Source organism: Pseudomonas sp. MPB26 (assembly GCF_046605355.1).
Classification (GTDB): Bacteria; Pseudomonadota; Gammaproteobacteria; order Pseudomonadales; family Pseudomonadaceae; genus Aquipseudomonas; species Aquipseudomonas cedrina.
Genome location: NZ_CP176793.1, coordinates 4,955,043 through 5,012,713, shown reverse-complemented (window position 1 = coordinate 5,012,713; position 57,671 = coordinate 4,955,043). Strand labels below are relative to the sequence as shown.

Below are 57,671 nucleotides of genomic sequence, written 5' to 3'. Positions count from 1 at the left end.
GATGATGCCCGCAATCGAAAGCATGGTGACATGACGCGGCTTGAAACCTTGCGCCAACTGGCCGTTTGAATCGTTGGAAGGGAGGCTATTCATTGTTTTTTTGTTCTCGGTGATCGACGTCAAGGCGTACTGACTGAAGCGTCAGGCGATCATCATTTTTTAATGATGGGTCACCTTACGCGGCCTGACTTCAGCAAAAACAGCCTGGAAGCGTCACAGATTGGCCTGATATCGACATTCGGCCTGGCTGACATCGGAAGAACTCGCAGGTGCAACCCAACTCCACCTGACACAGCTCCTGTGGGAGCTCTCGAGCCCCAGCGAGGCTGCGATAGCGGTGTGTCAGGCGAAGTAAATGCCAGCCATGCCGCCGCCTTCGCAGCCTAGCCGGGGCTCGACAATTCCCACATTTGATCTGTGTAATCGCCGAATGGCCTTTATGTGCGAAATACAAACGTCAGCTGAATGCTCCACGGGTCTTGAATTGCTCGGTTGCTTCAATCAAAGCGCTGATGATCCCGGTTTCCGATGGCGAATGCCCAGCATCATTGACGATTGTCAGCACCGAGCCAGGCCAGGCTTTGTGCAGGCGAAAGGCCGAATTGGGCGTGGCGATCATGTCATGACCGCCCTGGATGATTCTGCACGGCAGATGGGCGATTGCCGCTATGTCACGAATCAGTTGATCCTCTTCCAGGAACAGCTTGTTCTTGAAGTACCACGCATCCAGGCAAGCCATGCCGATGCTGGTCTGGTCATCCGAAGCTTGTTCTTCCACGCCGTCAGGGTCGTGTCGCAATAAGGAACAACTTGCCGAATAACGCACCCAGCAACGGATAGCGTCCATGCGCAGTTGCTCGTCATCGTCCTTCATGCGATCGAGGTAGGCCTTCAACAAATCGTGGCGTTCGGCTTCGGGTATGAAGTTGATGAAATCTTCATGGGCGCGGGGAAAGAAGCGCCGCATGCCGTAGATAAACCAGTCGATCTCGTCGGCCGTGCCCAGGAACACCCCGCGCAGGATGAAGCCCAGGCAGCGCCGCGGATGCGCCTCGCCATAGGCCAGCGCCAAGGTGGTCCCCCATGAGCCAGCGGTGATCAGCCAACGATCAATGCCCAGATGCTCCCTCAGCGCTTCGAGGTCACTGACAAGTGCCTGGGTGGTGTTGTTGCGCAGCTCCGCCAAGGGCGTCGAGCGCAGTGCGCCGCGCTGGTCGAATAGCACGATACGGTAATGGTCCGGGTCCCAGAATTGTCGCTTGGTCGGCGGGGCGCCTTCACCGGGACCGCCGTGGACGTAAACAACCGGCACACCGTCGGGGTTGCCGCTTTCTTCCCAGTACAGCATGTGCAGATCGTCGACTGCCAACATGCCGCTGCGCCGAGGACGCTCGATAGGCGGGAATTGTTCATAGGTGATTTGGCGTGGGGCGTCCATTGAACTGCTCCTGGGGGATGTCGTTAAAAAGAGGGGTCTGTCTGCGTTTCGAAAATAGCGGCGCGGCGCAAGTTCAGCTGTGCGGACAGCGCCAGGGACAAACGGGCAAGTCGTTGATAACGCGCCATAAACAAAGGCCATTTGTCGGCTGGAGCAATCTTTGTCGATCCTTTCGAGTCAGTGCTAATGACACCGTACTCACGAGAAACAGGCGATGCCCTTGGACCCGGATGAATACAACGAGCTGTTCGCGCGACCAGAATCTGCTTCTGCCGAGGCGGGGCACGTCGATTTTGACTGCCTGATCATCGGCGCCGGCCCCGCCGGGTTGACCACGGGTGTTTACCTGAGTCGGTTCCACCGCAAGGTCCTGATCGCCGACGGCGGGCCCAGTCGTGCGAGCCTCATTCCACTGACCCATAACTACCCCGGTTTTCCACCGGGCATATCCGGCAGCGATCTGCTCGACCGGCTGCGAGAGCAGGCCTTGCGCTACGGCGCGGTCATCGAGTCAGCAAGGATAGAGTGCTTGCTCAAGCACCCCGCTGGCTTCGTCGCCCAGCTCAACGGCCGCCGGTTGACTGCGCGTCGAGTGGTACTGGCGACCGGCATCGTCGACACCCTGCCGCACATGGAGGGCGCCTATGATGCCGTCGCGCAGTCTGTGATCCGACTCTGCGCGATCTGTGATGGCTACGAAGTTAACGGCGATAACGTGGCGGTGTATGGCGAAGCGCACTGTGCGATCAATCATGGGCTCTTCCTGCGCAATTTCACCGACCGGGTGACGGTGCTGGTCCATGGCGAGAACAAGGCCTGCGAAGCGGCCGTGGCGGCAGCCAGGCATGCCGGGATTCACCTCGTCGGAGATTGTGTCGAGCACATCGAGATCCGCGACGGAAAAGTCCAAGTGACGACTTGCACAGGTGAAAGCCTCTGCTTTGACATTGTCTACCCCTCGCTGGGCTCCCACATAGGTTCAGAGTTGGCGGTGCGACTCGGTGCCGAAGCCGACGAGCAAGGTGCGCTGAAGGTTGACGCTCGCCAAGGCACTTCGGTCGAAGGCCTTTATGCGGTTGGCGACGTCGTCAATTCGCTCAAGCAGATCAGTGTCGCAACGGGCCAGGCTGCTGTCTGTGCGACTGCAGTACACAACAGCCTGGAAGTGCGTTTGTGGGACCGGGCGCGTGACAAGAAAGACGGCGCTTGAGTCTCACCCAGTCGGCGCTCATCTGCGACGCGCTGCGTCAACCCGGCGCCACGTTGCGCCTTGAAGCACGCGTGGGGAGGTCAGTACATGTTCCAGTTGCGGTTCATCCACGGCCATGTGCGCAGTCATCTGCATCGCTTGCTCCCACTGCAGGTCAGGCTCCAACCATCCGAGCGCATTCTGCGCATTGAACGCCAGAAGGCGCTGTTGGGCGCTGGCGGGGTCACCGCAGGTCATCAAGACCAGGCCATCGCAGCCGCACGGCTTTTCACTGATCTGGGCGAGAGCGGCAAGGAACATCGGCGACGACTGCCGGGAGGTCGTGTAGCTCAAGGATGGGTTCTGGTTAGAAGGCGTGGCCGCAGGGATATCGTACCAGCCGTCCACCGCTACCAGCACCCGCCCTTCACGGCGGATGCGGTCGAAAACCCGCGAACGCATCACCAGGTGCAAGGGCAAGTGAGTGCGTGGCGGCATCGTTCCCATCGTCCAGACGGGTGACCATCCCCAGCGCGCCTTTACGCATTCGAGCCGGCTGTCACGCAGGCGGATTGCGCTGACGGTCATGCTCGGTTTGATGATGTTCTTGGCCTCAGCCACACCCGGGACAGTGTCCGGACGCGAGCTCGGGCAAAAAACACTGCCGGCGCCACTGACACGCTCGCTTTCGCTGCCGGTCAGCAGTTCCAGAAGTTCTGGGGAAGAAGCGGGTTGAACGATAAATTCACACATTGCCTGAACTCCAGCAGTCACTCAAAGGTACTGATACAGGTCGTCGCCCCGTCATCTGCGATGATCAGGTTGAGGTGCGAAGACGTTATAAGTACGAGCGGATGCCTCGGAGCTTGGTTCGAAAATCCCGGACATTGGCGGATAAGAGGAAAACTGGAGAAAATTCAAAAATTTATGTGACCTTTCATCGCCTGGAAGAGGACCTGTTTTCAGGGATCGACCATCAACTCGAAGAAAGGTTGATGGAGAACAAAACCCGGCCATGGCCGGGTTTTCTTTGCACTTAACTGACCTTGATCACCATCTTGCCGAATGGACCGCGAGCCAGGTGCTCGTATGCCTCGCGCGCTTGTTCGAACGGGTACACGTGGTCGATTACCGGACGGATATGGTGAATATTGAAGGTGCGGCATTGGTGGCCATCGGAACACTTGTTCTACAGATGGAAAACAGGCCAGGCCGGCAAGAAAACCCTACAGGAAAGTCCCTGAATTCAGAGACTGCAGAGCGGTAGCTTCATTGCGGCCCCCGCCTGTGCGTTTGATTAAACGCAAATCGAAACGTTGTACTAGGATAGGATTCATGCCCGCAGCGCTTTTGCCGGTCAAGAAGCTTTTCGCCGCAGCTGCAGGGACACGCGCCACCCCTTTGTTATTCAAGGATGAAGACATGAACTCAAACCTGTTTCCGCACATCGGCAAGGTCATCGCCAGCACCGGTAGCCGCCACTTCCCACGCATGCTGCATGATCTGATCCGCGCCCAACTGGCGGTGGACGCCACGCATATCCGGCAGATGCGCGTCGAACCGGTGACGCCGCGCTGTGAGCCCGAGCCATTGAAAGACGCAGCGCTGCGAGCCGATACCCTCTTCAGCGAACACAGCGACAGGCGGCAGCCCGAGCCCTCGTCGACCACCGCCGACGCTGCGCAGCTGCACCTGACCCGGCGCAAGGACGGTTACCGTTACGTGATTTCGGTGTACCGCAACGATCAGTCGGAACGGTTTTCGGCTCAGGAGCGCAGCCTGTTGCAGGACATCTCCCCGGTGCTGCTGCCTATGGTGGAAAAACACATCAACGCGCTGCAGCCGCTAGAGATGGGTCCGCCAGGTCTGGCGTCGATCGCCGAAACCACTGGGCTCGACATTCTACGCCTGCGTTTCAACGAGCGTTTGCAGCAACTGGGGTTGAAGCTGTCGAACCGCGAAAGCGAAGTGTGCGTCGGCCTGCTCGCCGGGCACACGGCGCCTGAACTGGCTGGGCAGTTACAGTTGAAGGTCAACACCGTGGAAAGCTATCTCAAGCGCGCGGCGATCAAGCTGGGCATCAGCGGCCGGCATTCGTTGATGAAGTGGATGTATTCGCCACAGAACAGTGCCGCCTCCCCCGCGGCCTGACACCGCGACGTCAATCCCGTGCCAACGCTTCGATCGGATCCAGCCGCGAAGCGTTGCGCGCGGGCACGAAGCCGAACACCACGCCGATGAGGGTCGAACAGAACACCGCCGTCAGCACCGAGCCCATTGAAAACACCATTTCCCATTCCTTGATGAACACCGAGAACAGATGGCCGATGGCATACGACAGGGAAATACCGATGGCGCCGCCGAGCAGACAGACCATCACCGCTTCCACCAGAAACTGCTGACGAATGTCCGACTGCCGCGCGCCGACCGCCATGCGGATACCAATCTCGCGGGTACGCTCGGTTACGGAGACGAGCATGATGTTCATCACGCCGATGCCGCCGACCACCAGCGAAATCACCGCGATCAGAGACAGCAGCAGTGCCAGCGAGCGGCTGGTTTTCTGTACGGTCTGCATAATGCTGTCGAGGTTGTTGGTGAAAAAGTCCTTGGTGCCGTGGCGCTGCAGCATCAGCTTGTTGACGTTGTCTTCCACCACTTTGCTCGGCTGACCGTCCTTGATACGCACACTGATGCTGTCCAGATAGCGCTGGCCCAACAGACGTCCGGCAGCGGTTTCGTAGGGCACCCAAACGTTGAGTGATTTGCTCGCGGCGAACAGGTTCTTGTTCTGCGCTGCCACACCAATCACGGTGCACGGCAGATTACCGATAAGGATCACCTGCCCCAGCGGATCGACCTGCTCGCCAAACAGACGCTGACGGGTCTTGTGATCGATGACAACCACCTGGGCCTGACGCCGCGCATCGCTTTCGCTGAAATGAATCCCCGCTGCCATTTTGATCCCGCGCACCTGAAAATACAGATCGCTGACGCCGTTCACCTGGGCATCGACGTCGATGTTGCGGTAACGCAACAGCAGATTGCGTCCGACCACCGGCGTCGCGCTATCGACGTAATACAGCTGATTGAGCGCCGCGACATCGGCGGGCACCAGGGTTTCGATCGCGGCGGAACGGCTGTCGCCGAAACTGGTCCCGGAATAGATATCGATGGTGTTGCTGCCGATCGCCTGAATATCCTTGAGCACATAACGTTTGGCGCCCTCGCCGATCGCCGAGATCGAGACCACCGAGGTGATGCCGATGACGATACCAAGCATGGTCAGCAAAGTACGCATGCGATGCGAAATCAACGCGACCCAGGCCATGTTGAATGCTTCCTTGAACAACCCGAGGCTGGCGACCAGACGTCGTGCTGCGGTTGCTTGTGGCGCCACCCGATCGTCGCTCGCCGGCGCTTCACTACAACGTACGTTGCGGCGGTCGCTGAGGATTTCGCCATCGCTGACTTCAATGATGCGCTCGGCATTGGCCGCGACTTTCGGGTCATGGGTCACCAGAATCACCGTGTGCCCGGCGGCGTGCAGCTCCTGCAGAATGTGCATGACTTCCTTGCCACTGGTGGTGTCAAGCGCACCGGTCGGCTCGTCGGCGAGAATGACTTCACCGCCGTTCATCAAGGCGCGGGCAATACTCACGCGCTGCTGCTGGCCGCCGGAGAGCTGGCTGGGCCGGTGCGTCAGGTGCCCCTGCAGGCCAAGCCGCGCCAACAATTCGCGGGCGCGGGCATGGCGTTGCGGCTCTGGGGTTCCGGCGTAAATCGCCGGGATCTCGACGTTGTGCATGGCGCTCAGGTGCGGCAGCAAGTGATAACGCTGAAAGATGAAACCGAAGTAGTCGCGACGCAGTTCCGCCAGCGCCTCGCTGTCAAGATCACGGGTTTCGCGGCCGTTGATCTTGTAGCTGCCGGCGGTGGCGTAATCAAGGCAGCCCAGGATGTTCATCAGGGTCGATTTTCCGGAGCCGGAGGCGCCGATGATCGCGATCATTTCCCCGGCATGGATCGTCAGGTCAATAGCGTTCAGCGCAAGGAATTCGCGGTCACCCGCAGTGAAGCTGCGAGTGATGCCGCTCAGTTGCAGCAGGGCTTGGGCCATGATCAGGCCCCCGCCACAGCGGATACCGGGTCACCGATCACCACCCGATCGCCTTCAACCAATCCGTCGTTGATTTGAACTTTGACGTTGTTGTTGATCCCGACCCGGACAACGCGCGCCTGGGCCTGGCCCCTGGCATCGAGCACGCGCACCGCAAAACTGCCGTCGTTGTTGCGCGCTCCCAGCGCCGCCACCGGAATGGTCAGCACTGATTTGGCCGTGTCGAGCACCACCCGCACCTGCGCGGTCATGGAAATGCGCAGGCGATGATCCGGGTTGGGCACCTCAAACAGTGCGTTGTAAAACACCGCCGTGTTTTGCTTCGCAGTACCGGCCGGCGGGGTTTCGAGGAAATTCTGCGGTGCCGGCTCAGTGCCGCGCAGCTTGCCGTAATAGCGTTTGTCTTCGCCAAGAATGGTGAAATACACCTCCTGCCCCGGCGCGATGTGAATCACATCCGCTTCTGACACTTGCGCCTTGACGGTCATGGTGTCCAGATCGGCCAGCTTGAGCAGGATAGGCGCCAACTGGTTAGCGATGACAGTCTGGCCTTCCTGTGTGACGATGCCGACCACATCGCCATCAATCGGCGCAATAATCCGCGTGTACGCCAGATTGACCTTGGCGGTGTCGATCTGGATATGCGCACTCTTGATCTGCGCGTCCAGGGACAGCAGGTTGGCCTGCTGCACTTCGTAATTCGATTGTGCGGTTTCGAAATCCTGGCGGGAGATCGAAGCGTCCTCCTGCAAGTTCCGGTAACGCTCGAACAGCGCCTTGGTCTGGCGCAATTGCGCCTGGGTCGCGCGCTTTTGGGCTTGCAGGTTTTCTTCGTCGACCTGGGCCTGACGCAACGTGTTCTGCAACACCAGCGGATCGATTTCCGCCAGCCACTGCCCCTTCTTCACCTTGTCACCGACCTTGACCTTCAGCGATTTCAATTGACCCGACACCTGCGCACCGACATCGACCTGCTTGATGCCTTCGAGCAGCCCGGTCGCGAGCACTGCGTTCTCGATGTCACCGCGCTCCACCGTGGCGGTCAGATACTGTGGCGCTTGCGCCGGCGCTTGCACCGCGTAAAGCAACAAGCCGGCCATGGCCGTCACCACCACACCCAGAGCGACTTTGCGCAACTTCGACTTTTCCATAGATGACCACAAATCCGTTAAGGGTTGAGCCCGGCCAGCGACCGGGCTGCAAGACGTACACGTCAATCAGGAGAGCATTGCACTGGCCGGCTGCTTCAGCCCCTCGTGCCACCATGCCGCGAAACTGAACACATTGGGGGCCCTGAGCAGGGTGAAATGATTGCCAGGCCCGCGCCACACCGTCAGATCATTCACCTCACGCCGCCAGCCTTCGACCATAGCCGCCTGCTCGCGCTGATTGCCGGCAGCGTCCAGCGTCGGATCCTGCGCCAGCGCCAATCGCACCGGGCCGCTATAGCGCTGACGCGGTTGATAAACCGTGCGCAAGGCGCTGGCGAAGGTGCGCGTCGAACCGAGTAAAGACTGCGGCGACGACCGCGCCGACAGCACGCCCGCACGCACCATGCCCTCGTGCAACAGACGCAGTTGCATGGCGTCATCGGCGACGGCGAATACCTCAGCATCGATGCCCAGCGAAGTGCCGGCCGACAGTTGCAGCGCCTCGATCAGCCGCTGTAGCGCAGCGGTCGCGGTGTACGGCTTGCCAACCACCCCATTGCCGCCGGGTGATTCGCTGTCGATCAGGGTCAACGACGCCACTTCGCGTCCATCCGCCTGGAATTGCGCGGCCATGGCATGGACGACCCAGCCGCCGAAAGAATGCCCGATCAGGTGCAGCGGGCCTTGCGGATAGAGTTGCTCAATTGCCCGCCGATAAAAACGCGCCGCTGCCTCGACCTCACTATGCGGCACAGCGCCGCCTTCCAGCCCGCGCGGTTGCAGGCCGTGGACTGGCCAATCGGGGCCGATGGCCTCGGTCAGATGAATGAAGCCGGTGACGCTGTCGCCGGCACCCGGCACGCAAAAGATCGGAGCTCGTGCGCTATCGCCGGTCTGAAGGGTGACCAGCGGTTGATACACAGGCGCTGCCGGGGCCTGCGCCCCTTCCAGTGCCTGGCTCATTGCCAGGCCCAGCGCTTGAATGTGCGGGGCTTTCATCATGCTTTGGTGATCGCCGGGCACGTCGATGCAGCACAACTCGGCATCCGGCAACTCCTGCGCCCAGCCCAGGGTCGGGCTGAGCTGCGCCATCGCCGTCGAGCGTTGCTGCGCGCGGAACACGTGCACTGGCAACGGCAGCGGATTGACCCGGTAATGCGCCAGCGCATGCCCGTGCGCCACCTCGCGATCGATGTAGTGCCAGGTATCCTCCGCCGAGGCTGCCGCCAACTCGGGATGGAGCAATTGCTGGCGCTGGCAGCGTTCGAGCAGTTCGGCGAACGTCAGTGCTTGCACCTCGCTTTGCAACACTGCCAGCGCCGTCAGCCCGCGCTGGCCGTCGTCGCCAAGGCCGATCCAGTGCGCGGTGCAATGCAAGAGCAGTTGGCGCTTGTGCACGTGAGGATCGCTCCAGCGGGCCTTGTGCGGATCGGCCAGGCGCGGCACATAGCTGTCGATCAGTCCGATAAACTCGACGACTTCGTCCTGGCCCAACAGTTGCTGAGCGACTTCGTAAGCCAGCACCCCGCCAAACGACCAGCCTGCCAATCGAAAGGGCCCGTGGGGTTGTCTGCCACGAATGATCTTGACCATGCGCGTCGCCAGGCATTCAAGGGTGCGTAATTGCGTCTGGCCGAAGTCGATACCGGGCAGACCGTAGATCGGGAAATCGCCGCCGATGTGCCGGCCCAACGCCGGGAAATACAGGTCGCGGCCGCTGAATTCATGGACCAGAAACAATGGCGTACCGCGATCGCCTGCGCGAACCACGGTCAGTCCCGGTTCCTGCTCGATGACACCGTCTCGTTCACCGAGCAGCGCAGCCGCCGCTTCAATGCTCGGGTGCTGGAACAGCTCGGCCAAGGTCATCGACAGACCGGTTTGCTGCATCTGGTTGACCAGCCGCACCGCCAACAACGAATGCCCGCCCAGCTCGAAGAAGTTGTCATGACGCCCGACCCGTTCGACCTGAAGGATTTCGCTCCACAACTCGGCCAGACGGGTTTCCATGGGATTGCCCGGCGCCTCGTACACACGGTTGAGCATTGCCGCCTGGGTCGGTGCCGGCAGGGCCTTGCGGTCGACCTTGCCGTTGTTGTTCAGCGGCAACACCTCAAGACGCACCCACGCCGAAGGCACCATGTATTCCGGTAGCCGTGCCTGCAACAAGGCGCGCAGCGTGGCGCTTTGCAGGTCGGCATCGTCAGCGGTGAAATAAGCCACCAAACGTGTCTGCTTGCCGTCTTGCCGTGCCAGCACCACCGCCTCTTTGACGCCCGGGCAACTGAGCAGACGGTTTTCGATCTCGCCCAGTTCAATGCGAAAGCCGCGAACCTTCACTTGGTCGTCATTGCGGCCGATGCACTCGAGCTGCCCCGGCGCCAGCCAGCGCACCAGGTCGCCGGTGCGGTACATGGTTGCATCGGGCCTGCTGCTGAACGGGTCGTGGAGGAATTTCTGCGCCGTCAGCTCGGGACGGTTCAGATAACCCAGGGCAACGCCCTGCCCGCCGATGTACAACTCACCGGTGACGCCGAACGGCACCGGTTGCTGACAGGCATCGAGCACATACACCTGAGTGTTGGAAATCGGCCCGCCGATTGACACGCTGTCGGCCTCTTCGGCGACGCTCTGTACTGCAAATGCAGTGGCGTATGTGGTGGTTTCCGTCGGGCCATAGCAGTGCACCAGACGCAGATCAGGTGCCTCGGCGCGCAACTTGCGAAACGCCGCCGGATCACCGCGTTCGCCGCCGCAAAGCAGGATACGCAAGCCCTTCAGGGCGTCGGGAATCAGCTGTACATATTGGTTGAACAGTGCCGTGGTCACGAACAGGATGCTCGCGCCGCTGCGTTTCAGCTCGTCGCCGAACGCCTGCGGCTCGAGCAAGGTGGCATGGTCGATGATCGCCACCCGCGCGCCATTGAGCAATGCGCCCCAGACGTCCATGGTGCTCGCGTCGAACGCCGGGTTGGAGGCGAATGCCACGCAATCCTGCCGATTGAAGTCGGCGTAGCCGTTGTTGATCACCAGCCGCGTGATCGCCCGGTGCGGCACCATCACGCCTTTGGGCATGCCGGTGGAGCCTGAGGTGTACATGATGTACGCCAGCGTTTGTGCCGACTGCGGCAGATCCGGGTTGTGATTGGGTTGAGTGTCAAGCTGTAACAGATCGAGATCGATGCGCCGTACGGCAAAGTCCAGGGTGGATGTGCTATGGGTCAGCAGCACAGACGCCTGGCAATCCTCGACCATGAACGCCTGGCGCTCGCTCGGCGCGTGAATATCCAGCGGCACCCAGGCGGCCGCGCATTTGCCGATAGCCAATTGCGCGAGCAGCAAGTCCAGTGAGCGCGGCAACAGAAGCGCCACCGCATCGCCGGCTTTTACGCCATTGCTGAGCAGATAATGTGCCAGCCGATTGGCCCTATGGTTCAACTGCGCATAGCTCAGGGTCTGCTCGCCATGCAGCGCTGCGACGGCGTGGGGTTGTTGCAAGGCCAGGGCTTCGAACACACGCTGTACCGTGTCGCTCTGTGGGTATTCGCGTTCGGTCGCATTGAAATCAACCAGCAAGCGCTGGCGCTCCTCGTCCTGCACCAGCGGCACATGGGCGAGCAGCGCCTGGTCGTTGCTGACCATGGCCTGCAGCAGTTGCTGCAAGTAACCGGCAAAGCGCTGCACCGAGGTTTCATCGAACAGCGCCGTGGCGTATTCAAGCCAGCCGCCAATGCCCTCGGCAGTGTCGCCGAGGGTCAGGGTCAGATCGAACTTGGCAAAGTGACTGGGTTCGGCCACGGCTTCCAGCGTCAAATCACCCAAGGCCAGTGCCGGGCCGTTGCCGTTGCGCCAGTTGAACATGGTCTGGAACAGCGGACTGTGCGCCAGGCTGCGCACTGGCCGAGTAATTTCCACCACTTGCTCGAACGGCAGGTCCTGATGCGCCTGAGCTTCGACTGTCAGCGCCTTGACCCGCGCCAGCAGCGCTTCGCCGGTCAACTCGCCGCCGGTGTCGATGCGCAGTGCCAGGGTGTTGACGAACAGGCCAATCATTGCCTCGACTTCTGCCCGAGTGCGGTTGGCCACCGGCGAACCGATGACCACGTCAGTCTGCCCGGCCAGACGCCCGAGCAGCAGCGCCCATGCGCTGAGCAGCGTCATGTATAACGTCACGCCATGGCGCTGACTCAAGGCCTTGAGCCCGGCGCTCAAGCGCTCATCCAGTTGCAGCGCAATGCTGCTGCCGGCGTAATCCTGCTGCGCCGGTCGCGGCCGATCCGTGGGCAGGGTCAGCAGGGCCGGCACATCGCGCAAGGTGCGTTGCCAGTATTCGCTCTGACGCTGCAACACCTCGCCGCTCAACCAACGCCGCTGCCACACCGCGTAATCACTGTATTGCAGGGTCAACGCCGGCAACGGATCGTCTTCGCCCCGACTGAACGCCTGATACAGCGCCATCAGTTCGCGGGTGAGCACGCCCATTGACCAACCGTCTGAGATGATGTGGTGCAAGGTGAGCAGCAGCACATGGTGATCATCGGCCAGACGTACCAGACGTCCGCGAATCAGCGGATCGTCAAGCAGATCGAACGGCCCCGAAGCCTCGCCCTGGATCAGCGCCTGCAACGCCTCTTGCGCCTGTGGGTGCTGGCGCAGATCCTCGACGCGCAACAGCAGGCCGCTGTCGACCGGCGCGATCAACACCTGAGCGTTGCCATCCAGCGGCGCGAAGCGGCTGCGCAATGTTTCGTGGCGCGCGACGATGCGCGCCAGCGCCCGTTGCAGGGCATTGTCGTCCAGGGCACCGCGCAGGCGCAGGGCAATCGGAATGTTATAGGCGGTGTTGGCACCCTCCATCTGCGCCAGAAACCAGAAACGCTGCTGCGAAAACGACAGTGGCAGCGCCGTTTCACGGGGCACCGGCAGTATCGGCGGTTGCGTGCAGCGCCCGGCCTCGGTCAATACCTGCGCCACCGCCGCCAGTTCGGCGTTGGCGAACAGATCACCGAGCGCCAGCTCGACACCCAGTCGCTGTCTGACCTGCGCGACCATGCGCATGGCCAGCAGCGAATGCCCGCCCAATTCGAAGAAATGATCCTCGCGCCCTACCCGCTCGACCTGCAGCACGTCGGCCCAGATGTCGGCCAGCGCGTTTTCCACTTCGCCTTGCGGCGCGGCATATTCTCGGGCGAACAATGCCGAGCGCTCGGGTTTCGGCAGAACCTTGCGGTCGAGTTTGCCGTTGGCGGTCAGCGGTAATCCGTCGAGTTTGACGAAGGCGGACGGCACCATGTATTCCGGCAGTTGGGTCAGCAGCAGCGTGCGCAGTTCGGCCACGGCCAGCGCCTGCACCTGCGTCTGTTCGGTGAAATACGCCACCAGCCGCGGCTGCCCCGGCTGATCCTCGCGCACCAGCACTACCGATTCCTGAATCCCGGGCAATTGATTCAGGCGGTTCTCGATTTCCCGCGGTTCGATACGCACGCCGCGAATTTTCACCTGATCGTCATTGCGCCCCAAATACTCGAGCGTGCCGTCGCCGCGCCAGCGCGCAAGGTCGCCGGAGCGGTACATGCGCGCCTGTGCCGCGCGGCTGAAGGGATCGCGCAGGAAGCGTTCGGCCGTCAGCTGCGGCTGGTTCAAGTAGCCCCGGGCTACGCCAGTACCGCCGATGTACAACTCGCCGACCGCGCCAATCGCTACCGGGCGCTGTTGCTTATCGAGCAGATAGACCGTGGCATTGCTCACCGGCTTGCCGATGTGCAACGCATCACCGCAGTCGATGCGCCCGGAAGTGGCGACCACCGTGGTTTCGGTCGGGCCGTAATTGTTGATCACGTCGAAACGCTGGTTACGCGAAAACTGGCGCAACCGGTCGCCGCCGACCAGTAGCGTGCGCAACGTCGGGTGTTCCAACTGTTGGCTGAATGCGTATTCCGCCACTGGCGTGGGCAGGAAACTCACATCCAGGGGCTGCGCGCGCCACCAGTCAAGCAAGGCGCCGATGTCTTCGCTGCCGTCATGCGCCGGGGCGATGTGCAGCGTGGCGCCCGCACACAGCGCTGGCCAGACTTCCCAGGCCATGGCATCGAAGCCGAAGCCGGCGAGGCTCGAGGTGTGGCGGCCGGCACACAGGTCAAAGGCGGCGCAGTGCCAGTCGACCAGGTTCGACAGGGTACGGTGCTCGACCATTACGCCCTTGGGCAAACCGGTCGAGCCGGAGGTATAGATCACGTAAGCCAAATGCGTGACATCGAGATCCGCCCGTTGCGGGTTACGGGTGCTGCCCAGCGGCCAGGTGCGCGGGTCCAGGTCCAGCATGTGCACTGCCAGTCCCGGCAGACGTTCGCGCAGATCAGCGCTGGTTAATACGGCGACGGGCGCACTGTCGCGCAGCAGATGCAGCAGACGTTCAGCCGGGTGCGCGGGATCGACCGGCACGTAACCGGCGCCGGCCTTGAGGATCGCCAGCAACCCGACCACTGCGTCCAGCCCGCGCCTGGCGACGATGGCGACCCGGTCGTCAGGTTGCACGCCCAGAGCGATCAATTGATGCGCCAGGGCGTTGGACCTTTGATTCAACTCGGCAAAAGTCAGCGACTCACCCAGATGCACCGCAGCCAGCGCGTCCGGACGCGCCAGCACCTGTGCTTCGAAACGCTGATGAATGGGCTGCGCCGGCGGGTAATCGACCTGGCTGGCATTGAACCCACACAGCACCTGTTCACGCTCGGCGGTCGGCAGCACCGACAATTGACTCACCGGGGTGTCCGGCGCGTGTTCGAGCGTCGACAGCAACTGCTCCACCGCGCGCACCAGATAGGCGCAGAGACGCTCACCATCAACAGCGCTGGTGGCCAGTAACGTGAGGCTGAAGCGGTCGCCGAAGTCGTCGATGCTCAGCGTCAGCGGGTAGTTGGTGCGCTCTTGCGAACGCAGCACACTGATGCCGTCCCAGGCGGCGAGTGCTTCGGCGCTGGCATTGGCGCTGGAGGCACTGTGGCGATAGTTGAGCAGCGTGCTGAACAACGGCGACGAGGCAACCACCCCACTGCAGCGCTGCGCCAGTGCCAGCGGCGCATGCTCGTGGCGCATCAGCGTGGTCAGCCGCGCGTGGGTGGCCTTGATCGCCTCGCTGACGGCCAGCGCTGCAATGTCGACCCGCAGCGGCAAGGTATTGATGAAGATGCCCAGCGCGCGTTCGGTGCCTTCGGCGTTGTGCATGCGCCCCATCAATACGGTGCCGAAGACCACGCTCGTTTGCCCGGTCAGGGCGCTCAGCACCTGGCCCCAACCCAGGTGGAACAGGCTTGCGACGCTCACCCCCTGCCGTCGTGCCTGTGCTCGCAAGCGTTGGTCCAGTTGCGAGTCGAGCGCCTGGCTGGATTCGACAATGTCGCTGCCGTCGCCATGCACGCCTTGCAGGCCGTACGGCAAGGTGGGTTCGTCGATGTCAGCGAGCATGTCGCGGAAGAACGCTTCGTGTTCCTCCTCGCTGATGCCCAATCGCGCCTGCGCCACGTAATTGCGAAACGGCACGGGCGGGCCCAATCGCGCGGCATACCCGCACAGGCAGGCCTGCAGCTCCTCACTGACCACCGCCAGTGCCGAGTGGTCCATCGCCATGTGGTGGAACAACAGCATCGCGACGATGCGTTGCTCGCACGCATCCCAGGCATGCACCAGGCGCAGCAGCGGCGCGCAGGTTACGTCAAGACGGAACTGCCGGGCGTCGAAGCGTGCGTGCAACTGTGCCAGCGCATCGCCGCCATCGGCCTCCAGCACCACTTCTTCCAAGGGTAGGCGCGCATCGCGCATGACCACTTGCAAGGGCGTGTCGAGGCCTTCCCAGACCACCGCCGTGCGCAAGATGTCGTGGCGATCGATGACCGTTTGCAAGGCATCGGCGAACGCCTGCAAACGTTGCGGCCCGCTGAACGCAAATTGCGCCTGCATCACGTACGGGTCGCCGTGCTGCGCGCTGACGTGGTGGTAGAGAATGCCTTCCTGCAACGGTGTCAGTGGGTAGATGTCCTGCACGTTGGCCGCCCCGCCGGGGATGCCTTCGCACAGTTGATCCAGGGCGTCCTGGCTCAGTTGCGTCAGGGTCAGCATCGCCGGGGTGATGTAAGTGCAACCGGCCTCAATGCCATTAGCCGGCACCTCGACCTGTCCGTTGCGGGCGGCTGAATACTCGCCTGCCTTGATCAGTTCGATCAGCGCCGCCTTGTGTTCGCGCAACGACGCCAGTAACGCCGGATCGCCCAGGGCCTGCTTGTTGCCATTGACGCGCAACTGGTCGTCCGTGACCGTCAACTGGATGTCTCGGGCTTTGAGTGTCGCCAATAAAGGATTCAGGTTCACAGGACGATCTCCATTCTTTCCGTGATTGCGGCGTAGCCGGCCAGCGTCGGTTGTTCGAACAACGCCCGCACATCAGCCTCCATGCCTTCCTGTTGCAGACGGCCGACCAGACTCACCGCCAGCAACGAATGCCCGCCCAGCTCGAAAAAGTGGTCGTGACGGCCGATCCGTTCGACGTTGAGCAACTCGCACCACAGCCGCGCCAAGGTGATTTCCACCGCGCCGACCGGGGCCTCGTAAGGACGGCTGACAAACGCGTCCTGATTCGGCGCGGGCAAGGCCTTGCGGTCGAGTTTGCCGTTGGGGCTGAGCGGCAAACGCTCCAGATGGATGTAGGTCGCAGGGACCATGTAATCCGGCAGCGCATGCAGCAATGCGGCGCGCAGGATGTCGATGTCCAGACGCGAACCGGTGTAGTACGCCACCAGGCGTTTGTTGCCTGGCACGTCTTCACGGGCCAGCACTGCCGCTTCCTGCACGCCGTCGATCCTGGACAGGCACGCCTGAATTTCACCCAGCTCGATGCGCAGGCCGCGAATCTTGACCTGATCGTCATTGCGACCCAGGTATTCGATATTGCCGTCGGCGCGATAGCGAGCGATATCGCCGGTACGGTACATGCGCGCTTGCGCCTGCTGATTGAACGGGTCACGCAGGAACCGTTCGGCGCTGAGCTCGGCGCGGTTCAGATAACCGCGCGCCACCTGGACGCCACCGATGTACAGCTCGCCGACCACACCTTGCGGCACTGGTTGTTGCTGCGCGTTGAGGATATACATCCGCGTGTTGGCGATGGGTTTGCCGATCGGCGTGTTGTCCGGGGTGTCCAGCAACGGCCCGGCGCAGTTCCACGCGGTGACGTCCACCGCTGCTTCGGTCGGACCGTACAGGTTATGCAACTGGCTGGCCGGCAACTGCTGTTTGAACCGCCGCACCAGACTGCCGGGCAACGCCTCGCCGCTGCTCATCACTTGACGCAGTGCGGCACAGCGCTCGATTTGGCCGTGGGCAAGAAACACGTCAAGCATCGATGGGACAAAATGTGCCGTGGTGACATGTTCGCGCTCGATCAGCTCACTCAGGTAGGCCGGCTCCTTGTGCCCGCCAGGGCGCGCCAGCAGCAGGCGCGCACCGGTCATCAACGGCCAGAAGAACTCCCACACAGACACGTCGAAACTGAACGGGGTCTTCTGCAACACCGTATCCGCCGGCGTCAGCGCGTAGGCGTCCTGCATCCACAACAAACGGTTGACCACCGCGCTGTGCTCGTTGGCCACACCTTTGGGCTGACCGGTGGAGCCGGAGGTGTAGATGACATAGGCCAGATGCGCCGACGTCAGGCCGTTGATCTGCGGATTGGTCGCCGGCAAATCACCCCAGATCTGTTCCTCCAGATTGATCGCCGGCACCGTCAGCGTGCCGGCCAGCGTCGCCGTGCTGCCTTGCACCAGCACCGCCACCGGCGCACTGTCGTCGAGCATGTACGCGATGCGTTCAACCGGGTAGTCCGGGTCGAGCGGAACATAACCGCCGCCCGCCTTGAGGATCGCCAGCAAGCCGACGACCATGGCGACACTGCGCTCGACGCAGATCGCCACCCGTGAATCCGCCTGGACTCCAAGCTGGATAAGATGATGGGCCAGGCGGTTGGCGTGCTCGTTGAGTTGCTGGAAGTCCAAGCGCTGACCAGCGATTTGCACCGCGACTGCATGCGGGGTGCGCAGCACCTGAGCCTCGAACAGGCCGTGCAAGGTTTGCTGCAGATTGTAAGCGACGGCCGTAGCGTTGAAGTCGAACAGCAAGCGCTGGCGCTCGGCATCTGGCAACACCGGCACCTGATCGATCGGTTGCTGCGGCGTCTGCTCCAGCGCGTCGACCAACCCGTGCAATGCAGTTTCCATATACGTGCAGAGGCGCAACGCACCGACCTCGGCCGAGGTGATTGCGGTGAGCCTGAAACCTGTGCCGAGGTCATCGACGTTGAGAGTCAACGGATAGTTGGTGCGCTCCTCGCTGTGCAAGGTTTCGATGCCTCGCCACGCCGGATGCGCTTGTGCGGGCGCTGCGCTGCCGTGTCGGTAGTTGAGCATCGCACTGAACAGCGGCGCCGGTGCCGCGATCCGGCTGCAACGCTGGGCCAGCGCCAGCGAAGCGTGCTCATGCGCCAACAGCCCGGTGAGTTGCCCATGCGTGGCCGCAAGCGCCGCCTGCACGGTTTGTGCGCCGAGATCGACGCGCAGCGGCAAGGTGTTGATGAACATCCCCAGTCCGCGATCCGCGCCCGCCCCGCCCTGCATGCGACCCATCAGCACAGTGCCGAACACCACGCGCTCCTGCCCGGAGGTGGCGCCCAGCACCCGTGCCCAAGCCAGATGAAACACGCTGGCGACGCTGATGCCCCTCTGTCGCGCCTGACTGCGCAGCCGTTGCGCCAGCGCGTCGGGCAGTGCCAGCCCAGCTTCCGCGTAAGTACCCGCCTCGGCATTGACCTCATGCAGACCGAACGGCAGGGTTGGCTCATCGATATCACCGAGCATGTCGCGGAAAAACCCTTCGTGCTCCGCCTCACTGATGCCCAACCGCGCCTGCGCCACATAGTTGCGGTACGGCACCGCTGGCGGCAGGGGGCGCTGTTCGCCACATAGGCTGAGCTGCATTTCTTCGCGCACGACTTCCAGCGCCGTGTGGTCGAGGGCGATGTGATGGAACAACAGCACGCCGGCCACTTGCTCAGAGGCCGGATCGCGGGCGTACAACAAGCGGATCAGCGGGGCTTGACCCAAATCCAGCGAACGCGTCGACAGTTGCTCGATCGTGACTTCTTCCACCGGCAATTCAGCCTCGCGCCACACCACTTGCACCGGCGCGGCCAGGCCCTGCCAGACGATCGCCGTGCGCAGGATGTCGTGGCGCGCCATGACCTGACGCAACGCGCTGGCGAAGGCCTCGACGCGCTCGACACTGGTGAACATCAGACGCGACTGCAGCACGTACGGATCGTGTTGCCTGGCGGTGATGTGATGATAAAGAATGCCTTCCTGCAACGGCGCCAGCGGGTAAATGTCCTGCACATTGGCCGCGCCGCCCGGCACCGTGGCGACGATGCGTTCGATGCTGGCCTGATCCAGTTCCAGCAGGCTGAGCATGCCTGGCGTGATGTGAGCACAGTTCGCCGCGATGCCGTTGGCCGGCACTTCGATTTCGCGGCCGCTACCCACGGCCGCCGCCAGCGCTGTCAATGTCGGCTGGTTGAACAGTACGCGCACGTCAGTGCTCAGATCGATCTGGCGCATACGCTCAATGACGCTGACGGCGAGCAACGAGTGGCCGCCCAGTTCGAAGAAGTTATCGTGCCGGCTGACCTGTTCGACCTTGAGCACATCGCTCCAGATCTGAGCCAGCGCGATTTCCACCGCGCCTTGCGGCGCTTCGTACGTGCGGCTCAGCCATGCGCTTTGATCCGGGTCCGGCAAGGCGTTGCGGTCAAGTTTGCCATTGGCCGTCAGCGGCAAGGCCTCCAGCTGCATGTAGGCCGCCGGCAGCAAGGCTTGCGGTAAGCGCGATTGCAGATGCTGGCGCAGGTCGTCGAGTTGCAACGAATCGCGCGCGGTGAACCAGGCCAGTAATTGACCGTCACGCACCTGTGCCACGGCGTCCCGCAGCGCCGGATAACTGACCAGCGCCGCTTCGATTTCGCCGAGCTCCACGCGCACGCCACGCAGTTTGACCTGGTCGTCGTTTCGCCCCAGATACTCCAGAGTGCCGTCGGCGCGCCAACGCACCAGGTCGCCCGTGCGATACATGCGCGCGCCGGGCTCGGCGCTGAACGGGTCGGCGCTGAACGGGTCGGCGCTGAACCGTTCGGCGGTCAATTCATCGCGGTTCAGGTATCCCCTGGCCACGCCGGCGCCGGCGACGTACAACTCACCCTTGACCCCTACGGGCAATGGGTTCTGTTGTGCGTCGAGGACATACACCCTGGCATTGGCGATCGGCCGACCGATGTGCAACGCCTGCGCCGCATCGATACGACCCGACGTCGCCACCACCGTGGCTTCGGTGGGCCCGTAGTTGTTTATCACGTCGAAGGTCTGATTGCGTGGGAAGTGCCTGAGCTTGTCGCCGCCGATCAACAGCGTGCGCAAGGTCGGGTGGCTCAGCCCGCGGCTGAACGCGTATTCAGCCACCGGCGTCGGCAGGAAACTGACCTGCAACGGCTGCGCCCGCCACCATTCGAGCAACTCATCGAGGTGTTCATTGCCGATCGATGCCGGCGGCAAATGCAGGGTCGCGCCCACACACAAGGCCGGCCAGACCTCCCAGGCCATGGCGTCAAAGCCGAAACCGGCGACACTGGCGGTATGACTGCCGGCGTGCAAATCGAAGGCTGCGGCGTGCCAGTGCACGAGGTTTTCCAGGGTACGGTGTTCGACCATCACGCCCTTGGGCTGGCCGGTGGAGCCGGAGGTGTAAATCACGTAGGCAAGATTCTGTGGGGTCAAACCGTCGCCCTCAGGATTCTGTTGAGGCAGGTCAAGCCAATGCTCATCACCCAGGTCAATCACCGGCACCGCCACCGCGCCCAGCGCCACGCCAGAGACCAGCAGGGCCAGCGGTGCACTGTCGGCCAGCAGGTAAGCGATGCGCTCGGCCGGATGCGCCGGGTCGATCGGTACATAGGCTGCGCCAGCCTTGAGCACCGCCAGCATGGCCAGCAGCATGTGCGGGTCACGCCGGGTGCAAATCGCCACCCGCGCGTCGGGCCTGACACCCAGCTTGAGCAGATAGTGCGCAAGGCGATTGGCCTGTTGATTGAGCTGCGCATAGGTCAGTTGCTGCTCGCCTGCTTGCACCGCCACCGCCTGAGGGTTGAGCAAGACCTGCGCTTCGAAGAGTCGGTGCACGGTTTGCGCTGGCGGGAAAGCCGCCGCGCTGGCGTTGAACTGCATGAGCACACGTTCGCGCTCACACGGCGGCAGGATCGACAGTCGATTCAGCGCCTGCTGCGGGTTGTGCTCCAGCGCCGACACCAGCACCGCCAGCGCGCTGTGCATCAGGTCGCAGACCTGTTGCGCACCGACCTCGGGGCGCGTCAGCACCGACAGATCGAAACCTTCGCCCAGGTCGTTGATGCTCAGCGTCAGCGGGTAATGGCTGTGCCCTTCATGCGTTAGAAATTCGATCCCCTGCCACGCTGATTCATCGGACTGGCGCGCGGCGCTGTGACGATAATTGAGCACCGAACTGAACAGCGGCGACGGCGCTGCGACAGCACTGCAACGCTGGGCCAGCGCCAGTGAGGCGTGTTCGTGACCGAGCAGCGCGGCCAGCCGTTGATGCACAGCGCGCACTGCTGTGCTGACGCTGTGCTCGTTCACTTCGACGCGCAACGGCAAGGTATTGATGAACATACCCAGTGCTCGATCAGCGCCCGCGCCGCTCTGCATGCGACCGAGCAACACCGTGCCGAACACCACGCATGGCTGCCCCGCCGTGGCCGCCAGCACCTGCGCCCACGCAAGGTGAAACAGGCTGGCGGCGCTTACCCCGACGCGGCGCGCCTGCGCCCGCAAGCGCTGGCTCAACTCAAGTGACATTGCACTGACATACGCTTCAATATCGCGGCCATCACCGTCGATTTCACGCAAACCGAACGGCAAGGTTGGCTCATCAATATCGCCGAGCATTTCGCGGAAGAACGTTTCGTGCTCCTGCTCGCTGACGCCGTGCCGTGCCTGCGCCACGTAGTTGCGGTACGGCGCTGGCGCCGGCAGTGGCTGAGAGTCGCCGAGCAGGCTGGCCTGCATCTCCTGACGCACCACCTCCAGGGCGGTGTGATCAAGGGCGATATGATGGAACAGCAGCATGGCCACGACTCGCTCGTGCACGGGATCATCGGCATACACCAGCCGCATCAGCGGCGCCTGGCCGAGATCGAGCCGCCATTGCCGGGCGGCAAAACGCGCTTGCAGCTGGGCGAGCACGTCACCGTCGGCGGCGTCCAGCGTCACGCCATCCACCGCTAACGGCGCACGTCGCCAGACCACTTGCTGCGGACTGCGCACCCCCTCCCAGACCACGCTGGTGCGCAAAATATCGTGCCGCTCGATGGCCCCTTGCAAGGCATTGACGAAGGCATACAGACGGTCGATGTTGGCAAAGGCCAGGCTCGATTGCAGCAGATACGGATCGCCTTGGCCGGCGCTGAGGTGGTGATAGAGAATGCCCTCCTGCAACGGCGCCAGCGGGTAAATGTCCTGCACATTGGCCGCACCGCCCGGCACGCTGGCGACGATGCGCTCGACACTGGCCTGATCCAGCTCGCTCAAGCTCAACATGTCCGCGGTGATGTGACGGCAGTCATGCGCAATGCGATTGGCTGGCACGTCGATTTCGCGGCCACTGCCCAGCGTTGCCGCCAGCGCGGCGAGGGTCGGCTGACTGAACAGCACACGCACATCGGCGCTCAGACCGCGCTGACGCAGGCGCTCGATCAGGCTCACGGCGAGCAGCGAATGCCCACCGAGTTCGAAGAAATTATCATGGCGCCCGACCTGTTCGACCTTGAGCAGATCGCTCCAGATCTGCGCCAACGCCTGTTCCAGCGGACCTTGCGGCGCTGCGTATTCATAGCTGAGCCAAGCGCCGTGATCCGGCTCAGGCAAGGCCTTGCGGTCAATCTTGCCGTTGGCGGTCAACGGCAACGCCTCGACCCGGACATAAGCGGCGGGGATCAGCGCTTCGGGCAGTCGGCTCTGCAAGTGGCGACGCAAGTCGGCAATATCGACCGCGCCGCGCTCGCTGAACCACGCCAGCAGTCGCCCGTCCCGCACCAGCACCACCACGTCCTGGACGGCACTGTGCGCACTGAGCGCGGCTTCGATTTCGCCGGGTTCGATGCGCACACCGCGCAGTTTGACCTGATCGTCATTGCGCCCCAGATACTCGAGCGCGCCGTCCGCCCGCCAACGGGCAAGGTCACCGGTGCGGTACATGCGCCCGTGCGGTTTATCGCTGAACGGATCTTCGAGGAACAGTTCGGCGGTCAGCGCCGGGCGATTCAGGTAACCGCGAGCGACGCCGGCACCGCCGACATACAGCTCACCCTGGACGCCGACCGGTACCGGTTGTTGCTGACTGTCGAGCAAATAGACGTTGGCATTGGCGATCGGTCGACCGATGTGCAACCCCTGCCCAGGCTCGATGCGCCCGGACGTTGCGACCACCGTGGCTTCGGTCGGTCCGTAGTTGTTTATCACCTCAAAGGTCTGGTCACCCGGGAACTGCCTGAGCTTGTCGCCGCCGATCAACAGCGTACGCAAGGTCGGATGGCCCAGCCCGCGGCTGAACGCGTATTCCGCTACCGGCGTCGGCAGGAAACTGACCTGCAACGGCTGCGCGCGCCACCATTCAAGCAACTCATCAAGGTGTTCGTTGCCTATCGATGCCGGCGGCAGATGTACAGTGGCGCCAACACACAGAGCGGGCCAGACCTCCCAGGCCATGGCGTCAAAGCCAAAGCCGGCGACGCTGGCGGTATGGCTGCCGGCGCGAAGATCGAAGGCTTCAGCGTGCCAATGCACGAGGTTTTCCAGCGTGCAATGTTCGACCATCACCCCTTTCGGTTGGCCGGTGGAGCCAGAGGTGTAAATTACATAGGCGAGATGGGCCGGAGTCAGCGCTGGCAACCGCGGGTTGCCGTCGGACAAATGCGCCCAGCCATCGCTGTCCAGATCGACCAATGGCACGGTGCCGAGCAACGCACGGGTCGAGGCGTCGGCCAGCACTGCCAGCGGATCGCAGTCCTGCAGCAGATAGGCGATGCGCTCGCGAGGATGGGCCGGATCGATCGGCACATAAGCGCCACCTGCCTTGAGGATCGCCAGCAATGCCACGAGCATCTGCGGGCTGCGGCGCAGGCACACGGCGATGCGATCATTGGGCTGCACGCCGAGGTCGATCAGGTGATGGGACAGGCGATTGGCGCGCTGATTCAGCTGGGCATAACTCAAACGCTGCTCGCCCTGCACCGCAGCCCACGCGTCGGGATCGGCCAGCGCTTGCGCTTCGACCAAACGCTGCACGGTCTGCGCCGGCGGGAATGACTGCGCGGTGTCATTGAAACCGAACAATACCTGCTGGCGTTCGCCCGGCGAGACAATCGACAACTGCCGCACCGGCACCGTCGGCGAGTCATCGAGAGCGTCCACCAGACTGTGCAAAGCGGTTTGCAAGTAATCGCAAACGCGCACGCCGTCCACCTGCGGCACCGCCTGTACGTTCAGAAGGAAACCGTCACCGAGGTCGTCGACGCTGACCACCAACGGGTAATTGCTGCGCTCGCGCGAGCAGAGCATTTCTATGCCGTCCCAGGCCGGCGTGGCCGTGCCTGGCTGACTGTGGCGGTAATTGAGCAGCGTGCTGAACAGCGGCAGCGTCGCGGCGACACCGCTGCAGCGCTGGGCCAGCGCCAGTGAAGCCTGCTCATGCCCGAGCAACTGGGCCAGACGTTGATGGGTGGCGCGCACGCTGTCCTGCACCGATTCGGCGCCGACAGTGACGCGCACTGGCAAGGTGTTGATGAACATGCCCAACGCGCGATCAGCGCCCTCGCCGCCTTGCAGGCGCCCGAGCAGCACGGTACCGAAAACCACGTCCTGCTGGCCTGAAACCTGCGCCAGGACGTGCGCCCAGGCTTGATGCACCACGCTGGCGATGCTGATACCGAGGCGCCGGGACAACTCGCGCAGACGTCGGCCAAGGTCATCGTCCAGGGCTAACTGGCTGTCGACAACGGCACTACCATCGCCGAGCACGTCCTGCACACCGAACGCCAGGGTGGGTTGATGGATGTCGCCGAGCATGTCGCGAAAAAATTGCGCTTGCGCCTCTTCATCGCTGCCCGCGCGGGCATGCGCCACATAGTTGCGATATTGCACCGCTGGCGGCAGATCTTCCGTGCGCCCGTGCATCAGGTCGCTCATTTGCGCCACGAGCACGTCCAGCGCGGTATGGTCGAGGATGATGTGATGCATCAGCAGGATGCCGACCCAGCGCTGGTTGGCCCGGTCTTCGGTGTAGGCAAAACGCATCAGCGGCGCCTGTTTCAGATCGAGACGATAGTGACGCGGATCGAAACGTGCCTGCATCTGCTCCAATACATCCCCGGTCAGGCTGTCGGCATCCACCCGCTCAAGGTTCAGCGGTGCCTCGCGCCAGACCACTTGCACCGGTTCCTCCAGGCCCTCCCAGACCACGCCGGTACGCAGGATGTCGTGCCGCACAATCACGCGGTTCAGGGCAAGCACAAAGGTTTTGATCCGCGCCAGGCCATCGAACGCGAACTGCGCCTGCAACACGTAGGGGTCGCCGCTGTGCGTGGCGAGGTGGTGATAGAGAATTCCCGCCTGCAATGGCGCCAGTGCATAGATGTCCTGAACATTAGCGACACCGCCTGGCACGCTGGCAAGCACCGTGTCGATGCCGGCCTGATCGAGGTTGGCCAGCGGCAATTGCTCCGGGGTGATCGACGTGCAGCCGGGCTCGATGCGATTGGCCGGTACGGCATGAGCCTGCGCCACACCAAGGGTCGCCGCCAACGCCGCCACGCTCGGCTGCCCGAACAGTACCCGCACATCGCAGTGCAGGTCGTGCTGGCGCATGCGTTCGACCAGCTTGACCGCCAGCAGCGAATGCCCGCCCAACTCGAAAAAGTTCTCATGCCGGCCCACTTGCTCGACACCGAGCAAACTTTGCCAGATGCCGGCAATCAGGCTTTCCACCGCGCCCTGGGGCGCCTCGAATCCGCGTCGCGCATACGCTTCGCTGTCCGGCGGCGGCAACGCCTTGCGGTCAAGTTTGCCGTTGGTGGTCAGCGGCAAGGCGTCGAGACGCACGAACGCACTTGGCACCATATAATCGGCCAGCGAATTCAACAGCGCGTCGCGCAGGTGCGTCACGCTCGGTTCTTCGCCGTCGTCAGCGATCCAGTACGCGACCAGTCGCGGATCGCCGGGGCTGTCTTCACGGGCAATGACCACAGCTTCGCGCACGCCGGCGCAGGCCGACAGACGCGCTTGAATTTCGCCGAGTTCGATGCGAAAACCGCGGATCTTCACCTGATCATCGTTGCGCCCCAGATAGTCGAGACTACCGTCGGCTGCCCAGCGGGCCAAGTCACCGGTTTTGTACAGGCGCGCATCGGCGGCGCTGCTGAAAGGATCGCGAATGAAGCGCTCGGCGGTAAGCTGCGCACGATTCAGATAACCCCGCGCCACCCCGGCGCCACCGACATACAACTCGCCCGTCACACCGACCGGCACCGGTTCACCTTGAGGGTCGAGCAGGTACAGTTGCAGGTCGGGAATTGGCACCCCGATCGGACTGACGCCGACCCGTTGCGCATCGGTGGCCTGCAGTGGGCGACAGGTCACGTGCACCGTGGTTTCGGTGATGCCGTACATGTTCACCAACCGAGTACCGGCGTTGCCGACACGGGCATACCACGGTTTCAGCAACTGCGGTTCGAGCGCTTCGCCGCCGAAAATCACCTCCCGCAGCGAATGCTGCAGCACACTGCGGCCCTGCGCGTCGATCAACTGGCGGAACGCGCTGGGTGTCTGGTTAAGAACGGTCACGCCGCTGCGGCACAGCAACGCATAGCACTCCTGCGGCGCACGGCTGACGCTTTGCGGGACCAGCAGCAACTGCCCACCGAACGCCAGCGCACCCCAGATTTCCCACACCGAGAAATCGAAGGCGAACGAGTGGAACAGCGCCCATACGTCGCGCTCATTGAAGTGAAACCAGTGCGCCGTAGCGCAAAACAGCCGCGCCACGTTGCGATGCTCGACCATGACGCCCTTGGGCAAACCGGTGGAGCCAGAGGTGTAGATCACGTAAGCCAGATGCGCAGGGGTCAACCCGGCGACCTGCGGATTGCTTTCGGATTCGGCGTGAAGATGCTGACTGTCGAGGTCGATCAGCGGCACGTCGAGCGCACCGACGCGAGCCCGCGTAGCGGTTTGCAGCAGCAGCGCGACCGGCGCGCTGTCCTGCAAGGTGAAGGCGATTCGCTCTTGCGGATACGCCGGGTCGATCGGCACATAAGCGGCGCCGGCCTTGAGTACGCCAAGCAAGCCGATGATCATTTGCGGGCCACGCTCGACGCAGATCGCCACACGATCGTCCGGCCGAATTCCCAGCGCCAGCAAGTGATGGGCGACCCGGTTGGCGCGGCGATTGAGTTCGCCGTAGCTGAGGGTCTGCTCGTCGAATAGCAACGCGGTGGCGTCCGGCCGGGTCTGCGCGTGAGTTTCGAACTGCCGATGGATCAACGGCACGTCAGGGAAGTGTGCGAGCGTTGCATGGGCGCCGTGCAATAGCTGTTCGCGCTCGGCTTGCGGCAGGATGCGAATGCTGTGCAGCGGAGTGGGCGCGGCCGCCTGCAAGGCATCGACCAGGCCTTGCAATGTAGTCTGCAGATACTCGCCGATCCGTTGCGCACCAAGACTGGCCTCGGCCAGGGCGGTGATGCGCAAGTCTTCGCCCAAATCGTCAATGTTGACGGTCAACGGGTAGTTGGTGCGTTCCCGCGCGCCCAATACCTGCACACCCGGGGCGATATCGATGATCTCGGCAACTTCGTCGACGCTGCTGTGACGGTAATTGAGGATCGCGCTGAACAGTGGCGTCGGCACTGCCACCGCGCTGCAGCGCTGGGCCAGCGCCAGCGAGGCTTGCTCATGGCCGAGCAACCCGGTCAGGCGACGATGGGTCAGCAACACGCCGGCGCGCACATCGTCGGCACCGACATCGACCCGCAGCGGCAAGGTGTTGATGAACATCCCCAATGCGTGTTCGCCGCCCTCGCCGGCCGCCATCCGCCCGAGCAGTACGGTGCCGAACACCACCGCCGTTCGCCCGGACAATTCGCCGAGAACCCGCGCCAACGCCAAGTGCATGACACTGGCCACACTTACCCCCAACTGCCGCGCCTGCTCGCGCAATTGGAGACTCAGGGCGCTGTCGAGCATCAGCGAGGCTTCCTCGATCAAATGCCCGTCGCCCTTTACATCCCGCAATCCGCAGGGCAGCGTCGGCTCGTCGATGTCGGCGAGCATCTCGCGGAAAAACGCCTCATGGGCCGGCTCGTTCGCGGCCAGCCTGGCGCGCGCAAGATGATCGCGATAGGGCACCGGCGCCGCCACCTGGGCGCTCTGCCCGAGCAGAAAGGCCTGCGCTTCGCGGCGTATCACATCCAGCGCAAGGTGGTCCATGATCAAGTGATGGAACAGCAACAACGCAACTATGCGGCCATTGGCGGGATCGTCGGCAAACACCAGGCGCAGCAGCGGCGCCTGCTGAACATCGAGGCGCAAGTGCTGCGGATCGTGGCGCCGCAGCAATTGCCCGAGCACGTCATCGCTGCCGCTCGGCTCAAACTCTTCGCAGTGCAACGAAGCCTTGCGCTGGACCACTTGCAGCGGTTCGTCCAGGCGCTCCCAGATAAACGAAGTGCGCAAAATGTCGTGGCGTCCGATCATCCATTGCAATGCGTCGGCGAAGGCCTGCAGGCGCTCACGGCTGGCAAAGGCGAATCGCGCCTGCGAAACGTAAGGGTCGCCCGCCTCGGCGGACAAATGCAGGTAAAGCATGCCCTCCTGCAGAGGTGCCAAGGGGTAGATGTCCTGAAGGTTCGCTGCCCCCCCTGGCACGTCCGCGACGATGCGGTCGAGGCTGGTTTGATCCAGCGTCACCAGCGGCAACATGTCCGGGGTGATGCGAAAGGCCGGGCTCAACCAGTCGCCGTTGTGCCGGGCAACCAACTCCAGCAGTTGCGCCTTGTGGGCAGCGAGGCTGTCCCACAGCGCATCGTCCAGCGCGTCGTCACTGCCCAGAATGACCAAGTCTTCATCTTCCTGTTGAAGGCGGATCGCATGGGTGGAAATAACGGCCAACAGTTCGCTGAAATGCATGGGATAACCTGCTGTAAAAGACGAGAAAAAAGCGCACGCAGCGGCGAGTCCGTGCCCGCGGCGCGCAGCCCGGAAAAACTAAAACATCGGCGCAGCGCTGTCTGGCATGGGAAGCCGGGACAAGTCCCGCTCCGCGCCGCAGCACCAGACGCTACTGCGCGAGCACAGATCCCGGTGCAGGATCAGATCCGCCGCTTGCGGGTGAGCTGCGGAAGGGTGGTCGGCGCGATGTCGACCTTGTGCGTTTGCCGCGAGGATTGCGCCGCCAGTGCCGCCAGCGTCGGCTGACTGAAAAGCGTGCTGGCGTCGACATGCAGCCCGGCCTGACGCATGCGCGCCACAAGACTCACCGCCAGCAACGAATGCCCGCCCAACTCGAAAAAGTTGTCGTTGCGACCGACCTGCTCAATGCCCAGCGTCTCGGCCCAGACGCGCGCCACGGCCTGTTCGATATCGCCCTCGGGCGCCACGTAGGCACGACTGAGCAAGTGCTCGGCGCCGGGGGCTGGAAAGGCCTTGCGATCGATCTTGTCATTGGGCGTCAGCGGCATCGCCGCAAGCCGCACAAAGGCGGCCGGCGCCATGTACTCCGGCAATTGCTGCAAGACATGCTTACGCAAATGCTCGATGCAAGGCTCAGCGTGGCCGTCGCGCACGGTGAAATACGCTACAAGGCGCTCATCGCGCACCAGCACCACGGCCTCGCGCACGGCGACATGCTCAATCAGCCGCGCTTCGATTTCTCCCGGTTCGAGACGCAGACCGCGCAACTTCAGCTGAAAGTCGGTGCGGCCGAGAAATTCGAGATTGCCGTCCGCCTGATAACGCACGCGATCGCCGCTGCGATACAAACGGTCCCCCGCCACGAACGGGCTATCGATAAAGCGTTCGGCCTGTATCCCGGGCAATCCGTGGTAACCACGCGCGACGCCAATGCCGCCAATGTGCAGTTCGCCGCCGACGCCCAATGGCACCGGCTGATCGTTGCCGTCAAGCACATACAGCCGCGTATTGGCCAGTGCCTTGCCGATCGGTATGACCCGCTCGGGTACCGGATCATGGGGTTCCAGGGTCCAGGCGGCGCTGTCGACCGTGGTTTCGGTCGGTCCGTAAACGTTATGCAGGCGCACCCACGGCAAGCGTTCGCGCATGGCACGGGCCAAGGCGACGGTGAGGTCGCCACCGCCACAGAACACGTCGGTAAGGCTGGTGCAGGCACTGACATCGTCCTGTTCAAGGAACTGCTGCAACAGCGCCGGAACGAACTTGACCACGCTGATGCGTTGCTCGCGAATCACCTGCGTGACGTAGGCCGAATCGCGGTTGCCATCGGGACGCGCCAGGACCAGCCGCAAACCGGCGCTCAATGGCCAGAAAATCTCCCACACCGAGCTGTCGAAGCTGAACGGTGCCTTTTGCAACAGCGCGCCATCGGCGGTCGGCGGCCGGATCTGCGTGCCCCAGTGCATCAGGTTGCAGACACTGCGGTGCTCGATCATCACACCCTTCGGCGTGCCGGTGGAGCCCGACGTATAGATCATGTAAGCGAGGTTCGACGCACTCAGGCCCGGCACCTGCAGATTGGTGCTCGGCGCCTCGTCCCAGGTGCTGTGGTCGAGGTCGACCACGGCCACCTCCACTTCGCCCAGCAGATTGCGGGTCGCCGCGTGCAGCAGCACCGCCACCGGGGCGCTGTCGCGCAACATGAATTGCAGACGCGCCAGCGGATAATCCGGGTCCAGCGGCACGTAGGCGCCACCGGCCTTGAGAATGGCGAGCAGGCCGATCACCAGCTCAAGGCTGCGCTCGACACAGATCGCCACGCGTGCATCCGTTTGCACCCCTTGTTCACGCAGGTGATGGGCCAGACGGTTGGCCTGTTCGTTGAGTTGCCGCCAGCTCAGTTGCGCGTCGCCGGCCTGCAACGCAATCGCATCCGGCTGGCGCTGCACCTGCTGTTCGAACAGCCTGTGCAGTGGCTGCTCAAGTGGGCATTCGACTGCGGTTGCGTTGAAGCGGGTCAGCAACTGATCTCGCTCTGTCGGTGACAGAACCGGCAGCCGGCTCAACGGCAGGCCCGCGTCCTGTTCCAGTGCGTCGACCAGGCCGCCCAAGGCCATGTGCATGTAATCACCGATGCGTTGCGCGCCAATGCTGATCACTGCCCTGGCGGTCAATTGCACGCCATCGCCGAAATCGTCAACGCTCAGGGTCAGCGGGTAGTTGGTGCGTTCCTCGTTAGCGAGGGTTTCGATGCCTTGCCAGTCCGGCCCTTCGGCATGGCCGAGCTGACGGTCGGTGTGGCGATAGTTGAGCAGCGCACTGAACAGCGGGGTCGGCGCAGCCACGCCACTGCATCGCTGGGCCAGGGCCAGCGATGCATGTTCATGCCCAAGCAATCGGGTCAAACTCTGGTGGGTAGTCTGCACAGCGGTCCGCGCAGACGCAGCGACATCGACGCGCAACGGCAAGGAATTGATGAACACCCCGAGTGCGCGGTCGGCGCCGTCGCCGCCCTGCATGCGCCCCATCAAAACCGTGCCGAATACCACTCGTTCTTGCCCCGATGTCGCTGCCAGCACCTGCGCCCAAGCCAGGTGAACCAGGCTGGCGACGCTGACGCCGAGCCGGCGTGCCTGCTGACGCAGTCGCCCGTCCAGTTCGCCGGCCAGTTGTTGCCGCGACTCCTCGATACCGCGACCATCGCCTTGTACGTCGTGCAAACCGAACGGCAGCGTCGGTTCGTCGATATCACCGAGCATCTCGCGGAAAAAATCTTCATGTTCCGCTTCGCTGACGCCCAACCGTGTCTGCGCAACATAGTTGCGGTACGGCACCGCTGGCGGCAAAGGCCAGCGCTGCCCGGCAAGGCTGGCGGTCATTTCTGCGCGCAGCACTTCAAGCGCAATGTGATCGAGCGCAAGGTGATGAAACAGCAACACACCGACAATTCGCGCCTTGGCTGGGTCGCGGGCAAACATCAAGCGCAGCAGCGGTGCCTGGCTGACGTCGAGGCGGTAACGGCGCGCATCAAAGCGCTGATGCAATTGTTCAAGCACGTCGCCCTGCGCGGGGTCGATAGCCATTTCCTGCACCGGCAGTTCAGCCTTGCGCAGGACCACCTGTACTGGCGTGACCAGCCCCTCCCAGACCACGGCGGTGCGCAGGATGTCGTGACGGGCCATGGCCGCGCGCAACGCGTCGGCGAAGGCTTCGACGCGCTCCAGGCTGGCGAAAGCCAGATGCGATTGCAGCAGGTACGGATCGCCCTGCGCGGCAGTGATGTGGTGATAAAGAATGCCGTCCTGCAGCGGCGCCAGCGGATAGATGTCCTGCACATTGGCCGCGCCGCCGGGCACACTGACCACAATGCGGTCGAGCGTAGCCTGATCCAGTTCAATCAACGGCAACATGTCGGGCCTGATCGTGGCGCAATCGGCCGAAATGCGATTGGCCGGCACCTCGATTTCGCGCCCGCTGCCGACGGCCGCCGCCAATGCGGCCAGCGTCGGTTGACCAAACAACACTTGTACATCACAACTCATGCCGAGCTGGCGCATGCGTTCGATGAGGTTGACCGCCAGCAGCGAGTGCCCGCCCAGCTCGAAGAAATGATCGTGCCGCCCGACTCGCGTCACCTGCAGCACCTCCTGCCAGATCTGCGCCACTGCGCGTTCAACTTCGCCCTGCGGTGCCACATAGTCGCGGCGGACCAGAGCGTCCGGCCCCGGTGCCGGCAAGGCCTTGCGGTCGATTTTGCCATTGGCGGTCAGCGGCATCGCCGTCAGGCGCACGTACGCTTGCGGCAGCATGGCACTGGCCAGGCGGGCTTGCAGATACGCGTGCAACTCAAGGACATCCACCGGCCGGCGCTCGCTGAACCACGCCAGCAACTGCCCGTCGCGCGCCAGCACCACCGCTTCCTGAACGGCATCGTGATGGCTCAGCGCGGCCTCGACTTCGCCCGGCTCGACACGTACACCACGGATTTTCACTTGATCATCGCTGCGCCCCTGATATTCCAGCGTGCCATCGGCGCGCCAACGCACCAGGTCGCCGCTGCGATACAGGCGCGCAGCCGGGTCGTCGCTGAACGGGTCGCGCAAGAAGCGTTCGGCGGTGAGATCCGGGCGATTCAGGTAACCGCGGGCGATACCGACGCCGCCGATGTACAGCTCGCCGGTGATGCCGATCGGCAGCGGCCGCTGCTGTTCGTCGAGAACGTACACCGTTGCGTTGCTCACGGGTTTGCCGATATGCAGCGCTTGTCCGGGCTCGATTCTGCCGAACGTGGCAACCACCGTGGCCTCGGTCGGGCCGTAGTTGTTGATGACCTCGAACGACTGCGCGCGGCTGAACCGGCGCAGGCGATCACCGCCGATCAACAGCGTGCGCAGGGTCGGATGCTTGAGTCCGCGGCTGAAGAGATATTCGGCGATGGGCGTCGGCAGGAAACTGACATCCAGTGGTTGCGAGCACCACCACCCCAGCAGCGCGTCGATGTCTTCGCTGCCGTCATGGGCCGGCGCCAGGTGCAGGGTCGAACCGGCACACAGTGCCGGCCAGACTTCCCAGGCCATCGCGTCGAAGCCGAATCCGGCGAGGCTGGAAGTGTGCTGGCCGGGGCCGAGGCTGAAAGCCTGACAATGCCAGTCGATCAGGTTGCCCAAAGCGCGGTGTTCGACCATCACGCCTTTGGGCAGACCCGTGGAGCCTGAGGTGTAAATCACGTAGGCGAGGTTCGCCACGGTCAACCCCGCCACCATGGGGTCGGCATCGTTGCCGGTCGTCCAGTCGCGCAGGTCAAGCTCGATCACCGGCACTTGCAACTGCGGCAAGCGTGAGCGCAAATCACTTTGCGTCAGCACCGCCAGCGGTGCGCAGTCCGTCAGTAAATAGCTCAAGCGCTCGCTCGGGTGCGCCGGGTCAACCGGCACATAGGCCGCGCCGGCCTTGAGCACACCGAGCAGTCCTGCCAGCGTATCAAGGCCGCGACGGGCGACAACGGCCACGCGGTCATCGGGCTGTACACCGAGTGCAAGCAGATCTCGGGCGAGGGCATTGGCCTGGCTGTTGAGTTGGGCATAAGTCAATTGCTGCCCTTGATAAACCACTGCGATAGCGTCGGGTTGCTGCGCTGCTTGCGCAGTGAAACGCTGAGCAATTGTCTGGTCTTGCGGGAAGTCCACTCGCGTGTCGTTCCATTGCTGCAATTGCCTCGATTCGTGCGCTGTGCTGAGGCAGAAATTCGCCGTCGACAACGCCGGCTGCTCCAGACCTTGCTCGATAATCAACAGCAACCGTGCGCCCAGCGCTTCAATTTCCGTGGCATCAAAGTACGTTTGGTCGTAAACCAGGTGCAGCCAGGCCTGAGCGTTAAAGCGATTGCTGCGCAGATGGATCGCCAGCGGCGTGGCTTCATGGCCATTGGAGACTTTGAGGGTGTGTGCCGAGGCCGCGCCGTAGCGATAATCGTGGTCGTCCTGCTCGTACGACACCGACACTTCGAACAGCTGGGCCCGGTCCTCGCGCAGCAGCCCCAGCGCTCGATTCATCTCGCTCAGGGAATAGCGCTGATGGCGCAGATCCTGCTTCAGTTCAGCTGCGATCGCGCGCACCAAGTGTGCAAATGGCAACTCCTGGGCAAACCCCAAGCGTACCGCGCTGACCTGGGCGAACAAGCCGAGAGTGGTTTTGAAGCGCGCGCCCGAACGGTTGAGAATCGGCAAGCCCACCACCCACTCGTCCCGTTGCGCCGTACGGCTGAAATACACGTGCAATGCCGCCAGCAACACATGGAAAGCCGAAGCACCGAGCTGTCGCGCCGATTGCTGCATACGCTGATGCAGCAACGCGGGCATGGCTTGCACATGCGCCTGTGAGGGTCTTGTGCCTTGGCCGGTACCCTGACGATGCCGCGGCAGCAGCAGCGGCTCCGGCGGCGAACGGTACTTGTCGAGCCAGTAACCGCGGTCGCGAGCGTGCCGATTCGAGCGCTGATAGCGTGCGTCGTCGGCAATGAAATCGACATAGGACGGTGCCGAGATCGACGGTGATTGCCCCTCGCTCAGCGCGCTGTAGATTTCACCCAGCGACTTGAGCATCTGGCCAAAGCCCCAGCCGTCGAGAATCAAGTGATGGGCCTGGGTCGCCAGCCAGTGACGCTCATCATCCAGACGAATCAGGCAAAAACGAAACAATGGCTGGCCATCCAGGCGATAGATCTGCTCCATCTGCTGTTGCACCAATGCCCGCGCCGCTGCTTGCGCTTCGTCATGCCCGCGAAGATCAAACAGCGGCATCCCCACCGCCATCGTCCGCGCAAAAGTTTGCAGGGGCATGCCATCAGCGCCAGCGCCCGGCAGCAAGACAGTGCGCAGCGCGTCGTTGCTCGCGACCAGAGAGGCCAGCGCCGCCTGCATCAGGGCCTGATCCAGCGGGCCATCTAACTCTACGTATCCACCAATGTTGTATAGCGGTGAATCACCGCGACTGAGTTGATCCAGCCAGATATCCCGTTGGGCGGCGGTCAGCGCAAAGGTATCGCAAGGCGCGGACAGTTCGTCCGCTGCGGGAGCAGAAGTGGGCTGCATAAGATCCATCTCATGTGATTTGCCGGTTATTCAAGCATCGGCTCTGTTTCTGGCATGACACCTGAAACCCGGACAAGCGCAGCGCGCCCCTGCCCCGCTCGCCCTGGAAGCCGTCCTGGGGCGCGCCTTTGCCGGTTCGCTGAGGAAAGGACTGAAACATATGTAGGAAAAACGCCATGATTCAGTAGTGTTTTTCGCTGGGTCCTCGTCGGAGCAAAGACCTCATCTGCCGACAGCGCGGGCGTTCGGCGCGACCCGCACGTCATTAACGCCATTTAACGCAAGCGTCTGCGGCGGGCATCCCAGCGGGAATAGTGGCACTTTGTGTCCCTGTTCTCCGCTACAGACGCAGGGCAAGCGCCTAGATTAAATTTCGCTCGATCAATTCAAGGAGAGAGGATTGCGCGATGGCTTTTGCGTGAGCGGCAGACGAAGCGGTGATGACTCTGAACCAGGGATGAGAAGGACATGAATCTGACCGGTTGTATTCGCAACATGGAAAACCCGCATTTCTACTGGCAACTCGGAGAGCTGATAGCCAGCATCGGCGACGATCATTTCGCCAGCAATATGTTCCAGTTGGTTGACACGCTGGTGCCGGTCAACCGCCTCGACCTCAGTGAATGGATATTGGACGAGCGCCAGGCCAGCGTGCTCGAGATCAAGCCACTGGGCAGTGCGGGCCTCCCCCCCGCCGACAACTGCAACGCAGCGATCGAGCGGCCTCGCGATAATCCGCTCCTGCAGAAAATGATCAAGATGAACGACTCGCTGCTGATTCAGCTGAAAGCGTCCCTGTTACCGCGCCATCCGCAACACGGCGTGCATCAGTGCAACCTGGTGTCGCGTACCTCCAATCGCCGTTGCGTGATTTCGGTGTACCGGCCGCATACCCAACGGGTGTTTTCTCTTCCGGAGCTGGCGTTTCTCAAGAGTCTGTCCGACACCTTGCTGCCGCTGATCGAACGGCATGCACAGATGACCCGGCAAAGACTCGGCCGGCAGCCTCGCCCGGCGCCGGCCGAGCCGGACCAAGCGCCACTCGCGCAAATCTTCGATGACCGGCTGGCGCTGAGCGATATCGTCCTCTCGGCCCGCGAGAAAGAAGTCTGCCTGGGCCTGCTGACCGGCGCCACCGTGCCGCAAACGGCGGAAAAACTACGGGTCAAGAACAGCTCGATCGAGACGTATCTCAAGCGTGCCGCGGCCAAGCTTGGGGTCAGCGGGCGCCATGGACTGGCCAAATGGATGGCCGGGGCTTGAACTCATCTCGATCTCGACCGTGTCTGCGACTGAAAGGTGGCTGTGTCATGACTGCGTTACGCCTTTCCCTGCTATCGACGGTGGTGCTGATGGTGGGGTGTTCGTTGATTCCGGATTATCAGCGTCCGTCGTCGCCAAGTGCCGCGATGTACCCGATTGCAACGCAGCCAGCCACGTGCCGCGAAGACTGGCGCACGCTGTTCAACGACCCGGCCATGGAGCAACTGATCGAAACTGCCCTGGTCAATAACCGCGACCTGCGTGTGGCGGCGCTGAACGTTCAGGCGTTCCAGGCGCAATACCGCATTCAACGCGCCGACCTGCTACCGGCGGTGTCGGCCAACGTTAACCAGTCGCGCCAACGCATGCCGCCCAGCATCACCGGCGGCCAGGCGCAGATCACTTCGGCGTATGCGGTCAATCTTGGCGTCAGCGCCTATGAGCTGGATTTCTTCGGCCGGGTGCGCAGCCTCAGCGAACAAGCCTTGCAGGGTTGGCTGGCCACCGAACACGCGCGGCGCAGTGCCGAGCTGAGCCTGGTGGCGAACGTTGCCAATGCCTACCTGACGTGGCGCGCCGATCAGCAGCTGCTTGAACTGAGCCAGAACACGCTCGCCGCCGACGAACAGAGCCTGCGCCTGACCACGCGCAACCGCGAGGCTGGCAAGTCCTCGGGGCTGGAGCAGGCGCAGGCGCGGACCCGCGTCGACAGTACGCGGGTCAATGTGGCGCGCTACCAGCGGCTGGTCGCACAGGACCTGAACAGCCTGACGCTGCTGGTCGGTGCGCCGATTTCAGCGCAATTGCCGGCGCTTCCTCTGGCCAGTGAACGGGTGCCGCCTGTTCCGGCCGGGCTGCCGTCGGACCTGTTGCAACGGCGCCCGGACATTCTCCAGGCCGAATACCGGCTCAAAGCCGCCAACGCTAATATTGGTGCAGCGCGCGCGGCGTTTTTCCCCAGTATGAGCCTGACTGCCAATGCTGGCACTGCCAGTCGCGATCTGTCTGGATTGTTTAGCGCGGGCTCCGGCGCGTGGACATTCCAGCCGCAGATCAGCCTGCCGATTTTCAATGCCGGCGCCCTGCGCGCGAGCCTGGATTACGCGAAGTTGCAGAAAGACGTCGCCGTCGCCGAGTATGAACAGGCGATTCAGACAGCATTTCAGGAAGTCGCCGACGGACTGGCGGCGCGCAGCACCTATGGGCAGCAACTGCAAGCCCAACGCGATTTGGTGCAGGCCACCCAGGACTACTACAACCTGGCCCGCAACCGTTACCGCAACGGCGTCGACAGCAGCCTGACGTTTCTTGATGCGCAGCGTTCGCTGTTCACTTCGCAACAAGGTTTGATCAGCGACCGCCTGGCGCAACTGATGGCCGAGGTCAATCTTTACACCGCGTTGGGCGGTGGCTGGCAAGCTGATGAGCCGGCCGCGCGGTGATCTTCGGTCACAGCACCTGCACAAGAAGGAGTGATTCCGGGCTGTGCCATTTGCTTCTACTCATAGCCAGTCAGGCGGAAAGCGTCCGGTCTGGATAGTTACCCGCGGATTTCTTGGGTAACTAATGGGGTCGTGAAGCTGCCGGCTGCTCCACTTGTAGCGACCCTATGAGTTCAATGAACCGGATCCTGGAACTGCAAGCGACCTAAGTCGCACACCGTCCCCGTCGTTGACCTTTGCTGCGTCATTATTGGGTTAACTTGAGGTTTTTGGCTTAGTGCAGGCGCACCTCTCCCGTGACTGGTGACCCTTGAGATGCCAGTTTGGCCAGCCGACGTAGGTTCTGCACTGCGGCTGCCAAAGTGAACTCATCGGACGTGCCACTCATACCACGTAGTCTCAAGCGATCCCATTCAGGATGCGCTTGAGGTGGCAAACAACATTTCGACCTTCTTACGTTCATATCGCGGGTGCGCTCCAGCACCGGTTGTTCGACCGCGACCCTCGGAATAATGTATTGCGCCGCATGTTGTGAATGGATAACCCCATGGGTGGTTGCAAAGATGCGCCACCGTAGATGGCGCCCCGGTAAAACTAGTTGAGGCAGCTCTTCCAGTCCATATTCGAGGCTCGGGGCGATGTGTTGACCCTCTCCCTGCATCAGGAAGGGTGTTTTCCACCGGGTTACAGCGGCGCGCATGATCGTGGCCAAGGCGACGGACTGGGCGCCAACATTAACATTCCCTTGCCGCCCGGCAGCGGTCACGAGGCGTATCTGCATGCCATGCAGCAGATCGTGATTCCCGCATTGGAGCGTTTCGAGCCCGAGTTGATCATTGTCAACTGCGGCTATGACGCCAACGCCGTCGACCCGCTGGCGCGCATGCTGTTGCACAGTGACTCGTTCCGCATGATGACGCGGATGGTGCGTCAAACGGCGGAGCGTGTGTACCAGGGCCGTTTGGTGTTGGTGCATGAGGGCGGATACAGCGAAGCCTATGTGCCGTTTTGCGGGTTGGCGGCATTGGAGGAACTGTCGGGCGTGAGAGGCCAGCGTATCGTGCTGCTCTTTACGCAGTGACTTCACGATATTCCCGTGTATGTGCTGCTCACGTCCCTCCTCCGTCAGGAACGTGTCATAGATGCCATAGATGCGTTCATTGAGTTTGAACGCGTACCAAGACATGGTCCCTTGCTCATCCAGTGCAAAACGCCAGATATCCTTGAGCCAGTTCTCCAGTTGGTGCGCGGTTTCGGGTTTTGCCGTGAGCGTCACCAGCAAGCCAACGTTGCGTGGAGAGGAGCGCAGGATCACTGGGGCCGATGCGCGTTGCGGTGCAGAAGGAAGATGAACTATTCGCATATCAGCGCTTCTGGGAAAAATATGCACGGACACCCTGTTGCCGTACATCCAGGAAAACCTGCAACGCGCGCACCAAGTCAACGCATAACGACACTTAACAGGGCTCGCGCACCATGTAAGTGCTGTGATTATTGGGCACACCAGCACTCTCTTTTTATCACTTGTTGCCCTCGGCGCTGCTGCCCACTATGGCCTGCATTCCAGCCATTTCTTCGCCAGGACAGCCCTCATGAAGGTCACCAGATGCCTGCATAACCCCCTATTCGTATTCATTCTTTTGTACCTGGGTTACATGATTTCCTACGTCGACCGAGCGGCCATTTCCTTGGCTCTGGCCCATATCGGCAAAGACTTCAACGTCGGCCCCGCGCAATTGGGGGTGGTACTCAGCGCCTTCTACCTGGGCTACGCAGCCATGCAGATTCCCGGTGGCTGGCTGGCCGACAAGTTCGGCAGCAAGCGCGTGGTGGTGGTTTCCATCGCACTGTGGTCGCTGTTCACTGTGCTCACCGGGCTGGTCTGGTCGCTGAGCGCGCTGCTGGTAATCCGCTTCCTGTTCGGCCTGGGCGAAGGCGGTTATCCGTCGTCGGCGATGAAGGGCGTGGCTGAAATCTACCCCCGCGAACAACGGCCGAAAATGGTCGGGCTGATGATCTCGTCCAACTACACCGGCAGCTTCGTCGCCCCGTTGATCATCGCCCCGCTGATTCTGTGGCTCGGCTGGCGCGATGTGTTCCTCGTCATCGGCCTGGCATGCATCGTCTTCGCCGTGTTCTACGCCCTTACCGTGCGCCGCAGTGTTGCTGTGATCGAGGACGCCGCCCTGCCCCGTGCGACTACCAAGGTCAGCGTCAAGGAGCTGCTGCGCATGCCGCTGATCTGGAAGATCGTGGTGGTGTGGTTCTGCCTGAGCCTGCTCAACAAGGGCCTGGACGCCTGGATGCCGATGTACCTGCTGACCGTACGCGGCCTGGACATCAAGACCGTCGGCATGCTGGTGCCACTGCCGTTCATTTCGGCCAGTATCGCCACCGCCATGGGCGGCTGGCTGATGACACGCTACTTCGACGGCAAGGAAAAATTCCTGATGATGGGCAGCTGTGTGCTCACCGGGGTGTTCGTGTACGGCATGTACCAGGCGCAGACCACCACCCAGGTAATCGTGTTCCAGACCGTGGCCTACTTCTTCAAGTCATTCGTGTTCGCCACCGCCTTCGCCCTGCCCACCAAGATCCTCTCGCAACGGTTGGTGGGCACCGGCATCGGCATGGTCAACTTCGGCGGGCAATTAGCGGGCTTCGTCTCGCCCATGGTCATCGGCTTTCTGGTGGAATACACCGGCAGCTACAATTCGGCATTCCTGTTCCTGCTCGGTGCTGTAGTGGTAGCGGCGCTGGTCAGCACCAGCATCAGCGCGCAAAAGATCCGCGAAGTGCAGCTAGCCAACGCCCACGAGGCCTGAACCATGGCCTTGCCGCTGAAAGCCGCGTTGGGTGGGGAGCCTGGGCTAAAATGTCGCCTCCCTACTCCGGAGAACCAGTTCCCCATGAGCGCCCGAATTCTCAGCGAAACTGCCGTGCGTTATTTTCTGCAAGTAGTCAACAGCGGCTCCATCAGCGAAGCGGCCCTGCGCCTGCACGTGGTGCCGTCGGCCATCAGCCGGCAGATCAGCCGCCTGGAAAGTGAACTGGAAGCGCCATTATTCGAGCGCCAGTCGCGGGGCGTGAGCCTGACCAGCGCCGGCGAGCTGCTGGCCGGCTATGCGCGCCGTACCCTGTTGGACGCCGAGTTGGTGAGCAATGAGATCAAGGCGCTGCGCCAGCAAGCGGAATCCATGATCAAGATAGCCTGTACCGAAGGCTTCGCGCCGCACTTCCTGCCCGATGCTATCGCGCAGTTTCGCCTGACCGGGCAGCAGAGCAGCTACCAGATCAGGGTGGCTTCGGCCCGGGAAGTGACGCGCCTGGTGCGCGAAGGCCAAGTCGACATCGGCCTGTGCTTCAGCCTCGGCGCGGCCAAAGGTATTCACGTCGCGTACCGCCAGCCGGCGCCGGTACTGGCGCTGGTCGCGCCCAGCCATCCGCTGGCGGCTCAGACGGGCGTGACGCTCAAAGACATCGTCAGCTACCCCCTGGCGCTGCCCGGCCCCAACACTACGCGGCGCCAGTTGCTGGACATCTACTGCAGCCGCGAAGGCCTGATCTATAAAAGCATCATGGACACCGACAGCCTGGAAACCCTGGTGAAGTTCGCCATGTCCGGCAGCGCGGTGACCTTCACCGGCGAGCTGTTCGTGCGCCACCGCCTCAAGAGCCAGCAGCTCAAGGCCCTGGACGTACCGGAAATGGCTGACGGCGCGCGCTTCATCGAAATCCAGACCCTGGCGCGGCGGCAACTGTCGGCGTCCATGGAAAGCTTTATCGAGCACATCAGGCACGTGCTCCAGTGCGCGGCCTGAGCTTTCTGCAAACAGCATGGCAGCCTTCGAATTAAGTTGGTTGTGGCTGCCTGGCGGTGTTTTTATTCTCTTGTTTTATTTGCGCAGGATCGACCCCATGCACAACCCGAACGAATTGGCCGACAAAGGCGCGGTGGAACTCAAGGCCCTGATCGATTCGCGTCAGGTGTCGCCGGTCGAAGTGCTTGAGGCCTGCATCGCCCGTATCGAAGAATACAATCCGAAGATTAACGCCTTCTGCGCCACCTCCTTCGAGCGCGCCCGCAAAGAAGCCCGCGCCACCGAACAGGCGATCAACCGCTGCGAACCACGCGGCCTGCTTAGCGGCCTGCCGATCGGCATCAAGGATCTGGAAGAAACCGAAGGTCTGTTGACCACCTACGGCTCGCCGCTGTTTCGCGCCAACTTGCCGACCCAAGACAACCAGTTGGTACGCCGCCTGCGCGCCGCCGGGGCCATAGTGGTGGGCAAGACCAACGTGCCGGAAATGGGCGCTGGCGCCAACACCCGCAACCCGGTGTGGGGCGCCACGGGCAACCCGTTCAACCCGCGCCTGAACGCCGGAGGCTCGTCCGGTGGCGCCGCCGCCGCGCTGGCTGCCAATATGGTGCCGCTGTGCAGCGGCTCCGACACGGGTGGCTCCCTGCGCATCCCCGCAGCCAAGTGCGGCATCGTGGGCCTGCGCACTTCCCCCGGCCTGGTGCCGAGCGAACGCAAGCTGCTGGGCTGGACGCCGATTTCCGTGGTCGGCCCCATGGGCCGCGACGTCGCCGACACCTGGCTGCAACTGGCGGCCACCGCCGGCATCGCCCCGAACGACCCGCTCAGCTATGACTTCAGCATGCCAGCGGCCATGGAGGGCACGATCGACCTCTCACGCCTGCGCGTGGGCTACACCGAAGACTTCGGCGTGTGCGACGTCGACGACGACATCCGCCGCGTGTTCCGCGCCAAGGTCGCCAGCCTCAAGGGCCTGTTCGCCAGTTGCGAAGAAATCGAAGTGGACATGCAGCACGCCCACCGCTGCTTCGACGTGGTCCGCGCCGAAGCCTTCGTCGGCAGCCTGCAGGCCGCTTATGAGAAAGACCCGGGCTCCCTCGGCCCTAACCCGCGCGCCAACTACGAGATGGGTGCACGCATGTCGCTCAAGGACTGCGTGTGGGCCAACGCCGAGCAAACGCGCATATTTCGCCGCTTCCAGCAGCTGTTCAGCCAGTACGACCTGATTCTCTCGCCCACTACGCCGGTATCGGCCTTCCCTTGGGAGCAGCCGTACCTGGAAAGCGTGAACGGCGTGGCGCTGGAAAACTACTACCGCTGGCTGGCGCTGACTTACGTGGTCACCCTGGCCACCAACCCGGCGCTGTCGATGCCTATGGGCGTCGACCACCTCGACATGCCCTTCGGCATGCAAGTGATCGGTAAATTCCGCGGTGATCTGGAGCTGCTGATGGCCGCCCGCGCCCTCGAAGCCCATTGCGAAACGACCCAGGATTTGCGCCGCCCGCGCCCGAACATGGCCGCCCTGGCCCTCAGCGAAGTGGACCTGTGGACGCCCGTCACCCACCCGCCGCTGGCCCCGGACCAGTATGCCACCGCTACCGATGGGCGCCCGGCCGTTTGACCCCGTTAATCAAGTGGCGCCACAGTGCGCCGCCGTTGGAGCCCCTGCTGTGATCACATCCGTATATGGCAAAAGCCTCGCCGACTGGACCACCGAATTTCCCCTGTTGAAACCCATACTGGCCGGCGAAGAAGTCAGCTGGTTCAACCCGCAGATCGCGCCCCTGGCCGATGCGCTGAACGATATTGCCCTAACCGCCACCGATGTGCGGCATGCCAGCGATCGCCTCCAGCGCTTTGCGCCATTCCTGGCCCAAGCCTTCCCGGAAGTTGCTGCAAGCCAGGGCATCATCGAATCGGAACTGGTTGGCGTACCGGCTTTCGCCCGCGCCCTTTGCGAGCGCTACTGCGTCGAAGGGCCTATCCGGCTGCTGCTGAAAAAGGACAGCCACTTGCCCATCTCCGGCTCGGTGAAAGCCCGCGGCGGTATCTACGAAGTGCTGTTCCACGCCGAGCAACTCGCCATTCGCCATGGCCTGCTGAGCGAAGCGGACGACTATCGGCGCCTGACCGAAGCGCCATGCCAGGCGCTGTTCCGTGCCCATAAGATCGCGGTCGGCAGCACCGGCAACCTCGGCCTGTCGATCGGCATCGCCGGCGCGCGCCTGGGCTTCGCCACGACCGTGCACATGTCGGCCGATGCCCGGCAATGGAAGAAAGACAAGCTGCGCGCCCATGGCGTGACCGTGGTCGAGTACGCCGGCGACTACGGCCAGGCCGTCGAACAAGGCCGCGAGCAGGCGCAGGCCGACCCGACCTGCCACTTCATCGACGACGAGAACTCGCAAACCCTGTTCCTCGGTTACGCAGTCGCCGGCGAGCGGCTGAAGGCACAGTTCGCCGAGCAGCAGATGGTGGTTGATGCCCAACATCCGTTATTCGTCTACCTGCCCTGCGGCGTCGGCGGCGGCCCAGGCGGCATCGCTTTCGGCCTGAAATTGGCGTTTGGTGATCACGTGCACTGCATCTTCGCCGAGCCGACCGAGTCGCCGTGCATGCTGATGGGGGTGTACACCGGGCTGCACGATGGCTTGGCGGTGCAGGACTTCGGGATTTCCAACCATACGGCGGCGGATGGCTTGGCGGTCGGGCGACCTTCGGGATTCGTGGGGCGGTCGATGCAGCGGATGCTGGATGGGTTCTATACGGTGACCGATGCCGAGTTGTTCAGTTTGCTGCAATTGCTCGATCGCACCGAGCAACTGCGTCTGGAGCCCTCGGCGCTGGCCGGAGCTCCAGGTTTCGCGCGGGTGCTGCACGAGCGCCAAGGGTATGGGCGTCGTTTGGGGTTGCCGGACGGTATACCCGCAGGCGCGACCCATTTGATCTGGGCCACAGGAGGCGGGATGGTCCCTGCGGCCGAGATGGCGGCGTACTTGAACAGACGCTAAGCGCAACAGTGCTTCATACCGTTGTTAACAGGTCGCCATTGATCTCTGCTTAGCTACCTCGGTATCCAAGTATAAAGTGCGTCGATGATCGGCGCTGCTTGTTGCCTGTCATTCAGCGTCGTCGGGATAGCTTGATGCTGTTCGGGATCGCCACTTCGGGAAGGTCCAGCGTTTCTGTCTCGAGCGTCGCGGCATTGAGCCGGTGAAGTCTGCCTATGGTTTGAACCGGCTCGCCGGTGTCCATAGTGCTGAATACGAAGTTTCCCATACGGTCGCAGCGCCCGTCATTGATCCGGGTTCCTGCCACGCCGGGGGTGGCTGTGATTTTGCTGAAACGACCGGTGCTCAGGTTTTAGTAGCCCAGGCAGGATGCTAGTCCCATCAGCAATATGTCTTCGTCTGCCGTGAGGGCAAATGATCCTAGCGGCTCTGGCAGGGACCAACGCTGCACTTCGCCGCTTTCGGGGTCCAGAGCACGCAACTCGCAGCCGGGGATGTCGGTCCAGAACAGGCGTTCGGTTCTTTCACACCAGACAGGGCACTCGCCGAGAAGACTGGTGGTGCCGGTTAGGGTTTTAAACATGGTTGCGTCCTACGAAACAGGATTGGGCAAACAAGGCAGTCAGTTGGAGAAAAGCGCTGACCACCTGTCACCGAACAGGGCGATGGCCAAGCCTGCGAGCATCACCATCGACCCGGCCAACTTGACGAGAGACACCGGCCTTTCCGATGCCCCCATCAATCCGAAATGGTCGATAACCAGTGAAGATATAATCTGACCTGCGATAGCGAGGCCCAGCAGGGCTGATAGACCGATTTTTGGCGCAAGCACCACATAACTAAGCAAGGCACCGGCACCCAGCAGACCGCCCAGCAGGCTCCACCAGGGCTGGACAGGTATAGCCGCCAATGAGGCCACTATCCCGCCGCGCATCAATGAAAAGACGCCCAGGCATACCGCACCGGCAGTAAACGAGAACAGCGCCGCCGCTACGGAATCTCCACCCACACCTTTAGCAAGTTGCCCATTCAGCGTGGTCTGAAGGGTTATGCCAAGCCCAGCGGCGATGGCCAGCAAGTAGTAAGCTGCGTTCATCTCGCGCCTCCTTACTTGGCTGACTCAAGCGGCATGAATGTCTCGGCAAAAATATCGGGCTGGTAGCCTGCGGCAGCAAACAGATGCTCACGGGACTCGTCAATTGCTGCACGCAGCCTTTCGCAGTCCACACCCAGCACCTTGCCGCCGCGCTTGACGATGCGCCCGCCAATCATGACTGTGTCGACATTGCTGCGTTCGGCCGCGTGTACTACGGTGCCGAATGCGTTACCCGACGGGTAAAGGTTGATGTCCTGCGCATTGATAAGGATCAGGTCGGCCTGTTTGCCGGGGGCCAGGGTGCCGACTTTGTCCTGCAATCCGGCACAGGTAGCGCCGTCGAGAGTGGCTGCTTTGAGCAGGCCATGAGCAGGCAGGGTCACCGGATGATGTTCTGCGCCGCAGCAGCGCTGCTGGTGCATGCCCATGACGCGCTGCAGGTAGAACGCCACCCGCATCTCCATGAACATGTCACCGCTGTAGGAGGTTTCGTTATCGATACTCAGCCCCGGACTGATGCCGTGACGCTGGGCCGACTGCATGGCGAACATTCCATCTTCAATGCCGTAGTGGGCATCTGAACGCGGGCATACGTTGACCCGCACGCCAGCCTCGCGAAGGATTTTCCAGCCGGCGTCCGGCAGCGCTGTGCAGTGGTTGAAGATGTTATCGGGGCGCAGCAGACCCTCGCGATGCAAACCCTCCAACTCAGCTGCCATGTCCCCGCCGAAAAATTCGGTGATGATCGGCAGCCCCAGACGCCGGGCCTCGGCCCACAGCTCAGGTTCCAGCTGCGCCATCACCGCCAGCGAGAGCAGTGGGTTGTCGCCGTTCTTGACGTATTTTTCCTGCAGGCGCTCCAGATTGCCGGGCCAGTGGGCTTTGTCCCACTCACCGGAAACTGGCGCACCGGAGGCGTGTACAGACCGGATACCAGCATCAAGCAGCGCCTCTACCGCAGCATCGGAGTGCGCGCCGGTGCGGCTGTTGTGCGAGTTATCGACCACGGTGGTGATACCGGCATCGATGCAGCCCAATGCAGTCAGCAGATTGCCGATATACATGTCAGCCGGGCGATAGTATTTGGCGAACGAGAAGTGTGTTGCGTTGCAGTAATCTTCCAGGGTTTCGGCATTCGGATTGATTCGACGCAGTTGGCCCTCCCATGAGTGACGATGCGTATCGACCATGCCGGGCATGGCAATCATGCCGGATGCCTCGATAACAACGGCGTCGCCAGCCTCGATGTTTTCACCTATGGCCGTGATGGTGCTGCCTTCGATAAGTATATCGCCGCGCGCCAGATTGCCGATATCACCGTCCATGCTCAGCACAGTGGCACCGCGGATAAGGGTGCGGGCGGCCAGAGCGGCCGGGGCCTGCACGATGCTGCGGTTATATTCAGCCATTTTCTGTACACCTCTTCAAATTTCGTTGGAAGCAATGTACGCAATGCGGTACTGCGGGAAAAAGATGGTTAAACTGTTTTTTTTATTCAATATTTACGAATAATAAAAACTTTCCCCCGATCACTGCTTTGAGGCTGCTAACAGTCATGGACCGTATTCAAGCGATGCAGGTTTTCGTACGTGTGGCTGAAGCAGGGAGCTTTATCCAGGCGGCGCAGACGCTCTCACTGCCGGCCTCGACAGTTACCAGCAGCGTTAAAAATCTTGAGAAGTACTTGCAGGTACGCCTGCTGAACAGAACAACGCGGCGGGTCAGCCTGACCTCTGAGGGCGCACAATATCTGGCGCAATGCCGGGAAATCTTGGAGCTGATCGAACACACAGAGACCAGCCTGACGGATTCCGTAAAACGGCCACAGGGGCGTTTGCGTGTCGATATGCCGGGTGGCATTGCACACTTCATCGTCATGCCAAACCTGCAAGACTTTTACAGGCGCTACCCGGATATCTACCTGATGATAGGCGTCAACGATCGGCAGGTTGATCTGGTTCAAGAGGGTGTCGATTGCGTTATTCGTACAGGCGAGCTCGATGACTCAACGCTCGTTGCGCGCCCCCTCGGCCGGTTTCGCTGGGTGACCTGTGCGTCTGTCGCCTATCTCGAAGAAAACGGTACTCCGCAAACTCCGCAAGATTTGTCTCACCACCGGGCCATCCATTACTTCTCGGGCCGCGCAAGGCAAGCAGGCGAAATGCGCTTCGCCCGTGGCACCGAAAAAATCTCAGTCCCGGTGAACGGCACTGCGGCTGTCAACGAAACTGGGCTTTACATCAAAATGTGCCTTGAAGGTTTAGGGCTGGTGCAGCTCGCTGAGAACGTGATCAGCGAGCATCTGCGAAAAGGGCGGCTGGTTGAAGTGCTTGCTGACTGGCAGCCCGCATCGGTTCCTGTGCACCTGCTATACCCGCATCAGCGCTTTCTATCGCCAGCTGTGAGCGCATTCGCTGACTGGATTGCCGGGCTTGTTCGCGACGATGATTCAGCAGATTCAAGTTGAACGTTGCGCCCGGCCAGCATTCCGATGAATGCGCCGGCTACGGAGATTGCGGCTGTGATCAGCAGCGGTGCTGTCCAGCCACCGGTCCAGTCGTGCAGTTGGCCCAGCAGCAAGGGGCCTGCGGCTGCCATCAGGTAGCCGACGCACTGCGCCATTCCTGACAGTGCCGCCGTGTCACCGGCATTTTTTGTGCGCAGGCCGATGAAGGTCAGGCCGAGCATCATGCTGGCACCAGAGCCGAAGCCCAGGAACGCGGCCCACAACATGGCGTAGTCTGGCGCGTAAATGAGCTCAGGGATGAGGCGCTCAAACCAAAATCATTCTGGATCAGCGGCAAAACTGTAGTGGTCAACTGATCCCGACGTTAAGTTTTTTCTCGGCCTGAGCCGGTGGCAGCCCACCATTAAATTGGTGCGGTCGAATCCGGTTGTACCGATTCATCAAAAAATGGCTGATATCCCGCTGAGCTTGTTGGACCGTCGTGTAGCCCATGGTCGGTATCCACTCGGTTTTCAGGCTCCTGAACACCGGCTCCATCGGCGCATTATCCCAACAATTTCCTCGCCGGCTCATGCTCTGACGCATGCGATATCGCCAAAGGCGCTGGCGAAAACTGCGGCTTCCATATTGCGAGCCCTGGGCGGAGTGGAACAGCAAACCTTGAGGCTTCCCTCTCTGTTCATAAGCCATGTCCAAGGCCTTGATGACCAAGTCGGCATCCGGCTTTCCCGACAACGCCCAGCCCACAACACGGCGGGCAAAAAGATCTAGCGCAACCGCCAGATACCGCCATGTCCCCTGAGCCCAGATGTAAGTGATATCGCCACACCAGACGTGGTCAGGAGCGGGCACATCAAACTGCCGGTTCAAAATATTAGGAATGTCGGGCCGCTCGACCGTCGCCTTTTTGTAAGCATGCGATCCAGGTTGTTTGCTGACCAACTCCAGTTCGCGCACCTTGAATCGCCCGAGTTGCTCACCGTCGTCACGCATCAGCGACAGAACGCTACGACTGCCCGCAGCGCTGCGACTTTGCGAGAACAGCTCACTGACGCGACTACGTAATCGAAGCCGTTCTACATCCGGTGTGCGGCGTCTGAGACGCCGAGCGTAGTAGCACGAGCGGGTCACTTCAAACACCTTGCACAGCCAATCAACCGACTCGTGGATGCTCAACTGGTCAATCAGCGCGAACGCTCGAAATCTTCCGGCATCAAGAGCGCGGTAGCCTTTTTTAAGATCGATTTTTCCTGCTCAAGGCGAGCAATTCGGGCTTCCAGCTCTTGGATTTTCTGCTGCTCCGGAGTCAGCGCTTTGCTCTGCGGGGTGACGCCCGTGCGTTCTTGCTGCACCTGGTCGACCCATCGGCGCAAAGCCGACTCGCCGACACCAAGCGAGCGGCTGGCCTCAATGAAGCTGTAATCCTGTTTGAGAACGAGGTCGGCAGCCTCGCGTTTGAATTCAGGGGAAAAGGTACGCCGTTGTTTGGTCATCTGACACCCCGTTCTGGCGAGCATTCTCGCCTAAATGGGTGTCCGGTTTCATTAGACCACTACAAATCACCTGACTTGAAGAGCAGGGAAGTTGAACCCCTCCTCAACGATGACAAAAATCTCATCAAGCACATCCGAGTAGAGCACAGAGGAGGATCTTTTTTTCCAGAGGTCATGGGCCGCTGTGTGGGCGTAGTCCAACGCCCATGCGACGACGCTCGGACGAATGTCATTCTCTGCGTTCACCCCCATTCTCCCGGCGATAAGAGCAACAATCGAATCTCGACGATTTACCCCATTTTGCAGAGTTTTTGCACGAATCAGAGGGTGACTTCTCAACAGTTCCTGAAGCGTCATGAAACGATCAGCATCAAAACCATACGATCCCTTCTCACAACTCCTAACGACATCTACAGCGGCATGCCTCAAGGCCGTCACAACAGGTTCGTGGGGAGGACGCTCACCAAGCGCAGCGATGAACTCCTGATGCTCCGCTTCTTGATAATCCAGAACGACATCTTCCTTGCAGGAGAAATATCGAAAAAATGTACGAGCAGAGACATCCACTTTTTCGGTGATGTCCTCGACTCGCGTTTCATCAAATCCCTTCTCAGCGAAAAGCTCATAAGCCGCTGAAATAAGGGCATCGCGCAACATGAGCTTCTTGCGCTCACGCCTGCCTACCTCTTCTTTTTCCGCCACGCGTCTGTTTCCTCGATTACGTCAACTCACGGTACCTGACCAAACATTATCACCATCAAATGACAATTGCGCAATTTTAATAAAATACATAATGAGAAATATGCCTATTGACTTATTTTGTCACTCAATGACATTATCCGCCCGCCTTCTCATTTGGTAGAAGTGGACGTAAGACAAACCTGACAATTGTGTCAGTTGCCTCTCCGCTTACTGCCGCTTAAATCATCTAAAGGGAGTTAGATCGCAATGAACAGTGCCGTAGACGAAAAACAATCCACCTCGCACACAGCTCAGCTGCTTAATCCGTTTGAGCGTGATATCTGGTTTGAATCGCAAAAAGCCCCTCACAGCCATCAGTTCACCGTGGCTTTGTGCGTTTGCCTGCCAGGATTGATCGATGTGGAAAGGTTGAGATTCGTCGCTGAGAACGTTCTGCGATCTGAGCCCGCTTGCTTCAAGACGTACCATGACAACGATGGCCATCCGACGGTACGACAAACATCGTGCAAGATCGTCGCAGAGCTATTTGAGTTCACCGACGAATCCGGCTCGGCGGCTTTTTACGAAGAATGGTCCCGTCACTCATGGAGTCTCTCCCACGCTCCACTGATTGAGGCAGCTATCGGGCAGGTTGGTACTTCAGTGATGCTCATGATTCGAGCCCATCACATCGTGGTCGACAGCTGGGCATTGGACGTACTGTCCAGAAAGATTTTGAACGTTTTCGAAGGAAGGGAAGCACTTCCTCAATCGAGCCTTCACGATTACGTTGAGCACCACGCCGCAATAACTCCTTCCCTGCACAGTGCAGCGCTTCATCAGGCAATCCTTGAGGTAGCTGGCACAGTCAAGGATGTGAACCCTGTACTTTTTTCGAAGTCCGGTCCGAAGCTCTCCTCGTCCCAACGCTATCGTCGTACATTCACGATCTCGGCTGAAGAGGTTCAGCGCGCCCTGGATATCGGAATGACGCCCTTCATGACAGTTTCCGCCTCATTGGCGGTATTGCTGTCATGCCAGTATGGCGCCGAGCATTTTTTGCTTGGGGTGCCCTTCCTCAATCGAGGCGAAGCTGACATCACCGCAGTCACCCAAAGAGCCAACACGCTTCCCGTCAGCGTTCAAGTCAGCCACGCTCACACGCTTCGAGACGTTGCGGTTTCACTCAAGCGACAGATCAGCTTTATCAAGGAAAGAGAGTCCATTCCCTTTGGACAACTGGTCTCTGAAATCGCGCGTTCTGGCCACAATCGACAACTGTTCGATGCGACGGTTTCATACCTACGCTACCCGCAGTCAGATGAAGGCGTGCCGTCGTCGACTCACAAAAGCATCGCCCACGTTCATGCGCAAGACGCGGTGGCCATTCACTTGCATACCTACGGAAAAAACGCCGACGTATGTGGGGAAATTTGCCTCAACAGTGCGGCGTTCGATTCCGAGTGCCACGCATCAGTGTTTCTCGACGCGTTCCTTCAGTTGGTGGATGGCTTCCTGCCCCAACTGGACAAGCCGTTGGACCAGGTCAACCTGCTGACTTATGAGCAGGCTGAAACACTCCGGGCCTTCGAAGAAGGACCTACCAAGTCTTACAGTGAAAAAGACACCGTCATATCGCTTTTTCGAGCGCAGACAGCACGAACCCCCTACAACATAGCGTTGCGTGACAACGACCATAAAACCTTCACCTATGCCGAATTGGACAATTGGTCCTCGGCGATCGCCACAGAACTGGAAAACCAAGGCGTAGGCCCGGGTGATGTCGTTGCGGTATCAATGGTCCGGTCGCCACAGCTCATGGCAGCGATCTTCGCCGTACTGAAAACGGGTGCGGCTTACCTGCCAATCGATAGCGAATATCCCGCAGACCGTATTCAGTACATGCTTGAGGATAGCAACGCGAAACGGGTGATCACCAACCTGCCTCAGGTCATGAGCAGTGATGATCCGCGCAGGTTCGATCTCGACGTACTCCCCTTGGAGCTGGCGCGCGAAGTCAATTATGTCAGCAAGGCTCGCCCTCAGGATCCCGCCTATATCATCTATACGTCGGGCTCGACCGGCAGACCGAAAGGCGTCGTGATTGAACATCACTCGGTTATCAATCGCCTGGAATGGATGCAAGAGATTCATCCGCTCGCCAGTAACGATGTGATCCTGCAAAAAACCCCTATCTCGTTCGATGTTTCGGTGTGGGAGCTTTTTTGGTGGAGTATGACGGGGGCGTCGGTGGCCCTGTTGGAGCAAGGGGCTCAGCGAGATCCTCGCGCGCTGATTAAAGCCATCAGCGATCACAACGTCACGGTGGCCCATTTCGTTCCTTCGATGTTTGAACCCTACATCCAGGCGCTGGCAGACGATCGAGAACAACTGCTCAGCGTACAGAGCCTGCGCTGCCTGTTTACCAGCGGCGAAGCGCTCTCCCCTGCCGTCGTGAATAAATTCCGCAAACTGTTCACTGGCGATACCCAGCCGCCCAAGTTAATCAACTTATATGGTCCGACCGAGGCGACCGTAGATGTCACCTGGTATGAGCTGGACCTGCTGGGCCACTCGGACATTAATGAAGTGCCAATTGGTTACCCCATCAACAACACGTCAATACGTATCGTCTCCCAACATGGTGTCAGGCAGCTCGTCAACGTACCTGGAGAACTGCAAATCGGCGGCGTGCAGTTGGCAAGAGGCTACCTGAATCGCCCGGAACTTACGGCAGAACGCTTCATTACCGATCCGGAGGATGGGCGTCGCTGGTACCGAACCGGAGATCTCGCCGCGTGGGCAAACGACGGTTCTATCCTGTATATGGGAAGAATGGACGGCCAGGTTAAGATCCGCGGAAACCGTATTGAATTGGGCGAAATCAAGAATACGCTGCTCAATCTGCCAAACATTTTGAATGCCGAAGTCGTCGTTGAGCAGGACGATAAGCGAGGCAACCATTTGGTGGCACTGTTCGTCAGTCGCACTCCACAAACCGAGCGCTCATTGCGTGAGCAAATGGCTAACGCGCTCCCGGCGTTCATGCTTCCTTCCCGGTTCGTAGCCCTTGACCATATCCCACTCACCCCCAATGGAAAGTTCGACCGGGGCCAAGCATTAGCGATGGCCAATACCACTCAAACTACCGCACCAAAAGCAGAGTTGAGTGTGACAGAGCGCCTGGTCAGCGATATCTGGGGCGGCATTCTCGGTCAGCGGGACATTATTGCAGAGGACGATTTCTACTCCATCGGGGGCGACTCAATTCTGATGCTGAAGGTGCGCTCGGAATTAGAGAAGCACGGATATGACGCCAACTTGTCCGATCTGAGTGACCACACCACGGTTCGAGAACTGGGGCGCTTCCTGGAACTTACCGCAGACAACGTGGCCCTGCCCAAGGCGGCACTGAGTGCATTTGAGCTGGTGACTGACAATGAGCGCAAGCGCCTTACAGAATTGGCCGTAGACGCCTATCCGATTTCACAACTGCAACTGGGGCTCCTCTTCCACAGCCGAGAGCAAGAACAAAGCCGGGTCTACAAAGACGTTTTCCGTTACACCCTGAAAATGGACTGGTCTGAACAGAAGTTCCGCGAAGCCCTGCAAGGTTTAATCCAGCGCCACCCGGCATTGCGTACAACGTTCAACATCGGCGAATACTCCACCCCGCTTCAGCTTATTCACAAGGACCTGTCGGTAGACGAGGTTCTGGCCGTCAATACGCCGCTGGCAAACGTCTATGAGCAGGAAATAGCCAAGCATATGCAGGCGTGGTCCGCGCACAACTATTCGTTTGCCACAGGGCCGCTGTTCAACGTAGCCGTTTTCATTAACGAATCAGGCGCTCCTCTGGACCTGGTGCTCAGCTTCCATCATGCAATCCTTGACGGAGGTAGCGTCGCGAACCTGATTCGCGAACTGCTCCTCTGTTATGCAAGGGGGAATGATGAAGGCCTGGGTTATCCCACCCACGATTTACCGAACCCATCGCTGTTTGTTCAGGACGAACTCGCTGCAATAAATAGTAGCGAGCATCGAGCCTACTGGAAGGGCCATCTGGAAGGCGCTACCAACACCCTGCCGATTGGACTCGCGGCGCACCTTGAGCGCGCGGACAGCGGGATGTTCTCGTACCGATTTTTTGTTGAACCCGCTCTTGATGACGCATTGGTGCAACTGGCAAAACGCTCTCACGTGCCCATCAAGACGTTCTACCTGGCTGCCCATTGTTCGGCGATAGCGTCAATGAGCAATACGAGAGACGTGCTAACAGGTGTTGTGACCCACGCACGCCCAGAGATCCGGCACGCAGAACACCTTCTCGGACTGTTTCTGAACACATTGCCGTTGCGAGTCAACCTGGCCGAAGTCAGCGCTCAACAACTGGTTGAGTCAATCTTCAGACACGAGAAGGCGAGCCACCGTCATCGCCGATTCCCGTTGAGTGAAATTCAGACAGACAATGCAGGCGTATCCATAAGCACAGCATTCAACTACATCCACTTCCATGTACTGGAGGAAGTCGCCGCACAAACCGGCATCGAGATCGCAGCCTTCGATCCGCAGGAAGAGACCAGTTTTGCCCTCCTTGTGAACGTCATGCGCGAGTTCTCGGGAGCCGAGATCGCCATCCGTGTGGATATGGATGGAGCAATCTATGCACGCGAACAAGGTAAAGTCTTTGCGCGGCTTTTCAATGACGCGCTGAAACGCCTGGCCTTTCAACCCCATGCAGAAGCGCTCTTCAGGTCGCCGATTGCGCAATCCGGTTATCTCGCCTCGGGCTCAGCCAGGGACGCATTCATTCCCGTGCCTGCGCAGATCCTTCAGGCCGTGCGTGATCAGCAGCAGGCCGTTGCAGTTACCTATGAAGATGCCCAGTGGACCTACGCACAACTCTGGGATACCGCCGGCAGAATTGCGTCTCTGCTCAGCAGTAAAGGCGTACAGCGCCAGGACGTTGTCGGCCTGGCATTGCCACGCTCGTTCGAACAGATCGCCACAGCCTTGGCGACCCTGCGATCAGGGGCCATCTGCCTACCTATCGACGTGTCTTATCCCGCCGCACGCATTGAACTGATCCTGAAAATCGCAGCGCCAAAAGTAGTCGTCACCCGGTCGTGCGTTAACGAACTACCTGACAGCACTGTGCGCCTGGATCTCACCAATGACCTTTTACAAACGGTAGAGGCCGGCTGTTCAGACGTCGCGATTGAGTCGACCGACAACGCCTACATTCTGTTCACTTCAGGCTCTACAGGCACACCTAAAGGGGTCGCAATGCCCCATAGAGGACTGGCGAATCTGGTCGGCTGGCAGAACAAATCGGCAAGTGGCGCCGTTGGCTCGACACTCCAGTACGCGCCGCTCAGTTTTGACGTTTCGTTCCAGGAAATTTTCTCAACGCTAAGCGCGGGTTCGACGCTGCACCTGATCAGCGAAGAGGAACGCCGTGATCCCTCGGCCCTGCTCAGGTTTATGGATCGCAAGTGCGTGGAACGGGTATTCATGCCTTACATCGCCCTGCAGCAACTCGCGGAAGCGGCTGTCGCCCTTGATCTGTTTCCTGGCAGCCTGCGCGTTGTCGGCTCGTCAGGCGAGCAATTGCGGGTCACCCAGGAGATTCGCGCACTGATGAGACATCTGCGCGGGGGGATTCTGGAAAATCAATACGGTCCAACCGAAACCCATGTGGTGACCCGCTACAGCATGAGCGGTAACCCTGATTACTTCCCGGCATTACCTCCTATCGGTAGCGAGATTGACGGAGTTGGCATCCTCATTCTTGACGACGCCGCCAACGTTATTCCCGATGGCGTGCCGGGAGAAATCTGCGTTTACGGAGACGCACTGGCGTCCGGTTACTACAAAGCCCCAGAAGAAACAGATAAGAAATTCATCCGTCACGATCATGTACCCGGCAAATTGTTTTATCGAACCGGTGACTTCGGTATCAAATGCGCCGACGGCACCGTTATCAGCCTTGGCCGGAATGACAACCAGGTCAAAGTGCGTGGCTACAGAATTGAACTGTCGGAAATCGAACTCAAAATCTTGAGCTTTTTTGAAACCCGCAACGAACACATTGACGTGGCAGTGATCGCGAAGCCGCGTGATGAGCACGACGCCTACCTGGTCGCTTACCTGACAGGAAGCGGGTCGCAAGACGAGGCGGTGCTGTCCCAGCTCAGGCATTACCTAAGCGAGGAATTGCCGACGTACATGCTGCCAACTCACATGGCCTGGATCGCGCAGATGCCGACCACGCCAAGCGGCAAAAGGGATGACGCTGCGCTGCGCACGCTGAACGTCCAACTGGGTAACGCTGTGAATTACCGGGAGCCGAGCGGTGAGTACGAAATGAAACTATGCCAATTGGCAGCCGAGCTTCTGAAGACTCCGAAAATCTACCCCCAACAGAGCATCTTCGATTGCGGGGCCACGTCGCTGACAGCAATGCGCTTGGTTGTGTTGGTTGAGAAGTTGTACGGAATCAACGTGCCCCTGTCTTCCTTTGTCAGTGCACCGACCATGGAAAAACTCAGCGTGCTCATTC

Annotated in this window: 22 protein-coding genes and 4 pseudogenes (2 of these 26 cut by a window edge); 11 read left to right on the top strand and 15 right to left on the bottom strand. The window is 61.2% G+C overall.

Features of this window, described 5'->3' with window-relative positions; genetic code table 11:
- Positions 1 to 93, bottom strand: partial view of a GABA permease gene (gene gabP, locus ACLH0H_RS23070; protein WP_411379775.1) — the beginning only. The gene continues 1,317 nt to the left of window position 1, outside the view; 93 of the gene's 1,410 nt are visible here — the first part of the coding sequence; it begins with the start codon at positions 91 to 93; its stop codon lies off the left edge, out of view.
- A gap of 364 nt (positions 94 to 457) precedes the next feature.
- Positions 458 to 1,438, bottom strand: coding sequence for a prolyl aminopeptidase (gene pip / locus ACLH0H_RS23065; RefSeq protein WP_411379774.1), 981 nt, complete (start codon positions 1,436 to 1,438; stop codon positions 458 to 460).
- 214 nt (positions 1,439 to 1,652) lie between these two features.
- Between pip and ACLH0H_RS23060 the strand changes: the two genes are divergently transcribed.
- Positions 1,653 to 2,648 carry an NAD(P)/FAD-dependent oxidoreductase gene (locus tag ACLH0H_RS23060; RefSeq protein ID WP_411379773.1) on the top strand — a complete coding sequence of 332 codons (996 nt, stop codon included), beginning with the start codon at positions 1,653 to 1,655 and terminating at the stop codon, positions 2,646 to 2,648.
- Positions 2,649 to 2,666: 18 nt separating this feature from the next.
- Here the strand turns inward: ACLH0H_RS23060 and ACLH0H_RS23055 are convergent, their stop codons facing one another.
- Positions 2,667 to 3,380, bottom strand: a complete 714-nt coding sequence (locus tag ACLH0H_RS23055) for an SOS response-associated peptidase family protein (protein ID WP_411379772.1) — start codon at positions 3,378 to 3,380, stop codon at positions 2,667 to 2,669.
- A gap of 283 nt (positions 3,381 to 3,663) precedes the next feature.
- Positions 3,664 to 3,780, bottom strand: a pseudogene (locus tag ACLH0H_RS23050) (zinc-binding dehydrogenase); the annotation flags it as partial.
- 269 nt (positions 3,781 to 4,049) lie between these two features.
- Here ACLH0H_RS23050 and ACLH0H_RS23045 point away from each other — a divergent pair.
- Positions 4,050 to 4,778 (top strand): helix-turn-helix transcriptional regulator, encoded by a 729-nt coding sequence (locus ACLH0H_RS23045; RefSeq protein WP_411379771.1) that lies wholly within the window; start codon positions 4,050 to 4,052, stop codon positions 4,776 to 4,778.
- 10 nt (positions 4,779 to 4,788) lie between these two features.
- On the opposite strand, the gene ACLH0H_RS23040 is transcribed toward ACLH0H_RS23045, so the two are convergent.
- The 5 genes from ACLH0H_RS23040 to ACLH0H_RS23020 form a co-directional block, all read right to left on the bottom strand.
- Positions 4,789 to 6,747 (bottom strand): MacB family efflux pump subunit, encoded by a 1,959-nt coding sequence (locus ACLH0H_RS23040; protein ID WP_411379770.1) that lies wholly within the window; start codon positions 6,745 to 6,747, stop codon positions 4,789 to 4,791.
- A gap of 2 nt (positions 6,748 to 6,749) precedes the next feature.
- The gene (gene macA, locus ACLH0H_RS23035; RefSeq protein ID WP_411379769.1) at positions 6,750 to 7,898 is read right to left on the bottom strand and encodes a macrolide transporter subunit MacA; all 1,149 of its coding nucleotides are present in this window, start codon (positions 7,896 to 7,898) and stop codon (positions 6,750 to 6,752) included.
- Positions 7,899 to 7,964: 66 nt separating this feature from the next.
- The gene (locus ACLH0H_RS23030; protein WP_411379768.1) at positions 7,965 to 16,262 is read right to left on the bottom strand and encodes an amino acid adenylation domain-containing protein; all 8,298 of its coding nucleotides are present in this window, start codon (positions 16,260 to 16,262) and stop codon (positions 7,965 to 7,967) included.
- Positions 16,259 to 29,239, bottom strand: coding sequence for an amino acid adenylation domain-containing protein (locus ACLH0H_RS23025; RefSeq protein ID WP_411379767.1), 12,981 nt, complete (start codon positions 29,237 to 29,239; stop codon positions 16,259 to 16,261). The genes ACLH0H_RS23030 and ACLH0H_RS23025 overlap by 4 nt, the downstream gene beginning before the upstream one ends.
- A gap of 182 nt (positions 29,240 to 29,421) precedes the next feature.
- The gene (locus ACLH0H_RS23020) at positions 29,422 to 35,832 is read right to left on the bottom strand and encodes an amino acid adenylation domain-containing protein (RefSeq protein WP_411379766.1); all 6,411 of its coding nucleotides are present in this window, start codon (positions 35,830 to 35,832) and stop codon (positions 29,422 to 29,424) included.
- Between the two features lie 468 nt (positions 35,833 to 36,300).
- Here ACLH0H_RS23020 and ACLH0H_RS23015 point away from each other — a divergent pair, with 468 nt between their 5' ends.
- Together ACLH0H_RS23015 and ACLH0H_RS23010 are read left to right on the top strand one after the other, a co-directional pair.
- Positions 36,301 to 37,095, top strand: coding sequence for a helix-turn-helix transcriptional regulator (locus ACLH0H_RS23015; RefSeq protein WP_411379765.1), 795 nt, complete (start codon positions 36,301 to 36,303; stop codon positions 37,093 to 37,095).
- A 47-nt stretch (positions 37,096 to 37,142) separates the two neighbouring features.
- Entirely contained in the window at positions 37,143 to 38,537 is a 1,395-nt protein-coding gene (locus ACLH0H_RS23010; protein ID WP_411379764.1) for an efflux transporter outer membrane subunit, read from the top strand.
- A 274-nt stretch (positions 38,538 to 38,811) separates the two neighbouring features.
- Here the strand turns inward: ACLH0H_RS23010 and ACLH0H_RS23005 are convergent.
- A pseudogene (locus tag ACLH0H_RS23005) lies at positions 38,812 to 39,004 on the bottom strand (transposase); the annotation flags it as partial.
- Positions 39,005 to 39,150: 146 nt separating this feature from the next.
- On the opposite strand from ACLH0H_RS23005, the pseudogene ACLH0H_RS23000 reads away from it, so the two are divergent.
- The 5 genes and pseudogenes from ACLH0H_RS23000 to dsdA form a co-directional block, all read left to right on the top strand.
- Positions 39,151 to 39,585 (top strand): annotated as a pseudogene (locus ACLH0H_RS23000) (class II histone deacetylase); the annotation flags it as partial.
- Positions 39,586 to 40,129: 544 nt separating this feature from the next.
- Complete coding sequence (locus ACLH0H_RS22995) at positions 40,130 to 41,362, top strand: MFS transporter (protein ID WP_411379763.1); 1,233 nt, start codon at positions 40,130 to 40,132, stop codon at positions 41,360 to 41,362.
- A gap of 84 nt (positions 41,363 to 41,446) precedes the next feature.
- Complete coding sequence (locus ACLH0H_RS22990) at positions 41,447 to 42,358, top strand: LysR family transcriptional regulator (RefSeq protein ID WP_411379762.1); 912 nt, start codon at positions 41,447 to 41,449, stop codon at positions 42,356 to 42,358.
- A 97-nt stretch (positions 42,359 to 42,455) separates the two neighbouring features.
- A complete protein-coding gene (locus ACLH0H_RS22985; protein ID WP_411379761.1) occupies positions 42,456 to 43,982 on the top strand; it encodes an amidase in 1,527 nt (508 codons plus the stop codon).
- A 52-nt stretch (positions 43,983 to 44,034) separates the two neighbouring features.
- Positions 44,035 to 45,372, top strand: a complete 1,338-nt coding sequence (gene dsdA, locus ACLH0H_RS22980; protein WP_411382451.1) for a D-serine ammonia-lyase — start codon at positions 44,035 to 44,037, stop codon at positions 45,370 to 45,372.
- A gap of 112 nt (positions 45,373 to 45,484) precedes the next feature.
- Here the strand turns inward: dsdA and ACLH0H_RS22975 are convergent.
- The 3 genes and pseudogenes from ACLH0H_RS22975 to ACLH0H_RS22965 all read right to left on the bottom strand — a co-directional run bounded on the left by ACLH0H_RS22975 (position 45,485) and on the right by ACLH0H_RS22965 (position 47,877).
- Positions 45,485 to 45,955, bottom strand: a pseudogene (locus ACLH0H_RS22975) (SMP-30/gluconolactonase/LRE family protein).
- 39 nt (positions 45,956 to 45,994) lie between these two features.
- Positions 45,995 to 46,468 (bottom strand): DMT family transporter, encoded by a 474-nt coding sequence (locus ACLH0H_RS22970; protein ID WP_411379760.1) that lies wholly within the window; start codon positions 46,466 to 46,468, stop codon positions 45,995 to 45,997.
- A gap of 11 nt (positions 46,469 to 46,479) precedes the next feature.
- Positions 46,480 to 47,877, bottom strand: coding sequence for an amidohydrolase family protein (locus tag ACLH0H_RS22965; RefSeq protein ID WP_411379759.1), 1,398 nt, complete (start codon positions 47,875 to 47,877; stop codon positions 46,480 to 46,482).
- Between the two features lie 146 nt (positions 47,878 to 48,023).
- Here ACLH0H_RS22965 and ACLH0H_RS22960 point away from each other — a divergent pair, with 146 nt between their 5' ends.
- Positions 48,024 to 48,935 carry a LysR family transcriptional regulator gene (locus ACLH0H_RS22960; protein WP_411379758.1) on the top strand — a complete coding sequence of 304 codons (912 nt, stop codon included), beginning with the start codon at positions 48,024 to 48,026 and terminating at the stop codon, positions 48,933 to 48,935.
- A 348-nt stretch (positions 48,936 to 49,283) separates the two neighbouring features.
- Here the strand turns inward: ACLH0H_RS22960 and ACLH0H_RS22955 are convergent.
- Together ACLH0H_RS22955 and ACLH0H_RS22950 are read right to left on the bottom strand one after the other, a co-directional pair.
- Positions 49,284 to 50,428 (bottom strand): IS3 family transposase gene (locus ACLH0H_RS22955; RefSeq protein ID WP_411379757.1). Its coding sequence is split into 2 segments (ribosomal slippage): positions 49,284 to 50,176 and positions 50,176 to 50,428, totalling 1,146 coding nucleotides; the frame shifts between segments, so codons are not numbered across the junction.
- Positions 50,429 to 50,494: 66 nt separating this feature from the next.
- On the bottom strand, positions 50,495 to 51,130 hold the full coding sequence (locus ACLH0H_RS22950) for a TetR family transcriptional regulator (protein ID WP_411379756.1): 636 nt from the start codon (positions 51,128 to 51,130) through the stop codon (positions 50,495 to 50,497).
- A gap of 246 nt (positions 51,131 to 51,376) precedes the next feature.
- Here ACLH0H_RS22950 and ACLH0H_RS22945 point away from each other — a divergent pair, with 246 nt between their 5' ends.
- Positions 51,377 to 57,671 carry the 5' portion of an amino acid adenylation domain-containing protein gene (locus ACLH0H_RS22945; RefSeq protein WP_411379755.1) on the top strand. It continues 872 nt past the right edge of the window, so 6,295 of the gene's 7,167 nt are visible here — the first part of the coding sequence; its start codon is at positions 51,377 to 51,379; the stop codon falls past the right edge of the window.

What these genes read in the sequence shown, in the direction of transcription:
- macA (WP_411379769.1), bottom strand. Translation starts at nt 7,898, where the DNA reads ATGGAAAAGTCGAAGTTGCGCAAAGTCGCTCTGGGTGTGGTGGTGACG.
- ACLH0H_RS23055 (WP_411379772.1), bottom strand. Translation starts at nt 3,380, where the DNA reads ATGTGTGAATTTATCGTTCAACCCGCTTCTTCCCCAGAACTTCTGGAA.
- ACLH0H_RS22965 (WP_411379759.1), bottom strand. Translation starts at nt 47,877, where the DNA reads ATGGCTGAATATAACCGCAGCATCGTGCAGGCCCCGGCCGCTCTGGCC.
- ACLH0H_RS22960 (WP_411379758.1), top strand. Translation starts at nt 48,024, where the DNA reads ATGGACCGTATTCAAGCGATGCAGGTTTTCGTACGTGTGGCTGAAGCA.
- ACLH0H_RS23040 (WP_411379770.1), bottom strand. Translation starts at nt 6,747, where the DNA reads ATGGCCCAAGCCCTGCTGCAACTGAGCGGCATCACTCGCAGCTTCACT.
- pip (WP_411379774.1), bottom strand. Translation starts at nt 1,438, where the DNA reads ATGGACGCCCCACGCCAAATCACCTATGAACAATTCCCGCCTATCGAG.
- ACLH0H_RS23025 (WP_411379767.1), bottom strand. Translation starts at nt 29,239, where the DNA reads ATGCATTTCAGCGAACTGTTGGCCGTTATTTCCACCCATGCGATCCGC.
- ACLH0H_RS23060 (WP_411379773.1), top strand. Translation starts at nt 1,653, where the DNA reads ATGCCCTTGGACCCGGATGAATACAACGAGCTGTTCGCGCGACCAGAA.
- ACLH0H_RS22985 (WP_411379761.1), top strand. Translation starts at nt 42,456, where the DNA reads ATGCACAACCCGAACGAATTGGCCGACAAAGGCGCGGTGGAACTCAAG.
- ACLH0H_RS23020 (WP_411379766.1), bottom strand. Translation starts at nt 35,832, where the DNA reads ATGCAGCCCACTTCTGCTCCCGCAGCGGACGAACTGTCCGCGCCTTGC.
- ACLH0H_RS23015 (WP_411379765.1), top strand. Translation starts at nt 36,301, where the DNA reads ATGAATCTGACCGGTTGTATTCGCAACATGGAAAACCCGCATTTCTAC.
- ACLH0H_RS22990 (WP_411379762.1), top strand. Translation starts at nt 41,447, where the DNA reads ATGAGCGCCCGAATTCTCAGCGAAACTGCCGTGCGTTATTTTCTGCAA.
- ACLH0H_RS23010 (WP_411379764.1), top strand. Translation starts at nt 37,143, where the DNA reads ATGACTGCGTTACGCCTTTCCCTGCTATCGACGGTGGTGCTGATGGTG.
- ACLH0H_RS23045 (WP_411379771.1), top strand. Translation starts at nt 4,050, where the DNA reads ATGAACTCAAACCTGTTTCCGCACATCGGCAAGGTCATCGCCAGCACC.
- ACLH0H_RS22995 (WP_411379763.1), top strand. Translation starts at nt 40,130, where the DNA reads ATGAAGGTCACCAGATGCCTGCATAACCCCCTATTCGTATTCATTCTT.
- ACLH0H_RS22970 (WP_411379760.1), bottom strand. Translation starts at nt 46,468, where the DNA reads ATGAACGCAGCTTACTACTTGCTGGCCATCGCCGCTGGGCTTGGCATA.